The sequence below is a fragment of the Saccharopolyspora sp. NPDC050389 genome, assembly GCF_040655595.1.
GTDB lineage: Bacteria > Actinomycetota > Actinomycetes > Mycobacteriales > Pseudonocardiaceae > Saccharopolyspora.
On record NZ_JBFAKG010000061.1, the window covers coordinates 8,215 to 59,286 of the forward strand.

Annotated in this window: 48 protein-coding genes and 1 pseudogene; 25 read left to right on the forward strand and 24 right to left on the reverse strand. The window is 70.4% G+C overall.

Going from position 1 to position 51,072, the window contains the following annotated elements; translation table 11 throughout:
- Positions 1-159 precede the first annotated feature (159 nt).
- Positions 160-1,413 (forward strand): aldolase, encoded by a 1,254-nt coding sequence (locus tag AB0I53_RS32400; protein ID WP_358611530.1) that lies wholly within the window; start codon positions 160-162, stop codon positions 1,411-1,413.
- A gap of 52 nt (positions 1,414-1,465) precedes the next feature.
- Here AB0I53_RS32400 and AB0I53_RS32405 read toward each other — a convergent pair whose 3' ends face one another.
- The gene (locus tag AB0I53_RS32405) at positions 1,466-1,909 is read right to left on the reverse strand and encodes a hypothetical protein (protein ID WP_358611533.1); all 444 of its coding nucleotides are present in this window, start codon (positions 1,907-1,909) and stop codon (positions 1,466-1,468) included.
- A gap of 194 nt (positions 1,910-2,103) precedes the next feature.
- On the opposite strand from AB0I53_RS32405, the gene AB0I53_RS32410 reads away from it, so the two are divergent.
- A complete protein-coding gene (locus tag AB0I53_RS32410; RefSeq protein ID WP_358611536.1) occupies positions 2,104-3,207 on the forward strand; it encodes an alcohol dehydrogenase catalytic domain-containing protein in 1,104 nt (367 codons plus the stop codon).
- A gap of 98 nt (positions 3,208-3,305) precedes the next feature.
- Positions 3,306-3,908: a hypothetical protein gene (locus AB0I53_RS32415; RefSeq protein ID WP_358611539.1), complete on the forward strand. Its 603-nt coding sequence runs from the start codon at positions 3,306-3,308 to the stop codon at positions 3,906-3,908.
- Between the two features lie 8 nt (positions 3,909-3,916).
- Here the strand turns inward: AB0I53_RS32415 and AB0I53_RS32420 are convergent, their stop codons facing one another.
- Positions 3,917-4,312, reverse strand: coding sequence for a nuclear transport factor 2 family protein (locus AB0I53_RS32420; protein ID WP_358611542.1), 396 nt, complete (start codon positions 4,310-4,312; stop codon positions 3,917-3,919).
- A 150-nt stretch (positions 4,313-4,462) separates the two neighbouring features.
- Between AB0I53_RS32420 and AB0I53_RS32425 the strand changes: the two genes are divergently transcribed.
- On the forward strand, positions 4,463-4,792 hold the full coding sequence (locus AB0I53_RS32425) for a hypothetical protein (RefSeq protein WP_358611545.1): 330 nt from the start codon (positions 4,463-4,465) through the stop codon (positions 4,790-4,792).
- Between the two features lie 11 nt (positions 4,793-4,803).
- On the opposite strand, the gene AB0I53_RS32430 is transcribed toward AB0I53_RS32425, so the two are convergent.
- The gene (locus AB0I53_RS32430) at positions 4,804-5,400 is read right to left on the reverse strand and encodes a TetR family transcriptional regulator (RefSeq protein WP_358611548.1); all 597 of its coding nucleotides are present in this window, start codon (positions 5,398-5,400) and stop codon (positions 4,804-4,806) included.
- A 74-nt stretch (positions 5,401-5,474) separates the two neighbouring features.
- On the opposite strand from AB0I53_RS32430, the gene AB0I53_RS32435 reads away from it, so the two are divergent.
- Positions 5,475-6,350, forward strand: coding sequence for an SDR family NAD(P)-dependent oxidoreductase (locus tag AB0I53_RS32435; RefSeq protein WP_358611551.1), 876 nt, complete (start codon positions 5,475-5,477; stop codon positions 6,348-6,350).
- 53 nt (positions 6,351-6,403) lie between these two features.
- Here AB0I53_RS32435 and AB0I53_RS32440 read toward each other — a convergent pair whose 3' ends face one another.
- From AB0I53_RS32440 to AB0I53_RS32480, 9 genes are all read right to left on the reverse strand, one after another.
- On the reverse strand, positions 6,404-7,315 hold the full coding sequence (locus AB0I53_RS32440) for a serine/threonine-protein kinase (protein WP_358611554.1): 912 nt from the start codon (positions 7,313-7,315) through the stop codon (positions 6,404-6,406).
- 23 nt (positions 7,316-7,338) lie between these two features.
- Positions 7,339-7,542, reverse strand: a complete 204-nt coding sequence (locus tag AB0I53_RS32445; protein WP_358611556.1) for a hypothetical protein — start codon at positions 7,540-7,542, stop codon at positions 7,339-7,341.
- Positions 7,543-7,724: 182 nt separating this feature from the next.
- Complete coding sequence (locus tag AB0I53_RS32450) at positions 7,725-8,786, reverse strand: S8 family serine peptidase (protein ID WP_358611558.1); 1,062 nt, start codon at positions 8,784-8,786, stop codon at positions 7,725-7,727.
- A gap of 439 nt (positions 8,787-9,225) precedes the next feature.
- Complete coding sequence (locus AB0I53_RS32455) at positions 9,226-10,731, reverse strand: nucleobase:cation symporter-2 family protein (RefSeq protein WP_358611561.1); 1,506 nt, start codon at positions 10,729-10,731, stop codon at positions 9,226-9,228.
- 272 nt (positions 10,732-11,003) lie between these two features.
- The gene (gene pucL, locus AB0I53_RS32460) at positions 11,004-11,894 is read right to left on the reverse strand and encodes a factor-independent urate hydroxylase (protein ID WP_358611564.1); all 891 of its coding nucleotides are present in this window, start codon (positions 11,892-11,894) and stop codon (positions 11,004-11,006) included.
- A gap of 7 nt (positions 11,895-11,901) precedes the next feature.
- Positions 11,902-12,237: a hydroxyisourate hydrolase gene (gene uraH, locus AB0I53_RS32465; protein ID WP_358611567.1), complete on the reverse strand. Its 336-nt coding sequence runs from the start codon at positions 12,235-12,237 to the stop codon at positions 11,902-11,904.
- On the reverse strand, positions 12,234-12,743 hold the full coding sequence (uraD, locus tag AB0I53_RS32470; protein WP_358611570.1) for a 2-oxo-4-hydroxy-4-carboxy-5-ureidoimidazoline decarboxylase: 510 nt from the start codon (positions 12,741-12,743) through the stop codon (positions 12,234-12,236). Before uraD ends, uraH begins: the two co-directional genes overlap by 4 nt.
- Before the next feature lie 363 nt (positions 12,744-13,106).
- The gene (locus AB0I53_RS32475; protein ID WP_358611644.1) at positions 13,107-13,481 is read right to left on the reverse strand and encodes a helix-turn-helix domain-containing protein; all 375 of its coding nucleotides are present in this window, start codon (positions 13,479-13,481) and stop codon (positions 13,107-13,109) included.
- 1 nt (position 13,482) lies between these two features.
- Positions 13,483-13,740, reverse strand: coding sequence for a thiamine-binding protein (locus AB0I53_RS32480; RefSeq protein ID WP_358611573.1), 258 nt, complete (start codon positions 13,738-13,740; stop codon positions 13,483-13,485).
- A gap of 208 nt (positions 13,741-13,948) precedes the next feature.
- On the opposite strand from AB0I53_RS32480, the gene AB0I53_RS32485 reads away from it, so the two are divergent.
- The 4 genes from AB0I53_RS32485 (at position 13,949) to AB0I53_RS32500 (ending at position 19,103) form a co-directional block, all read left to right on the forward strand.
- The gene (locus AB0I53_RS32485) at positions 13,949-14,749 is read left to right on the forward strand and encodes a TIM barrel protein (RefSeq protein WP_358611576.1); all 801 of its coding nucleotides are present in this window, start codon (positions 13,949-13,951) and stop codon (positions 14,747-14,749) included.
- Positions 14,750-14,763: 14 nt separating this feature from the next.
- Positions 14,764-15,705: a 2-hydroxy-3-oxopropionate reductase gene (locus AB0I53_RS32490; protein WP_358611647.1), complete on the forward strand. Its 942-nt coding sequence runs from the start codon at positions 14,764-14,766 to the stop codon at positions 15,703-15,705.
- 300 nt (positions 15,706-16,005) lie between these two features.
- The gene (gene gcl, locus AB0I53_RS32495) at positions 16,006-17,709 is read left to right on the forward strand and encodes a glyoxylate carboligase (RefSeq protein ID WP_358611579.1); all 1,704 of its coding nucleotides are present in this window, start codon (positions 16,006-16,008) and stop codon (positions 17,707-17,709) included.
- 266 nt (positions 17,710-17,975) lie between these two features.
- A complete protein-coding gene (locus AB0I53_RS32500; protein WP_358611582.1) occupies positions 17,976-19,103 on the forward strand; it encodes a glycerate kinase in 1,128 nt (375 codons plus the stop codon).
- Positions 19,104-19,206: 103 nt separating this feature from the next.
- Here AB0I53_RS32500 and AB0I53_RS32505 read toward each other — a convergent pair whose 3' ends face one another.
- The 4 genes from AB0I53_RS32505 to AB0I53_RS32520 form a co-directional block, all read right to left on the reverse strand.
- Positions 19,207-19,863, reverse strand: coding sequence for a GntR family transcriptional regulator (locus tag AB0I53_RS32505; RefSeq protein WP_358611585.1), 657 nt, complete (start codon positions 19,861-19,863; stop codon positions 19,207-19,209).
- Between the two features lie 134 nt (positions 19,864-19,997).
- Positions 19,998-20,906: a polysaccharide deacetylase gene (locus tag AB0I53_RS32510; RefSeq protein WP_358611588.1), complete on the reverse strand. Its 909-nt coding sequence runs from the start codon at positions 20,904-20,906 to the stop codon at positions 19,998-20,000.
- 80 nt (positions 20,907-20,986) lie between these two features.
- Positions 20,987-22,126, reverse strand: a complete 1,140-nt coding sequence (locus AB0I53_RS32515) for a GAF domain-containing protein (protein ID WP_358611591.1) — start codon at positions 22,124-22,126, stop codon at positions 20,987-20,989.
- A gap of 10 nt (positions 22,127-22,136) precedes the next feature.
- The gene (locus AB0I53_RS32520; RefSeq protein WP_358611594.1) at positions 22,137-23,441 is read right to left on the reverse strand and encodes an MFS transporter; all 1,305 of its coding nucleotides are present in this window, start codon (positions 23,439-23,441) and stop codon (positions 22,137-22,139) included.
- A gap of 507 nt (positions 23,442-23,948) precedes the next feature.
- Between AB0I53_RS32520 and allB the strand changes: the two genes are divergently transcribed.
- Positions 23,949-25,316, forward strand: coding sequence for an allantoinase AllB (gene allB, locus AB0I53_RS32525; RefSeq protein ID WP_358611596.1), 1,368 nt, complete (start codon positions 23,949-23,951; stop codon positions 25,314-25,316).
- Between the two features lie 72 nt (positions 25,317-25,388).
- Here allB and AB0I53_RS32530 read toward each other — a convergent pair whose 3' ends face one another.
- Complete coding sequence (locus AB0I53_RS32530) at positions 25,389-25,694, reverse strand: hypothetical protein (RefSeq protein WP_358611599.1); 306 nt, start codon at positions 25,692-25,694, stop codon at positions 25,389-25,391.
- A gap of 73 nt (positions 25,695-25,767) precedes the next feature.
- Between AB0I53_RS32530 and AB0I53_RS32535 the strand changes: the two genes are divergently transcribed.
- The 5 genes from AB0I53_RS32535 to tsaD all read left to right on the forward strand — a co-directional run bounded on the left by AB0I53_RS32535 (position 25,768) and on the right by tsaD (position 32,104).
- A complete protein-coding gene (locus AB0I53_RS32535) occupies positions 25,768-27,099 on the forward strand; it encodes an SWIM zinc finger family protein (RefSeq protein ID WP_358611602.1) in 1,332 nt (443 codons plus the stop codon).
- Positions 27,096-29,720: a DUF6493 family protein gene (locus AB0I53_RS32540; protein ID WP_358611605.1), complete on the forward strand. Its 2,625-nt coding sequence runs from the start codon at positions 27,096-27,098 to the stop codon at positions 29,718-29,720. The genes AB0I53_RS32535 and AB0I53_RS32540 overlap by 4 nt, the downstream gene beginning before the upstream one ends.
- Before the next feature lie 184 nt (positions 29,721-29,904).
- On the forward strand, positions 29,905-30,561 hold the full coding sequence (gene tsaB, locus AB0I53_RS32545) for a tRNA (adenosine(37)-N6)-threonylcarbamoyltransferase complex dimerization subunit type 1 TsaB (RefSeq protein WP_358611608.1): 657 nt from the start codon (positions 29,905-29,907) through the stop codon (positions 30,559-30,561).
- 20 nt (positions 30,562-30,581) lie between these two features.
- Positions 30,582-31,049 (forward strand): ribosomal protein S18-alanine N-acetyltransferase, encoded by a 468-nt coding sequence (gene rimI, locus AB0I53_RS32550; protein WP_358611650.1) that lies wholly within the window; start codon positions 30,582-30,584, stop codon positions 31,047-31,049.
- The gene (tsaD, locus tag AB0I53_RS32555) at positions 31,049-32,104 is read left to right on the forward strand and encodes a tRNA (adenosine(37)-N6)-threonylcarbamoyltransferase complex transferase subunit TsaD (protein WP_358611611.1); all 1,056 of its coding nucleotides are present in this window, start codon (positions 31,049-31,051) and stop codon (positions 32,102-32,104) included. The genes rimI and tsaD overlap by 1 nt, the downstream gene beginning before the upstream one ends.
- Before the next feature lie 94 nt (positions 32,105-32,198).
- Here the strand turns inward: tsaD and AB0I53_RS32560 are convergent.
- From AB0I53_RS32560 to AB0I53_RS32575, 4 genes and pseudogenes are all read right to left on the reverse strand, one after another.
- A pseudogene (locus AB0I53_RS32560) lies at positions 32,199-34,962 on the reverse strand (PQQ-dependent sugar dehydrogenase).
- Positions 34,963-35,131: 169 nt separating this feature from the next.
- Positions 35,132-35,719 (reverse strand): YdcF family protein, encoded by a 588-nt coding sequence (locus tag AB0I53_RS32565; RefSeq protein WP_358611614.1) that lies wholly within the window; start codon positions 35,717-35,719, stop codon positions 35,132-35,134.
- A 166-nt stretch (positions 35,720-35,885) separates the two neighbouring features.
- The gene (locus tag AB0I53_RS32570; protein WP_358611617.1) at positions 35,886-37,454 is read right to left on the reverse strand and encodes an alkaline phosphatase D family protein; all 1,569 of its coding nucleotides are present in this window, start codon (positions 37,452-37,454) and stop codon (positions 35,886-35,888) included.
- Positions 37,455-37,630: 176 nt separating this feature from the next.
- Complete coding sequence (locus AB0I53_RS32575; protein WP_358611620.1) at positions 37,631-38,092, reverse strand: MarR family transcriptional regulator; 462 nt, start codon at positions 38,090-38,092, stop codon at positions 37,631-37,633.
- 101 nt (positions 38,093-38,193) lie between these two features.
- Here AB0I53_RS32575 and AB0I53_RS32580 point away from each other — a divergent pair, with 101 nt between their 5' ends.
- Positions 38,194-38,598, forward strand: a complete 405-nt coding sequence (locus AB0I53_RS32580; RefSeq protein ID WP_358611623.1) for a DUF5313 family protein — start codon at positions 38,194-38,196, stop codon at positions 38,596-38,598.
- 270 nt (positions 38,599-38,868) lie between these two features.
- On the opposite strand, the gene AB0I53_RS32585 is transcribed toward AB0I53_RS32580, so the two are convergent.
- A complete protein-coding gene (locus AB0I53_RS32585) occupies positions 38,869-39,123 on the reverse strand; it encodes a hypothetical protein (protein ID WP_358611626.1) in 255 nt (84 codons plus the stop codon).
- A gap of 117 nt (positions 39,124-39,240) precedes the next feature.
- Between AB0I53_RS32585 and groES the strand changes: the two genes are divergently transcribed.
- Together groES and groL are read left to right on the forward strand one after the other, a co-directional pair.
- Positions 39,241-39,531, forward strand: coding sequence for a co-chaperone GroES (gene groES / locus AB0I53_RS32590; protein ID WP_010316109.1), 291 nt, complete (start codon positions 39,241-39,243; stop codon positions 39,529-39,531).
- A 262-nt stretch (positions 39,532-39,793) separates the two neighbouring features.
- Positions 39,794-41,416 (forward strand): chaperonin GroEL, encoded by a 1,623-nt coding sequence (gene groL / locus AB0I53_RS32595; RefSeq protein WP_358611629.1) that lies wholly within the window; start codon positions 39,794-39,796, stop codon positions 41,414-41,416.
- Positions 41,417-41,595: 179 nt separating this feature from the next.
- Here the strand turns inward: groL and AB0I53_RS32600 are convergent, their stop codons facing one another.
- Positions 41,596-41,901, reverse strand: coding sequence for a WhiB family transcriptional regulator (locus AB0I53_RS32600; RefSeq protein WP_093414062.1), 306 nt, complete (start codon positions 41,899-41,901; stop codon positions 41,596-41,598).
- Between the two features lie 156 nt (positions 41,902-42,057).
- Here AB0I53_RS32600 and AB0I53_RS32605 point away from each other — a divergent pair, with 156 nt between their 5' ends.
- The 4 genes from AB0I53_RS32605 to AB0I53_RS32620 all read left to right on the forward strand — a co-directional run bounded on the left by AB0I53_RS32605 (position 42,058) and on the right by AB0I53_RS32620 (position 46,292).
- Positions 42,058-43,200, forward strand: coding sequence for a MerR family transcriptional regulator (locus tag AB0I53_RS32605; protein ID WP_358611632.1), 1,143 nt, complete (start codon positions 42,058-42,060; stop codon positions 43,198-43,200).
- Positions 43,201-43,509: 309 nt separating this feature from the next.
- The gene (locus AB0I53_RS32610) at positions 43,510-44,106 is read left to right on the forward strand and encodes a response regulator transcription factor (RefSeq protein ID WP_029536209.1); all 597 of its coding nucleotides are present in this window, start codon (positions 43,510-43,512) and stop codon (positions 44,104-44,106) included.
- A 524-nt stretch (positions 44,107-44,630) separates the two neighbouring features.
- On the forward strand, positions 44,631-45,203 hold the full coding sequence (locus AB0I53_RS32615) for a sigma-70 family RNA polymerase sigma factor (protein ID WP_093265524.1): 573 nt from the start codon (positions 44,631-44,633) through the stop codon (positions 45,201-45,203).
- Entirely contained in the window at positions 45,204-46,292 is a 1,089-nt protein-coding gene (locus AB0I53_RS32620) for an anti-sigma-D factor RsdA (RefSeq protein WP_358611635.1), read from the forward strand.
- Positions 46,293-46,376: 84 nt separating this feature from the next.
- Here AB0I53_RS32620 and AB0I53_RS32625 read toward each other — a convergent pair whose 3' ends face one another.
- Entirely contained in the window at positions 46,377-46,748 is a 372-nt protein-coding gene (locus AB0I53_RS32625; protein WP_358611653.1) for a DUF5319 domain-containing protein, read from the reverse strand.
- A 249-nt stretch (positions 46,749-46,997) separates the two neighbouring features.
- On the opposite strand from AB0I53_RS32625, the gene guaB reads away from it, so the two are divergent.
- The 3 genes from guaB (at position 46,998) to AB0I53_RS32640 (ending at position 50,977) form a co-directional block, all read left to right on the forward strand.
- Entirely contained in the window at positions 46,998-48,509 is a 1,512-nt protein-coding gene (gene guaB, locus AB0I53_RS32630) for an IMP dehydrogenase (protein WP_358611656.1), read from the forward strand.
- A gap of 176 nt (positions 48,510-48,685) precedes the next feature.
- Positions 48,686-49,816 (forward strand): GuaB3 family IMP dehydrogenase-related protein, encoded by a 1,131-nt coding sequence (locus AB0I53_RS32635; protein ID WP_358611638.1) that lies wholly within the window; start codon positions 48,686-48,688, stop codon positions 49,814-49,816.
- A gap of 162 nt (positions 49,817-49,978) precedes the next feature.
- Positions 49,979-50,977 carry a YafY family protein gene (locus AB0I53_RS32640; protein ID WP_358611641.1) on the forward strand — a complete coding sequence of 333 codons (999 nt, stop codon included), beginning with the start codon at positions 49,979-49,981 and terminating at the stop codon, positions 50,975-50,977.
- Positions 50,978-51,072 lie beyond the last annotated feature (95 nt).

Here is a 51,072-nt window from a genome sequence, read left to right on the forward strand (position 1 = left end):
TCGATGGTGGTGCCGACGAACGCCGCGACTCCGGCCCGGCGGGCCATCCTGGATCGTGTTGGGCTGCTATAGCCGCCCAAAAGACTCACGGCCTTCTCGCCGCAGCCGAGCTGGGCAGCCGGGGACGCCTCCCGGCCGCCGGACCCGAAGGGAGCGCAAGTGGCCAGAACCTCGCTGGAATCCACCGAGATCGCGAAGCGGCTCGCCCGCCTGTCCGAGGTGGACGAGCACATCGCCCGCACGTACCCGGGCGCGAGCGCGGCCCGGCAGCCGGTGCACACCTGCTACGTGCCGGCGAGCAAGGTCGACGCCGAAACGGTGCGGCAGTGGGGGCGGGACGCGCTGGCCGCGTTCGACCGGGACGCCGCCCGGCCCGAGGACTTCGTCGAGATCCTGGGGCTGGACGCCCAGATCGCCCGGGCCGTGCACCCGCGGGTGCGGGCGAAGCTGCAGAACTCCCCGCTCGAAGACCTGCGCATCGACTTCGAGGACGGTTACGGCCGGCCCGGTGACGACGTCGAGGACGCCGACGCGGAGCGGACCGCCGGAGTGGTCGCCGGATGGCTGCGCGACGGCGTGGAGCCGGCGAACTTCGGCCTGCGGGTGAAGTCCTTCGACACCCCGGAGCTGCGCGCCCGCTCGGTGCGCACGCTGGACGTCTTCCTCACCGCGCTGCTGCAGCAGTGGGGCAGCCTGCCCGCCGGGTTCGTGCTCACCTTCCCGAAGGTCGTCGACGCCGCGCAGGTCGAGGTCTTCGTCGAGCTGCTGGAGCTCTTCGAGCAGCAGCTGGGCATGCCGGAGAAGTCGCTGCGCTTCGAGATCCAGGTGGAGACCACTCAGTCCATTGTGGACTCGAATGGTCGCTTCGCGCTGCCGCTGTTCCTGCGGGCGGGCGGCGGCCGGGTCACCGGGCTGCACTTCGGCACCTACGACTACACGGCCAGCTGCGGGCTGACCGCCGCGCACCAGCACCTCGCGCACCGCGCCTGCGACTTCGCGCGGCACGCGATGCAGGTGTCGGCGGCTGGCACCGGGGTGTTCCTGTCCGACGGCTCGACGAACGTGCTGCCGGTCGGCGACCAGGTGCACCACGGCTGGCGCACCCACTACGAGCTCACCCGCCGTTCCCTGGAACACGGCTTCTACCAGGGCTGGGACCTGCACCCGGCGCAGCTGGTGACCCGCTACGCGGCGGTGTTCGCGGCGTTCCGCGACTCGGCTCCGGCGGAAGCGGCGCGGCTGTCGGCATACGTGTCGGCCAGCGGCAGCGCGGTGCTGGACGAGCCGGCGACGGCGCGAGCGCTGGCGGCGTCCTTCGTGCGGGCGCTGGACAACGGCGCGATCGACGCGGACGAGGTCAAGGAGATGACGGGCCTGGCGGAACCGGAGATCCGCAAGCTCGGCCGCCTCTAGCCTGGTAGGCCGCCGGTCCCCGGCACCGGCGGCCGTAATCACGTCAGCCGCCCTACGTCGCGGCGTACGGCTGGATGTTCCCGGCATCGTCGTTGCCGTTCTCCGTCGCTATTCCCGCGGTCCGCACATCGTCGGGACCGAACGCCTTCGTTCCGAAGTACTGCGTGTAGGTGTTGGGCGGGGCGGCGAGCGGAACCTCGGTCCACGCCCGGCCGTCCCAGTGCATCGACTTGCCGTCGCCGACCGTCCACACGTCATCGCGGCTGACCACTGTCGCGCCGTCGATCCGCCCGATGTCGGGAGGCTGGACCTGTTCCCAGCCCTCCCGGCCTTGGCGGAAGGCCAGCGAGTGGTGCTCGTTGCTGCCATCCAGCGTGATCCCGAACGACCACGCGGGCCCGTCGCCGGCGGCGGTGTGCAGAGACCCCTGCTCCTGCAGCTGGGGAAGTGGCTCTTCCGGCCAGCTGCCCGCAGCCGCGGCGGGCTGTCCCAGCAAGAGCGCGTGGTCGCGATCGCGCCCGCGATTCCGAAATGCTTCACCCAATGCCTCCTCGGCCAGGCTTTGCGTACTGCTATCCGCAGGAGAGTCGAAATCGGTTCACGGACGGGGTTCTCCGGGCCGGGCTCTGGACAAGTCGGGTTCGGTGTGAGCGGATGGGCACGGGTCTGTCGGCGTGGAGGAGCGTGGTGATGAAGATCAGGGGTGCGGTGCTGCAGGAATGCGGTCGGCCGGGGCCTTGGGAGCGGTCTCGGCCGCTCGCCGTCACCGAACTCGACCTCGACGGGCCCGGGCCGGGCGAGCTGCTCGTGCAGTTGGAGGCCGCCGGGGTCTGCCACTCCGATCTGTCCGTTGTGGACGGAAACCGGGTGCGCCCGGTGCCGATGCTGCTCGGGCACGAGGCCTGCGGCCGGGTCACCGAGGTCGGCGACGGCGTCACCGATCTCGCCGTCGGGCAGCGCGTCGTGCTCTACTTCGTGCCGCGGTGCGAGGAATGCGACGCATGCCGCGCGGGTGGGCGGGCGCTGTGCTCGCCGGGCTGGGCCGCCAACGGTGCGGGCACGCTGCTTTCCGGCGCTCGCCGCCTGAACTGGGACGGCCGCGAGGTGCACCACCACTGCGGCGTTTCCGGATTCGCCACGCACGCCGTGGTCGACCGCCACTCCGTGGTGCCGATCGCCGACGACGTGCCGCCGGAGGTCGGCGCGCTGCTCGGATGCGCGGTGCTCACCGGCGGCGGCGCGGTGAAGAACGCCGCCCGCGTCGAGCCCGGCGAGGACGTCACGGTGGTGGGCGTCGGCGGGGTCGGCATGGCTGCGGTGCTGGTGGCGCTGGCCTGCGGTGCCGGGAGCGTGACCGTCGTGGATCCGTTGGAGGGCAAGCGTTCTCGCGGTCTCGAACTCGGCGCGACGAAGGCGTTGACGCCGGAGGAGGCCGTCGAATCCGGGCACAAGACCGCTGTGGTGGTGGAGGCGAGCGGCAACGCGAAGGCCTTCGAGACGGCGGTTTCGGTGACCGCGCCCGCCGGGCGGACGGTCTCGGTCGGCCTTGCCTCGCCGGAGGCGCGCAGCAGCATTTCGCCGTTGGCGCTGGTGAGCGAGACCCGCACGATCATCGGCTCGTTCCTGGGTTCCGGCCTGCCCGCGCGGGACATCCCGGAGTACGCGGACCTGTGGCGGGCCGGGAAGCTGCCGGTCGACCAGCTGGTGTCGGGCACCGTCGACCTGGACGACATCAACCACGCGATGGACGAACTCGCCGCCGGCCGGGCGATGCGCCAAGTCATCCGCTTCTGATTCCAGCTGGTCAGGACCCGTGAGTACTTTGTGTCGCTATAGCAGCACAAAGTACTCACGGGTCCTGGGATTCCGGTGCGTCGGTTAAGGTCGCTCAGGTGTCCGCGCCGAACGCCCAGCCCACCGACACCGTGCTCAGGACGGGACGCCGCCGCCTGTTGTTCGGTGTCCTCTGGTCGGCGGTGCTGATCGCGTTCGGGCTGCTGGCGATGCTCGTGGCGGTCAACGCGAACACTGCGGCACCCGTTCTACTCGCGGCCGGTTTCCTCCTGGTCTGCTGTGCCGGCGCGGCATTGCTCCTGGTCCCCGCCTGGAAGCGGCGGCATGACTGGCTGAGCGTCGACACCACCGGGGTGTGGTGCTGCGACTGCGAGGAGCAACGCGTGATCGAGTGGCGGCAGCTCAGCGGCGTCTCCGCGCACTGGGCCGACGGGTCGAGGCAGACGGGCCGCCTGCCTTCGCACTGCATCGAGTTGTGGCCGTCGGGGCAGATCGACCGGGACGACGCGGTGCTGGGCCGATTCGTGCGGGACGAAGAACCGGCGGAGCCGCTGGGCCCGGAGTTGGCGGCACTGCACTACCGGATTCCGCTGGGCCGCAGGGGGTGCGACGAGGTGATCGACGCAGTGCGCCGGTACGCGCCGCAGCTGTGGCTGGGGCAGGTGCGGGGCGAATCCCGTGGCACCCTCCCGTACGAGTAGGCCCGCCGTCACGCGGCGGCTTCGGCGACGACGAGGCTGTCCTCGTAGATGTGGTAGCGGGTGATCAGGCCGTTCTCGCCGGTCAGATGCAGGGCGAACGGCGTGGTGAAGGCCCGGCCGTTGGCCTTGATGACCTGCGATACCTCGCCGAGCACCACCGCGTGCGGCCCGTCGACGAGGATGTGGCCGATGTTCGCCGCGGTTTCCTCGGGGACGAAACCGCCCAGCATCGTGCGGAAGAACTCGGCGACGTCCGCGCGGGCCGTGCAGTGCCGGATCCACGGCACCGCAGGCGATCCGACGATCTTCCAGTCGACGGTCTCGGCGAACAGCGCGGCGATGGAGTCGGGGTCGCCGCCGGCCAGGGTCTGCAGGAAGTTGTCGACCGTTCCTCGGATGGTCATCGCGTTTCCCCTCGGATCGAAGCTGCCACGAGTCTCGCGGCGATCGCGCATCGCGTCGATTACCCCGCAGGTAATGGGATAACTGCACGGCACGGCGTCGCGGCACCGGCTAGCGTCGGGTCATTCCGACAGCATCGCGAGGAGAAGCTCATGGAAGACGCCACCCGACGGGACATCCTGGAGACGTTGACCGAGCGGCTGGGCAAGCGCCAGGTTTTCGGGGAACCCGTGCAGCAGGGCGACACCACTCTGCTGCCGGTGGCCAGCGTCCGCTCCGGCGGCGGTCGTCACGGTCACCGCGACGACGACGGCGTCGGTATCGGCGTGGACGCCCGCGCGGTCGGCGCTTTCTCGGTCTCCGCCGACGGCAAGGTCGCCTGGCACCCGGCCGTCAACGTGAACAAGATCGTCTGGGGCGGCCAGCTGGCACTGGCCACCGTTCTCGTCGCCTTCGCGATCGCCTTCCGCCGCAAGCGCTGATCCCGCCGCGGTCAGGCCTTCGGGAATCCTGCGCCGAAAGCCGGTTCCAGCTGCTCGAAGGCTCGGTCGATCAACTTCATCCGGTTCGCGTCGTCGCCTCGCAGCCACTCCCGGGATGCGGTGTCGAGGGCCGCCGTCGCCGCGTTGGTCAGCAGATCCGCGGTGAACGCGTCGAGCCCGGAGCGCTCGCGCAGGACATCGGCGACGTCCTGCCGCCACTGCTCCCGCTTCTGGTGCAGCCGGGCGCGCAGCGACTGCGTCGATTCGATCAGCCGGAGGCTGGTCAGGTCGCGCTGCGAGGAGTGGATCTTCTCCGCCCACCGGCGCAGCACCTGGTGCAGGCATGCCCAGGGTGGTTGGCCGGCAGGCTGGGCGCGCAGATCTTCGACGACCTGTTCGCCGAGCACGTCGATCCCGCCGAAGACGGCGTCTTCCTTCGACGGGAAGTACCGGAAGAAGCTGCGCTTCGTCAGCCCCGCGGCCCGGGCTATCTCGTCCACGGTCGTCTGGTCGAAGCCGTGCTCGACGAACATCTCCAAGGCCAGCTCGGCGAGCTCGGTGCGGACCGCACGTCGCGCCCGTGCTCGCAGCCCATCTGTACCACTCACGCACCCTAGTCTACTTTGTGACACCTGGTGTCATGATAGACATCAGGTGACATGGGAGGCGAGAAGTGACGACGATGAGCGGCAAGACGGTGCTCGTGACCGGCAGCACCGGTGGAATCGGCAAGGAGACGGCGCGCGGCCTCGCGCGGCTTGGGGCCGATGTGATCCTGGTGGGGCGCAACGCGGATCGGGCCGAAGCGGCGGCCGCAGAGCTCCGGCGCGACACCGGGAACTCCGGCATTGAGGCGCTCACGGCCGACGTGACCAGCCAGGACGACCTGCGTCGGTTGGCGGAACAGGTGCTGGCTCGCGCCGGCGGCCTGCACGTGCTGATCAACAACGCCGGGGTGACGAAGGAACGCCGGGAGCTGACCGCGGACGGCGTCGAAACGGCGTTCGCGGCCAACGTCCTGGCCCCGTTCACGCTCACCCACCTCCTGCTGCCCGCACTTCGGCGTGCCGGGCGTGGGCGCGTCATCAACATCGCCGGCGGAGTGCCGCGCGGCCGGATCGACCTGGGCAACCTGCAAGGCGAGAAGTCCTACGTGGGGCTCGCGTTCTACAACCAGACCAAGCTCGCGCTGATGGCGATGAGCTACGCCTTCGCCGAGCGCCTGCCGGAGCCCGGGATCACGATGAACGTCGCGTATCCCGGACACGCCTACACGTCCATGAACAAGAACCTGACGACAAGCGCGTATCCGTTAGCCGCGCGGCCGATCGTGCCGTTGCTGAGGCTCCTGATGCCGGTCCTCTACGGCGGTGAAGCGGTCGGGAAAGCGGCCACCTCCAGCATTCGCCTGGCGTCCGATCCGGGCGTCGCGGAAGCGCACGGCGTCTACTTCAACAGCAACGCGCAACGCGCCCCGTGGCCGGCGAGCGTCCGCGACCGGCGCAACCGGGACGCGATCTGGGCGCTGTGCCGGGAACTCAGCCGGATCGAGGGTTGATCGAGTCGGGGTTCTGCTCGCGTTCGCCGTGCCGCGGAAGGAGATCCGGTAGCTCAGGCGCCGATGGTCTCCGGGTTCATGCCGGACCAGGCGATCAGGCGGTCCGCGACTTCGCCCACCGTCGGGCGGGATTTCGGATCCGGGTCGAGGCAGGCGTCGACGGTTCGGGACAGCGCCGCGGGCAGGCGGCGGTGGGTGCGCAGCGGCGCGGCCGCGGTGTGCCGCTGCGGGTAGTAGCGGGTGCCGTCGTCGTTGCGCTCGCCGGACGACACCTCGGCCCACGGCGTGGTGCCGGAAAGAGCCTCGTACAGCGTGATGCCGAGGCCCCACGTGTCCGCCGCCGGCGTCATCTCGCCGCCGGCGGCCTGCTCCGGGGAGAGGTAGTCGAACGTCCCGGCCGAGCTGTGCTCGCCGATCCGGCAGGCGAGGCTCAGGTCGAGCAGCACCGCCCGGCCGCCGACTTCGACAACGTTCGACGGCTTCACGTCGATGTGCACCCAGCCGCGGCGGTGCAGGTAACCGAGCACCGAGCACAGCTGGACGCCCAGCACCGCGGTGTCGATCGGCCGCAGCCGCCCGAGCTCCTCGATCAGGAAACCCAGCGTGTGCCCGGGCAGCGTCTCGGTGATCACCACCGGGCGCGCCGGTTCGTCGGCCTGCGCGATCTCGTAGCCGCGCACCAGGTGCGGATGCGTGAACTGGGTCAGCAGCACGCCTTCGTTGCGCAGCCAGCCGATCGCGCGCTCGTCCGCGGCGCGCTCCGGCCGGACGGTCTTGGCGATGCAGCGGCAGGACCGCTCCACGCTCCACACGTCGTAGACGTCCAGCCGGCTGCCGCGGCGCAGGTGCCCGATGACCCGGTAGCCGGGTGCGAGCACGTCACCCGGCGCGAGCGGTGGTCCCGGCGGTCCCCAGTCCTGGTCGGGTTCGCCGTAGTAATAGGAGCTCAACGAATCGATCAGCACCGAACCGAGCCGATTGCGCGGCGTCAGCTGTGGCTGCGACGGCGGTAGTGGCCGTGCCCGCTGCTGCTGTCGTGCCGGCGGCGGTGGCCGTGCCCGCTGCTGCTGGAGTGCCGACGGCGGTGTCCACCGCTGCTGGAGTGCCTGCGGCGGTGCCCACCACTGCTGGAATGCCCGTGCGAATGGTGCTTCGCCGGAGACACCATCTTGAACAGCTTCGAGAGGTCCATCGGCCCCAGCTCCCGGATCGATCGGTGCCCGCGCGGTTGCGCGGTGCTTTGATCATTGTTCCTGGATTCGGGGGCGCGGTCGAGGAGTTTTGCACCTTTCGCGAATTCGGCCCAATGGCGGACTCGCCAGCGGTAATGGCCAGTGGTATGACCATCGCCGCCGACGTCCGTTCATCGCCTGGTCACAGCGGTTGCTGCACGGCCGCGGCGGCATCGACGACGCCGTAGCCGTAAACCGGGTTGAAGACGCCGCGCAGCCCCACCAGCGGCGTGCGAGCGGTGGTCATCAGCGCCTTCTCGATGCCGTCCGCGTTGCGGCCCTGCGCGCCGAGCAGCGCCGCGACGCCCGCGACCTGCGGAGCGGCCATGGAGGTTCCGGCGAAGGAGTCGTAGTCGGCCTGCCCGCACTTCGACGAACCGGCACCGCGCGGCACCGTCGACCAGACGTCGTCGTCGCAGCCCCGCGAGGACGCGCCGCCCGGCGCCGACACGGCCTTGGTGTCCAGCTTGAGGGCGAGGTTGGAGTACGTGGAGTGGAGCTCGTCGGCGTCCGTCGCGGCGACGCACAGCGCGCCGGACTCCCAAGCCGGGGTGTCGCACAGCGGAGCGGTTTCGTTGCCCGCCGACGCGACCACGACCACGCCCTTTTCGCGGGCGTAGGCGATGGCGTCCTTCGTCTCCCTGGTCAGCCCGAGCAGCGTCAGCAGCTGCGTGCCGGGCTGCGCGCCGAGGCTGAGGTTCACGACGTTCGCACCGTGGTCGGCCGCGTAGCGCACGCCCGCGCCGATGTCGGCGAACGTGCCGGAACCGTTCTCCAGCGCCTTGATCGGCATGATCCGCGCGTCCGGTGCGACGCCGGCGATCCCGATGCCGTTGCCTGCGACCGCCGCGGCGATGCCCGCGACGTGAGTGCCGTGCACGTCGGTCGGCTGGCCCACGCCGTCCGCGCCCCGCCAGTCGCCGTTGCCGCACGGCGTCGGCCGGTCGCCGCAGCCGGCGAAGGTCGCGCCCGGCACCAGCTTCGGCGCCAGGTCGGGATGGCCGAGGTCGACGCCGGTGTCCACCACGGCGATGATCTGGCCCGCGCCGGTGCTGGTCGCCCACGCATCGGTGGCCCGCAGCTGGGCGAGGCCCCACTGCTTCTCGCCGAGCGGGTCCGCCGCGGACTGCCCGCTCGCGGCCGCCTGGGTCGCGAGGACCGATAAACCGACCAATCCGGCGGTGATCAGGGCCCGCATCCGCATCGAGATCTCCCAACGTCGGCAAGAATTTCGCCGGATCAACGAGCCCCGCCGGGAGCCGGTGCGCGGGAAAAGGCAGAAGCGGCCGTTCGCCGCGCCAAGTTCGGACGTCCGGAGCAACACGGCCGGCTTCGCGGCCGGACGTTTCGTGCGTCGGTGCCGGGAAGGGAGGAAACGGCGGTTTCTCGCGAAAGCGCCACCCGGCTGTCGGCTCAGGGCCGGGTTTCCGCCTCTCGGCCCCAGTCCTGCATCGCCCGCAGGCAGCAGTGCCCGGCCCCGGCCGGTCAGCGAGTACGCCCCGCGCGGCGGCCAGGACGGTGTGCGCCGGCGGTAGTTCTTCCACGATTTGAACGGAAATCGGGCTTCGGTTCGGTCCCGGTCGGAACGAGCGAAAGGCGCCTTTTGCCGGCCACATCGGCAAAAGGCGCCTTTCGGCGGGTGGTTACCTGGTGGATTCGGATTCCTGCGCGGACGTCCGCGGCTCCGGAACCGCGTCCAGGTGACCGGCGTCGTCCTCATCGCGGTGGTACTCCCCGGGGGCCGTGCCGACCACCGCGACCGTGTCGCCGCCGACCGTCGGCTCCGCCTCAGCGGGCCGCTTGCGCCAGGCGTTGAACAGCAGGTTCAGCAGCAGGGCCGCGATGCAGCCGGTGCTGATGCCGGAGTCGAGCACGGTGCGCAGCGCCGCCGGGAAGTGCTCGTAGAAGTGCGGCGCGACAACCGGGACCATGCCGATGCCCAGCGAACCCGCCACGATCAGCGAGTTGAACGGATCGCCCAGGTCGGACTTGCCCAGCGTGCGGATGCCGCTGGTGGTCACCGAGCCGAACAGCACCAGCGCGGCGCCGCCGAGCACCGGCTGCGGGACCAGCGAGACGACCGCGCCGACCACCGGGAACAGGCCGAGCAGCACCAGCACGCCACCGGCGGTGGCGACCACGTACCGGCTGCGGACCCGGGTCAGCGCCACCAGGCCGATGTTCTGCGCGAAGGCGCTGCAGGTGAAGCCGCCGAAGATCGCGCTGACCGCGCTGCCGGCGCCGTCGGCGCGCAGCCCGGCCGCGATGGTCTTCTCGTCCGCCGGTCGGTCCACGATCTCGCCGAGCGCGATCATGTCCGCCGTGGTCTCCATCATCGCCACCAGCATCACGATGCAGATCGAGATGGTCGCGGTGATGTTGAACGACGGAGTGCCCAGCGCGAACGGCGTGGGCAGGTTGAACAGCGGCGCCGACTCGAACGTCGTGGTGTCGATCAGCCCGACGGGCCAGGCGACCAGGGTGCCCGCCACCAGGCCGAGCAGCAGCGCGATCCGGTTCCAGAAGCCCTTGAGGAAGCGGTTGAACAGCAGCACCAGCGCGAACGTCAGCGCGCCGAGCGCGATCTTCTCCGGCGCGGCGTAGTCGGGCGCCTCGGCGTTGTTGCCGGCGATCCACTTGATGCCCACCGGCATCAGCGACAGGCCGATGAGCGTGATCACGGTGCCGTTGACCACCGGCGGGAAGAACCGCACCAGCCGGGAGAAGTAGGGGGCGATCACGAAGGCCAGCACGCCGGCGATCAGCACGGAGCCGTAGATCACCGACAGCGGGTTTCCCTGGCCCTGCTGCGCGACGATGGCCAGCATCGGCGCGACCGAACCGAACGTGACGCCGTTGACGAACGGCAGCCGGGCACCGATCTTCCACACGCCCAGCGACTGCAGCATGGTGGCCAGACCCGCGGTGAACAGGCTCGCGCCGATCAGCAGGGTCATGTCCAGCGGCGCCAGGCCCATGGCCTCGCCGATGATCAGCGGCGGCGCCACCACGCCGGCGTACATCGCGGCGATGTGCTGGACGCCGAACGCCAGCAGGCGCGCTGGCGGCATTACCTCGTCCACCGGGTGGACATCGGTGGGTTTTCCGTTTCTGGTGCCGCGGTTGCGACGGGTCTTGAAGAGGGCCATAGGGGACTCCTGGGCCGCAGGGGCTGGTCAGATCAAGTCACTATCAGCGCCGGGTTTTTTCGCTTGTTGCTCTTCGTTGCCGGGAAATCAACCTTCGATCCACAATGGATCGATGGTTTCTCGGGCGGTGCCGGGTGCCCGAAGTTCGGGTAGCAGAAGGGGCCACCAGGGAATCTCCGGTGGCCCCAACTGCAGGATCAGCGGTGATCCTCGAATGCCGGTTCTCCTCCGTGCGTCGGGGAGGCCCGGCGGTCGAAAACTGCGGTGAACGATCAGAACTGCGGCAGGCTGTACCAGGCCTGCGGTGCTTCCTCGACGTCGTCGCGAGTGACGACGCCCTCGATCAGGCCGTACGGCCGGTCCGCGGCGAAGAACACCTCGTTGTTGTTCTCCAGCCCGCAGTAGTCGAGATCGACCAGGAAGTGGTGCTTGTTCGGCAGCGACAGCCGGACCTCGGCCACCTCCGGGTGCTTCTCCAGCGCGGCCTTGCCCATCTCGTAGAGGCTCTGCTGCAGCGCCAGGCTGTGCGTGGTGGCGAAGGCTTCGAGCATCGTCGAGCGGACCGACTCGAAGCTCTTGCCCCAGTCCACGTCGGTGTGGAGGTAGCGCCAGCGGGCGGTCACCGCGGTGGCCAGGATCCGGTCGTTGGTCTCGGCCAGCGTCGTGTACTTGTCCTTGGGGTAGCCCCAGAACTCCGAGCCGGTGGACTTGAGGACGACCAGGTCCTTCAGCCCGGACACCACGTGCGCCTGGTCGCCGTCGATGGTGATCGCGGCGGTGCGCTTCTCGTCGGTGGAGCGGGCGAAGGAGTGGTCGTGGCCGGTGCCGCCGACCGGGATCCGCTCCCAGCTGTACTCGTCGATGAGGATGCGCGCGCCGGTGATGCCGTCCGCCGTGCCGACGAAGTGCCTGCCCAGCCGCAGCGCGAAGTCCTCGATCTCGCCGATCGGCGCTTCCTTGGCGAAGGCGTAGACCGTGTTCTTCTGCGTGTCGGTCGGCAGCACGTTGCCGTTGTCGCCCGTGAGGTGGGCGGAGTCGAGGTCACCGCGCAGCGAGGAGCTGACGTTGAGGTCCTTGATGATGTGCCGCGCGTTGTCCCGGTTCACCGAGACGATGCGGACCTCGGCCTTGCCGTACTGGTTGGGGCCCATGACGATGCCCATGCGGTGTTCAGCTCCCTCGGTAGGTGGAATAGGCGAACGGGCTCAGCAGCAGCGGAACGTGGTAGTGCTGTGCGGGGTCGGCGATCCGGAAGGCGATCTGCACCTGCGGGTAGAACGTCGCGACGCCCTGGCGGTCGAAGTACTCGCCGGTGTCGAAGGTGAGCCGGTAGTCCCCGGCGTCCAGCCGGTCCGGGCCCAGGTCCTTGATCCGCCCGTCGTCGTCCGTGCGGCCTTCCGCCAGTGCAGCCCAGTTGGGGCCCTTGGCGGCCTCCAGCCGGATCGTGACCCCGGCGGCGGGTGTGCCCCGCGCGGCGTCGAGCACGTGGGTGGTGACGGCACTCATCCTTCGATCACCTTTGCCAATCTCAGACGTGCGATCTTGCGGAGTTCGTCGGCGACGATCCGCAGCTCGGCCTCCGGCTCGTTGTCCAGCCGGGAGTGCAGGATCTCCAGCAGCTCCGCGCCGCTGCGGCCGCTGGCGCAGACCAGGTACACGTGCCCGAACCGCTGCTCGTACGCCTCGTTGCCCTCACGCAGAGCGCGGGCCAGCTCGGCGTCGCCGCCGTCGACACCGGACTGCTCGTTGCGCGAGAACTTGGCCGAGGTGTCCTCGCCGCTGGCGCGCTCGCCGATTCGGGGGTGTGCGGCGAGCGCGCCGTGGATCTCCTCGGGGGTCAGCTCCGGCGCTGCGGCGTCGGCGGCCTGGTAGACGGCGTCGGCGTCGGCGAACGGGCGCCGGTCGGCGATGTCGGCGGCCCAGCGGGGGATGTCCAGGCAGGCGAGCAGCCGCTGGACGAGTTCCGCTCGGGGGAGGTCGTTGAGCCGGTCCGTTTCGGTGGTTGTTGACATCGCAAACTCTCACAGGATGTGCGGCCCCGAAGATGTTTTCGGGATTGGCGGAGGCGGCGGACGAGAGTCCGAGCATGCCTGGGCTGTGCTGCGGTTGCCGGTCACGAGCTTCGGTGCGGCAAAAGCTACGACCGCACTCCGCCAAGTGTCAACACTTTGTTGAAAAATCCTGGTCGCGGGTTGTGCGGTTGGCACAATCGGGGCGAGCCGCCCGGCGCCTGGAGGCATGCTTCGCCGCGACGAGAGTTGGTGGTTCGGGAGCTGCTGCGGGTGTGGCCCGTGCGTACTTTGTGCTGCTATAGCGACACAAAGTGCACACGGGTGTGACCAGCGGGAACGGAGCGCTTCGAGGTGCCGCCCGGGTCAGTTCCGGTTGGCCTGCTCGCGGTTGAGGTAGTTGTAGACCGTGAAGCGGCTGACGCCGAGCGCCTTGGCCACCGTCTCGACGGACTTGCGCAGGGTGAACGCGCCGCGCTCCTCCAGCAGCCGGACGGCGCGCTGCTTGTCCGGGCGCGGCAGGTCCGGCAGGCGCCCGCCGAGCTCGCCCTCGACGTCCCGGATCATCCGGTCGAGGGCGCTGGTCAGCTCCTGGCCGGGCAGCCGGACGGCGACCGCCGGCGCACCCTCCCAGTACAGGACGATGTCGCCGGGCTCGCGCTCGTCGGCGGGCACGGCGGTGCCGCCGATGTGCTCCAGGAGCGGAGCGAGCGCGTTGGCGAGCGGATGCACGCCGACCAGCCTAAACCTGGTCGTCGTCGGCGTCGCCGACGGTCACTTGCAGGGTGATCCGGTTCGCCCCGGTGCTCAGCACGGTGTCCATCACGGCGGCGAGCGCGGGCAGCAGCGCCTCGCGTTCGCCGCTGATCGACGTGCCCAGCGGGCCGAATTCGGGCTCCAGCCCGGCGGCGAGCAGGCAGTCGCGGGCGGCCACGGCGTGGGCCGGCGGCTCGCCCTCCCCTTCGAAGGGCTCGGTCGTGAACTCAGCTCGCAAGATCATTGGTGTGACCTCCCGGTTGAACCGTATCCGCCCAGGTGGGGCCGCCGCGCGGGACCGGCTCGCCGAAGCTTCTGCGCTGGTGGGGCCGCTGCCGGTGACCGGTGGGTAACCGGGGGTGGGGCGTTGACCGCCGGCTTCCTTGTCGCTAATCTATCGTTGTACGAAATAAGATTTCCGCATAACGAAATTTCTCCCGAGGGGGGTGCCGATGAATCCGAACCGTTACGACGTCAACCTCTCGATCCTGTTCACCGAACTGGACGTGCTGGACCGTCCCGCCGCGGCGAAGGCCGCCGGATTCGACAAGGTGGAGTTCTGGTGGCCGTTCCCGGTCGCGGTGCCCGCCGACCGCGAGGTGGACCGGTTCGTCCAGGCGATCTCCGACGCCGGGGTCTCGCTGGTGGGCCTGAACTTCTTCGCCGGTGACATGCCCGCGGGAGAGCGCGGCGTGCTGTCGAACCCGGACCGCGCGGGCGAATTCGCCGACAACGTCGACGTCGCCGTCGGCATCGGCGAGCGGCTGGGCTGCCGGGCCTTCAACGCCCTGTACGGCAACCGGATCGACGGGGTCGAGGCGGCGGCGCAGGACGACGTGGCCGTCGAGAGCCTGGTGCGCGCGGCAAAGGGCACTGAGCGCATCGGCGGCGTGGTGCTGATCGAGCCGGTCAGCGGCACGCCCGCGTACCCGCTGAAGACCGCCGCCGACGCGCTCGCGGTGATCGACCGCGTGCACGCCGAAGGCGGCGTCGACAACCTGCGGCTGCTCTTCGACCTCTACCACCTGACGGTCAACGGCGACGACGCGGACGCGGTGATCGACCAGCACGCGAAGGCCATCGGGCACGTGCAGATCGCCGACGCGCCGGGCCGCAACGAGCCGGGCACCGGTGAGATCGACTTCGAGCACTACTTCGACAAGCTCGACGCGGCGGGCTACACCGGCCACATCGGACTGGAGTACAAGCCGAGCGGCGCCAGCGCCGACAGCTTCGGCTGGATCAAGCGCTGACCGCTCGTGAGCGGATTTTCCGGTTCTTACCGGAACATTCGCTCACGACCGGCGACAACCACGGAGGTACCACAACCATGAGCAAGGTCGGATTCATCGGGCTGGGCATCATGGGCGGCCCGATGGCGGCCAACCTGGTCAAGGCCGGCCACGAGGTCACCGGCTACAACCGCAGCCAGGCCAAGGTCGACCAGCTGGTCGCCGACGGCGGCAAGGCGGCGGCGAGCGTGGCCGAGGCCGTCCGCGACGCCGAGATCATCTTCGTCATGCTGCCGGACTCGCCGGATGTCGAGGCCGTCGTGCTCGGCGAGGACGGCGTGCTGGCCAACGCCAAGCAGGGCGCGGTGCTCGTCGACTGCAGCACGATCCGCCCCGACGTGTCGCGCCGCGTTGCGGAAGCCGCCGCGGAAAAGGGCGTGCGGGCGATCGACGCGCCGGTCAGCGGCGGCGAGCCGAAGGCGATCGACGGCACGCTGTCGATCATGGTCGGCGGCGAGGCGGATGCCTTCGCCGCGGCCGAAAGTGCGCTGGGCGCGGTCGGCACCACGATCGTCCACGTTGGACCCGCCGGTGCCGGGCAGACCGTGAAGGCGGCCAACCAGCTCATCGTCGCGGGCAACATCGGGCTGGTAGCCGAGGCCCTGGTGTTCCTGGAGGCGCACGGCGTCGACACCGAGGCGGGCTTGAAGGTGCTCGGCGGCGGACTCGCCGGCAGCACCGTGCTCGACGCCAAGGGCGCGAAGATGCGCAACCGCGAGTTCGCCCCGGGGTTCCGGCTCGAACTGCACAACAAGGACATGGGCATCGTGCAGGCCGCCGCGCGCGATGCGGGCCTGTCGATTCCGCTCGGTTCGCTGGTGAGCCAGCTCGTCGCCGCGGCCGTCGCGCAGGGCGACGGCAAGCTCGACCACTCCGGGCTGCTCAAGCAGATCACGCAGCTCAACGGTCGCGACTGAGACCGCGGTGTCGCGCGGGGAGTTCCTCGTCTCCTGCGGCCACGGCCCCGCGCGACACCGCCACCCCGTCACGCGGTAGGCCGCGTTTCCCTGCGAAATGCTCGTGAGTGTTTTGGAGCGCTATAGCGATCCAAAACACTCACGACAGCTGAGCAGCGAGAAGTGCCGCCGCACGGGCGGCTCCAATCAGCAAGACGGTCACGGGTCAGCGGTTCAAGCGCCGCCAAGCAACCAAAACCACTGACCCGTTCCCAACAAGGTGCGCGTCGAAGCGCGGCACCCGAGAGGAAGTCTTACACCATGCCCAAAGTTCCTGTCATGCAGGCCGTCGTCGACGTGCTGAAGTCCGAGGGCGTCGACATCACCTTCGGTTGCCCCGGTGCCGCGATCCTCCCGCTGTACGCGGCGATGGAGGACAGCGGCATCAAGCACCTGATCGTCCGCCACGAAGAGGGCGCGACCCACATGGCCGACGGCTGGGCGCGCACCAACGGCAACGTCGGGGTCGCCATCGGCACCTCCGGCCCGGCGGGCACCAACATGATCACCGGCCTCTACACCGCGCAGGCGGACTCGATCCCGATGCTGTGCATCACCGGCCAGGCGGTGTCCTCCAAGCTGCACCAGGAGGCGTTCCAGGCGGTCGACATCGTCGACATCGCCAAGCCCGTGACGAAGTGGGCGGTGCAGGTCAAGGAGGCCGCGCAGGCGCCGTGGATCTTCCGCGAGGCGTTCCGCATCGCCCGCTCCGGCCGCCCCGGCCCGGTGCTGATCGACCTGCCGCTGGACGTGCAGAAGCAGGAGATCGAGTGGGACCCCGAGCTGGACGCCCCGCTGCCCATCCCGGCCGTCGAGCCGCACCTGCCGCGGGTCGAGCGCGCGCTGGACTTGCTGCTGGAGGCCGACCGGCCGCTGATCCTCGCCGGTGGCGGTGTCATCCTCGGTGACGCCCACGAGCAGGTCCGCGAACTGGCCGAGCTGCTCGGCGTCCCGGTGCAGATCACGCTGATGGGCAAGGGTTCCTTCCCGGAGGACCACGAGCTGTTCGCCGGCATGACCGGTATCCAGACCAGCCAGCGCTACGGCAACCAGTCGTTCCTGGAGGCCGACCTGGTGCTGGCGCTGGGCGCCCGCTTCGGCGACCGGCACACCGGTGCCCTGGACACCTACCGCGGTGAGCGCAAGTTCATCCACGTGGACATCGAGCCGACGCAGATCGGCAAGGTCTTCGGGCCGGACCTGGGCATCGTCTCGGACACCCGGCTGTTCCTGGACGCGCTGATCGAGGCCGCGCGCAAGCGCAACGCCAAGAAGGACTACTCCGAGTGGGTCTCCCGGGTCGGCGTGCTCAAGCAGACCCTGACCCGGCCGGACGACTACGACACCGTGCCGATCAAGGCGCCGCGCGTGTACCGGGAGATCAACCAGATCTTCCCGCCGGAGGCGTACTTCATCACCGCGATCGGCCTTTACCAGATCTGGGGCGGGCAGTTCCAGACCGCGCACCGGCCGCGGCACTACCAGGTGTGCGGCCAGGCCGGCCCGCTCGGCTGGGAGATCCCGGCGGCGATCGGTGTGAAGTCCGCCGAGCCGGACGCCGAGGTGGTCGCGGTGGTCGGTGACTACGGCTTCCAGTTCCTGGTCGAGGAGCTGGCGGTGGCCGCCCAGTACAACCTGCCGTTCGTGATCATCATGCTGAACAACGAGTACCTGGGCCTGATCCGCCAGGCCGAGGGCGACGCGTTCGGGATGAAGACCGAGGTGGACATCCACTACGACGAGTACGGCACGGACAACGTCAAGATCATGGAGGCCTACGGCTGCGCCGGCCGCCGGGTGTTCGAGCCCGGAGACCTGGCCGAGACCATCGAGTGGGCCCGCAAGGAGGCTGTCGCGACCAGCCGCCCGGTCCTGGTCGAGGTGATGATCGAGCGGGAGGCCAACACGGCACGCGGCATCCGCATCGACGCCATGATCGAGCCGGAGCCGGTGCCCAACGCGTGATGATCCTCGGGGTGCGGAGGCTGGCCGACGCGTACGGGAACCGCGTCGGTTGGTCCTGTCACACACTCCCGCACCCCAGGCGGGGCTTCAGGGCAGCCCCGCGCGAGGTGCGCTCGCCGGCGACGCGCGGTGGCGTGGTCGGCGAGCGTGCCCCGCATTTCCCCCAGACGGGGTCCTCGGGTGGAATATCCGGAAGACCCCTTGGTGTCCTCCGCCGGGTTCGTGCCGGGCGGTCCCGGCGGAGGACGCCGCCCTAGCGATCGGAGTTGGTTGTGCCTGGACCCGTCCTCATCGCACCGGACAAGTTCAAGGGCTCGCTGACGGCGCCGGAAGTCGCCGAGGCGGTGGCCGCCGGCCTGCGCCGCGCCCGCCCCGACGCGGAGGTGCGGTTGGCGCCGGTGGCCGACGGCGGGGACGGCACCGTGCAGGCCGCGCTGGCCAGCGGATACGCGCCGGTGCCGGTGCGGGTGGCGGGCCCGGTCGGCGAGCCGGTGGACACCGAGATCGCGATCAGCGGCGACACCGCCGTGGTCGAGCTGGCCTCGGCCTCCGGGCTGGCACTGCTCGACCCTGAAGAGCTCGCCCCGCTGGCGGCCTCCAGCGAGGGCACCGGCGAGGCCATCCTGATGGCATTGGACGCGGGGGCACGAACCGTGGTGCTCGGCGTCGGTGGCAGTGCGAGCACCGACGGCGGCGCCGGAATGCTCACCGTCCTGGGGGCGCGGGTCTTGGACGCTGCGGATAACCCGTTGCCCCCAGGCGGTGGACCACTGAGCCGAGTGGCCACAGTGGACCTGTCCGGCCTGGACCCCCGGCTGGCCGAAACCGATTTCATCCTCGCGTCCGATGTGGACAATCCGCTGCTCGGCGAGCGCGGTGCGGCGCACGTGTACGGGCCGCAGAAGGGCGCCGACCCGGAGCAGGTTCGCTTCCTGGACGAGGCGCTGGGGAACTGGTCGCGCGCGGTGCTGGCCGCGGGAGGTCGCGACGTCGTCGATCAGCCGGGCGCCGGGGCGGCAGGCGGCGTCGGCTACGGGGCGCTCGCGGTGCTGGGCGCGCGGATGCGGCCGGGCGTCGACGTGATCCTGGAGCTGATCGACTTCGACCGGCAGCTGGCCGGAGCGGGCCTGGTGATCATCGGCGAGGGCGCCATCGACGAGCAGACGCTGCACGGCAAGGGCCCGGCCGGAGTCGCCGCCCGCGCCGTCGAAGCGGGCGTCCCGGTCGTGGCGATCGCGGGGCGCTGCGACCTCACCCCGGAGCGCCTCCGTGAAGCGGGCGTCGAAGCGGCCTACGCGCTGACCGACATCGAACCGGATCCCCAGCGCTGCATCCGCGAAGCGGCAACGCTCCTGGTCGACCTCGGCGAACGCCTCGCCCAGAACCACCTGTAGCCGCTGCGTTCTAGCTGGTCAGGGCCCGTGAGTACTTTGTGCTGCTATAGCAACAAAAAGTGCGCACGGGCCCTGATCAGTCGTAACGAAGCCTTCCGACGTGCTAGGCGTCGAAGAGGAGGCGGAGGGTCGTGTCCCTGTTGTGGTGGATGTGGTGGATCGCCTCGGTCGCCGCTCGATCCGGGTCACCTGAGGCGATCGCCTCGTAGAGGTTCGTGTGCTCCTGGCACAGCCCTTCGGGATCGTCGACCTGCCGGAACAGCCAGTGCAGGCGGCCCTGGAGGGGATCCAGCAGGCCCGCCAGCAGGTGGTGGTCGGCCAGCCGCACGATCTCGTCGTGGAAGTCGCCGTTCGCCTTGCCCACCGCCTGCAGGTCGTCGCCCTGCAGCGCCTTGTCCGCCCGGCTGAGATGCCGCTGCAGCGCGCGCAGGCCGCGCGCGTCGGCCTTGCTCGCCGCCAGCCGGCACGCCAGGCTCTCCAGCGCTTCGCGCACGTCGAAGAGCTCCTCGACGTCGCGGCGCTCCAGGCGTCGCACGATGACGCCGCGCCGCGCGACGTCTTCGACGAACCCCTCGACGCGCAGCGTGCGCAGCGCTTCGCGCACCGGAACCCGCGAAACCGCCAGCTCCGCGGCGAGCTCGCGCTCGACGATCCGGTCGCCCGGCGCGAACCTGCCGTCGATGATGCGGTTGCGGATCTCCTCGCAGACCTGGTCGCGCAGCGGCCGATCGCGGGAACCCAACGGGACCGGCTGGGCCACGTCCGCTCCTTTCCCCTTAGAACTCGGTTGAAGCCTAGTCAGGCAAACCGCGGGCCCCGATGGTGATCCGCGGTTTCAGTTGGAACTGCCACCTCGTGGGGGCGCAGCTTCAATTGGAACCGCGCCCCCACCTGTCACGGGCCGGCGGGAGAAGGGCGGTCGGGCGCGGAGAACGGGTACCGGTTGCGGAAGTCCGCCGCGGCTTCTTCGAAGGTGACGAAGCGGACCCCGTCCAGGGAACGCCAGTAGTCGATGAGCCGTTCCAGCATCAGCAGCACCTGCGGCCGCCCGGAGACGTCCGGGTGCAGGGTGACCGGGAAGACGCCGTAGTCGAACTCGCGGTACACCCACTCGAACTGGTCTCGCCACAGCTGCTCGACGTCGCGGGGGCTGACGAAGCCGTGCGAGTTCGCCGCGTGCTTGTTGAACAACATCGGCGGCAGGTCGTCGACGTACCAGTTGCCGCAGAACTCCACCAGGTCCACCTCGTGGCCGTGCTGCAGCGGCTTCATCCACGATTCGGCCGGCCCGGCGAAGTCGATCTTCGTCCAGGAGTCGCCGACCCGCGCGTAGAACGGGTGGAAGTCGTTGTAGTTCTGGCTGTGGTCGTAGCTGAAGCCGTTCTCCATCAGCAGCGCGGCGGTGTGCTCGGACATCTCCCACCACGGCGCGACGTAGCCGCGCGGTCGGCGGCCGCTGGCCTTCTCCACCAGCTCGATGCACCTCAGCAGCACGTCGCGTTCCTGCTGCTCGGTCATCTGCACCGGGTTCTCGTGCGAGTAGCCGTGCGCGCCGATCTCGTGCCCGGCGTCGACCACCGCCCGCACCTGGTCCGGGAAGGTCTCGATGGAGTGGCCGGGGATGAACCAGGTCGTGGGGATCTCGTAGCGCTCGAAGAGCTTCAGCATCCGGGGCGTGCCGACCTCGCCGGCGAACACGCCGCGCTGGATGTCGTTGGGCGAGTCCTCACCGCCGTAGGAGCCGAGCCACCCGGCGACGGCGTCGACGTCCACCCCGAGGCAGATCTGGATGTCCTTGCTCATTTACCTCTCCTTCGATTTCGCTGGTCGCGGGGCCGTGAGTCTTTTGGGCTGTCATAGCCGCCCAAAAGACTCACGGCTGTTCAGCTGGCCAGCAGGGACCTGACCTCGGCTGCTGCGGTTTCGATGGCCTGGATGTCCGTCGGGCGCCAGTCGCGTTCGGCGAGGCTGTGCACCGAGAGCCAGCCCGCCATGGCGCCGTCGACCTCGACCGGAGCGAGCATCTGGGCCTGCACGCCGTAGACCTCGATCAGCGCCTGCGGCGGCTTCGGGTCCGCCCGGAAGTGCGGCTGCACCAGCGTGCGGCGGTGTTCTTCGAGCCACTGCACGGTGTTCAGCTTCCGCTGGTCCAGGCCGGGGTCGTGCTGGATCGCGCGCACCCCGGGCCCGGTGTCCTCCGCCGCGGCGAGGTCGACGCCGAGCCGCTGGGACGGCAGGTCGAGCCGCATCGTCGTCCGATCCGCGCCGGTGGCCTCCCGCAGCGAGGCGCAGATCCGCTTCAGCGCCGACCGCGTCGAGCCCGAGAGCAGCACGCTGCCGCGGTCGAGCGAGACGCCGGCGCCGAGCATGTCCAGCGCCTTCCACAGCGTCACGGAAACGCTGTCCAGCACCGGGATTCCGACCGTCGCCTCCAGTTCGGCCGCGACGAAGGCGCCGCGCAGGTTCGTGCACACCAGCGACACGGCGTGCACATCGGCGGCGGCCGCCTCGATCATCGAGGCCAGCCGCTGCTCGGGCACCGAGCCGAAGCTGAAGTTGTCGGTGATGTCCAGCCGCTCGTCGGTGACGACCTCGACGCCTTCCGCGCCGTAGGTCTCGGTGATCTTCGCGGTGACATCGCCGGTGTACGGCGTGACCAGGCCGAGCCGCGTGACGCCGAAAGCGTGGAAGGCATCGCGCAGCGCCAACGTCGACGTGGTGGCCGGCACGCCGCACGCCTCCGAGATCGCCGCGCTGACCTGCCGGTCGTAGTCGAATCCGAGCCAGGATCCCGCGGTCCCGTTCCACGCCACCACGTCCACCGCGGCGTCCCGGAGCAGCTCGGCCGCCGCCGACATCCGCTCCAGCGAGAACTGGTCGTTCTCCTTGTCGGACAAGGAGATCGCGGTGACCGGCAGTCTGCTGAAGTGGACGCTCACGTCCTCGACGCCGGACAGCAGCTGGTAGGTGACGGGTTCCAGCACGGTGTTGGACGACGGTGTCAACATTCCGATGCGTGGCATGTCATTCCTTTCAGGCGGGCAGGCGCTTGGTGTAGTCGAGGGTGAGCACGGCGGCGGTCATGATCAATCCCGCTCCGACGAAGTAGAGCAGCGCCCAGGTGTAGCTGCCGGTCGCGCCGACGATGAAGCCCACCAGCATCGGCGTGAGGATGCCGGCGATGTTGCCGCTGAGGTTCATCGCGCCGCCGAGGGCACCGGCGTTCTCCCGGCCGCCGAGCAACGACGGCACGCTCCACATGAGGCCTACCCAGCGCAGGAAGAACAGCACGGCCGACAGCAGAGTCACGGCCGCGATCGGGCCGGGCACCAGCGTCACGCCGAGCAGTCCGAGCACGACCGCCACGCCGGCGATGCCGAGCAGCGTGCGCATCACGACGTTGCCGTCGCGGCCGCGGGCCCGCCAGGCGTCGGCGAGCCAGCCGCCGATCAGCTCGCCGACGAATCCGGCGCCGAAGATGACGAAGGTGGACCAGCCGATCGTCTTGATGTCGAAGCCCTTGGCTTCCGACAGGTACAGCGGGCCCCAGGTCAGCAGCCCGTAGAACACGCCGTTGAAGCCCAGCCACGCGGCGCACATCGCCCAGAACGACCGGAACTTCAGGTAGCGGCGCAGGGGGCGCCGACCGCTGGTGGTGCCCGCCGCGCGGTCCTCGGCGGCGTGCGAGGTCTCGATGTCGGTGGCCTCGGCGTCGTTCACGCGAGGGTGGCTGCGCGGGGTGTCCCGGAGGTACCACCAGGCCCACACGCCCATCAGCACGGTGACCGCGCCGGCGACGATGAACGCGGGCCGCCAGCCGCCGGTCGTCGCGATCAGCCAGGAGATCGCGATGCCGCCGAGGCCTGCGCCCAGCGGCGCGCCGGCGTCGAGGATGACCGCGCCGCGGCCGCGTTCCCGCAGCGGCATCCAGATGGCGTTGAGCTTGCCGCCGGCCGGCATCACCGGCGCTTCGGTGGCGCCGAGCAGCGCGCGCATCCCGAGCAGCGCGCCCGGGCCGGGGGCGGTCGCGGTGAGCGCGGTGGCCGCGCCCCAGGCGATGCACGAGCTGCCGACCATCCGGCGCGGGCCGAAGCGGTCGATCAGCCAGCCGCTGGGCAGCTGCATCAGGGCGTAGGTCCAGAAGAAGGCGGCCAGCAGGATGCCGGTGAGCTCGTCGGAGAGCCCGAACTCCTTCTTGATCAATGGCAGCGCCACCGAGATGGAGCCGCGGTCGACGTAGTTGATGGTCACGATCGCCAGGAGCAGCAGGAAGATCTTCCAGCGGACCCGGGTGGGTCTGGTTCCGGTGTTCGTGATGGTTCCCGATGTTTGTGTCACGTCTGGTCTCCAGGAGGCGGAGGAGGAGCCGGGCGATTTGGGATGCGGTATACCAAACATCGCCGCGAGACCTGTGTCAATACCTGGGAAAATACGAATCGATTACCCGCATGAAGAAGGAGTTTCAGGTTGGCCTGGAGGGGCCGTGCTGAATCGATGCTCCGTCGCCGCCCCTTGACGTGTGCGCGTGGCTTCCCGTTAACTTTCCAAAAAACGATAAGTATACTTCGCGATACGGAAAGCCATGGTTCAACGCGGCGAACGCTCGTGCCTTGCGCCGTTCTCCTGGTCGATCGGCGCGCTTCTCGCCGAACCGCCCGGCGCGCCGCGCCGAACTGATGCTTGCACCATCGGAATCGTGAGCGGCCGGCCGCGGGTCGGGTTCGGAGTCGGCGGCCCGTTCGCCCCGGTAGAAGTGGCGAACGATCCGTTCGCTCCATCCCCTTGACCGGAACCGCACCATGGTTCAACACTTTGTTGAACCATTGCCAGGAGGAGGTAACCGCGTTGCCCGAACCAGCCACCGGAGCGTTCGACGTCGTGTTCCGCGCGCGACGGCTCATCGGCCCGAACGGCGAGACGTCCGGCAGCGTCGGCGTCCGCGACGGCCGCATCGCCGCCGTCGAGCCGCTGGACGCCCCGCTCGAAGCCGCCCGCACCATCGAGCTCGCCGCCGACGAGGTCCTGCTGCCCGGGCTGGTCGACACCCACGTGCACGTCAACGACCCGGGCCGCACCGAGTGGGAGGGCTTCGACACCGCCACCCGCGCCGCGGCGGCCGGCGGCGTCACGACCATCCTCGACATGCCGCTGAACAGCCTGCCGCCGACGATCGACACCGGCGCGCTGGAGGTCAAGCGCAAGACCGCGCGCGAGAAGGCCTTCATCGACGTGGGCTTCTGGGGCGGCGCCGTGCACGGCAACCTCGCCGAGCTGCGCGGGCTGCACGAGGCCGGCGTGTTCGGCTTCAAGTGCTTCCTGCTGCACTCCGGGGTCGACGAGTTCCCGCCGCTGAGCCCGACCGAACTCGACGAGGCGCTGCGCGAACTGACCCGCTACGACGGGCTGATGATCGTGCACGCCGAGGACTCCGACGCCATCGAGCACGCACCCACGGCGCACGGCGAGACTTACGGCGACTTCCTGAACTCCCGCCCGCGCGGTGCCGAGAACGTCGCGATCGCGCAGGTCATCGAGCTGGCGCGGCGCATCGGGGCGCGGGTGCACATCCTGCACCTGTCGTCGTCGGACGCGTTGCCGATGATCGCCTCCGCGCGCGCCGACGGCGTCAGGGTCACGGTCGAAACCTGCCCGCACTACCTGAGCTTCAGCGCCGAGGAGATCCCCGACGGCGCCACCCAGTTCAAGTGCTGCCCGCCGATCCGCGAGGCCCGCAACCGAGAACTGCTGTGGCAGGGACTGGCCGACGGGATCATCGACTGCGTGGTCAGCGACCACTCGCCGTGCACGCCGGAGCTCAAGCGCTTCGACATCGGCGACTTCGGCGTGGCCTGGGGCGGGGTTTCCAGCCTCCAGCTGGGCATTTCGGCGGTGTGGACGCAGGCGCGGGTGCGCGGCCACAGCCTCGCCGACGTCGTGCAGTGGATGTCCCGGAAGCCCGCCGACCTCGCCGGCCTGCGCGGCAAGGGTTCCATCGCGGTCGGCAACGACGCCGACTTCTGCGTGTTCGCGCCGGACGACGCGTTCGTCGTCGACGTGGGCAAGCTGCACCACCGCAACCCGGTCTCGCCGTACCACGGGCGCCCGCTGTCCGGCGTGGTGCGCGAAACCTGGCTGCGCGGCGCGCAGATCGTCGGGCCGGGCGTGGAACTGACCGCGCCGCAAGGCAATCTGCTCACCCGCCAGGGTTCGTAGCAGGCCGAAACGGGGCCGTGAGTCTTTTGGGCGGCTATAGCAGCCCAAAAGACTCACGGCACCGTGCCGAAGTCAGCCCTTCACCTGGCGGACGAGGCCGACCGCGCTGGCCAGGGACAGGCCCGGTAGCTGCTTGCGCACTTCCCGGACCGCCGCGACCTCGTGGGTGCGCGGGTCGATGCCCGCCCTGGTCAGCACCTGGCGGGTCCAGCGGATCTCCTGCGGCTCGCCGTCACCGGCTTCGTCCAGGATCTTCAGTGCGCGCTGCAACCCGGGCAGTTCCTCGGGGCTCGCGTCGTGGACCGCGCGCCGCACCGCCTCCCAGGCCTCGTCGAGGTCATTGAGCACCACCAGGTGCGCTTCGCGTTTGCCGAACATCTCAACCTTCCTGCGCGGGGATCTGAACCATTCTCCAGCGTCGTGTCGGTGATCATGACTACCCTGCGCCGCCATGAGCGATGAGGCGCACTCGTTGACCTACCGGCGGCCGTCGGTGCTCGACGGCGGTCGGCTCGGCTTGGAGACCGCGGGCGGGACCGCGTTGGCCGGCCCGGCGGGAAATCCCCGGTTCTTCACCGGATTCCTCACCGATGCCGCGCCTGCCGCGGGCGGGCTCCAGGCGGTCGCCCGGGTCGCGCGATCCCGATATCCGGAGCTCACCGGCCGCCCGGCCTTCCGCGATCCGGTGGTCACGTGCAACGGCGACCGGCTGCGCTTCGAGTCCTTCTCCCGCTGCTGCGGCGTCTACGCGCGGCTGGACGTCCTCTCCGGCGGCCTCGACGGCGAGGTGCACGACCGCGGAACGACCAATGTGGACATCAACGAGCCGCTGCGCCGCATGCTGGCGCGGGTCGGCGGCCGCGATCCGCTGCACCTGTCGGTCGGCCCGGACGACCTGACCGCCACCACCCTCGACGGCTCGGTGGTGGAGAAGAAGGTGCCGCTGCCGCAGCGGTGGCTCCGCGGGTTCGCCGAGATCCAGGTGATCACCGCCGGATTCGAGCCGCGCGCCGAGCTGTCCGCCGTCGAAGCCGCGCGCCTGCTCCGCACGCTGCCGTCCCGTTCGAGTGGCGCGCTCTGGGCCGTGCCCGCCGGACGCTCGCTGCGCCTGACCAGCTCGCCGGCGCCTGGCGCGGTCTGCGTGGCAAGCCCCGATCGGCTCGAATCGCTCGTCCCGCTGCTTCGCTTCGCCCGGGCGCTGCGCGTTTACGGCCCGCCGGTCCGCGCCGGAAGCCAGCCCGTCGCGAGTGCCTGGGAGCTGGACCTGCCAGGAATGCGGCTGGTTCTGGCGCTGTCGCCGGGGCTCAACCGCGGATTCTCCGGTGAGGGAGCGGTGCTCGACGCGCTGGCCTCGGACGACACCGAAACGGACGCCGAGTTGATCGGCGCGCTGCTGGCTTTCGAGCCGCGGGTGGAGGTCGATCTCCTCGCGGAGCGGTCCGGCTTGCCGCAACCGAGGGTTCGCGACGCCCTGACCCAGCTCGGGACCGCGGGCCGGGTCGGCTACGACCTCGCCGAGGCGGCCTACTTCCACCGCGAACTGCCCTACGACGCGACGGCCGGGGAGGCGATGAACCCCCGCCTCCGCAACGCGAGAGCGCTCGTCGAGGCGGGCGCAGTGCACATCGACGGTGACACCGCGACGGTGACCGTCGGAGACCGCGCGCACCGGGTGCGGGCCGACGGCTGCACCTGCCGGTGGTGGACGGAATTCGGCGGCACCAGGGGCAAGTGCAAGCACGCGCTCGCCGTGGACGTGGCGCGGAACGGAGCACGGGGATGAACTGGGACGACCTGAAGGAACTGATCGAGCAAGGCGACCTGGACGTCCTCGCGGCGGCGCTCGGGGAAATAGGTCCGGCGGACAGTCGCGCGCTCACCAAGCCGCTGACGGACTTCGAACGTTCGGTGCGGCGGGCGGACTTCTACACGACGCAGCAGTACTCGCCCATGCTCGCGGTCGCCGGCGCGGCCGTGCTGCCGATGTCGACGCTCGCGCCGTGGCTGTCCCGCAACAGCCTCGACCGGCCGCTGCGGCCGGATGACCGCCGCGTGCTGAGGCCCTACGGTGCACCGGCGTTCGAGCACGTCTTGGCCGTCCTGCGCCGGCGGGACGTGCCGTGGCTGCCGCGGCTCGCCGAGAAGCTCGCGCAACGGCTGCGCCCACGCGGGCGGACATCGAACCACGAATGGCAGCTCATCACCGCCATCGCCGGGGATGCCCTGCCCGACAGCGACGGATACGTCTACCACTGGCCGGAGATGATCGGGCGCGACGACACGACGATCGTCGGCGAAATACGTGGCGACCGGCGGTTCCTGGCCCTGATTCCGCGACTGTTCGAAGTGGACGGTGTGGCGCGGCGGCTCGCGGACTCCTGGGCGCAGGACGGCTGGCCGAGCGCGCTGGCGGAGCTCGCCGCCGCCGGTGAGGTCGATCGGCTGGTGCTGTTGGACGGGCTGCTGGCACGCCTGCAGCGCGGCGGCAAGCAAATGGACGTCGTGGCCCTGATCGATTTGCACGACAAGCTCTGCCCGAACCTGGACGAGCTCGCGCCGCGTGGCGGCGACTACGCGGCTCTGGTGCCCGACAGCCACTCGACGGTCGCCGGGATGGCGCAACGGGAACTCCAGCGCTTGGACGAGGCGAACCGGCTGGCAGCGGACGTCCTGCTCGACGTCAGCCGGGCGATGTTCTTCCGCCCGGAGAAGAAGCTGGTCCGGGCCCAGATCTCGTGGCTGGACAAGGCGATCCGGCGCGGCCGGGCCGGATCGCTGGCGGTGCTCGGCGGCGCGTTCGGCCACGAATCGGTAGACGTCCAGGAACGCGCGCTCAAGCTGGTGCTCAAGCACGCCGGCAAGCTCGACGCGAACGTGCGCGACGAACTCGCCGAAGCCGCGGTGGCGCTGCCGCAGGACCTCCGAGCGCGTGCGGCCGATGTGTTCGCGATGCCGGAGGCCGAGCCGGAACCGGTGCCGGTTCCGGCTGCCGCGCCACGTCCCGAGATGCCACCGCCAATCGCATCGCTGGACGAACTGGTCACGGCCTTCGCCGAACAGGCGCACCGGGCAGGTCCGCTCCTCCGGGAGCGGATCCTCGCCGCGATGGTCGAGTTCGCGTTCACCGACCGGGAGGCCCTGCGCCGCGCTTTCGCCCCGCTGCAGGAGCAAAGTCCGTGGTACACGCCGGGGCTGCCGGATTGGAGCGAGCAGCGCAATTGGATCGGTTCGCCGTCGGAAGCCGGGGAGTTTTCCGCCGTCCTGCGCGCCGCGACGGGTGAATGCCGGGGCGAGGTCACCAGCCCGATCCCGCGCATCGACGAGATCCCGGGCGAGGCGGACTGGGAGGAACTCGCGACGCGCGGAGTGGAGTACGGCACCGTGCGGATGCGCCGCCTGCACGAGATCGGGATCGGACTCGCCTACGCGCCCCGCCCGTTCCTGATGTCCACCCCTACCGGCACGTCCGGGATCATCGCACCCGAAGCGCTGGCCGAGCGGCTGGAGCGCGCGGCAGCGCAGGGATTCGAGCCGTGGCAGCACGACCTGGTCGTGGCCATGCTCCGGCTGCCCCGGGACGCCGCGATCGCCGATCGGGTGCGGGGGCTCGGCGAAGCGGGCGCGCAGGTCGCGCGGTGGATCGACGACGGCGGGCTCGGCCGGCCCGAGATCCGGCGCGCGGTGGTGCCGGTCAAGAAGTACGACTGGCGCGGCATGCACCTCGAAGACCACACCCGCGTCACCGTCACGTTCCCGGACACGGCGGATCCGGTCCGCAAGTCCTTCGACAGCACGGCGACCGGCCGGTATTCGGCCACCCTCCGCGAGCAGAACGCCGCCCCGGATCTCATGCCCGCCTACCGAGATCTCTGCGCAGCGCACCGGGTGGAGGCGTTCGCAGACGGGGCGCGAGGCAGCGCGACGATGCTGGGCCGCCTGGTCGACGCCTACGGCCCGATCGGCGACGGGATGAACACGGTGCTGGCCTTCGCGCTCGGTGCCCGAGAGTCGGCGGACCGTGCCAGTGTGGTGGACGCGCTGATCACCCTGACCGCCCGAGACGGGTTGCGCGGCACGGGCGTCGCACATGCCGTGGTGGAGCTGGTGCTGCGCGACGAGGTGGTGCTGGGACGTGTGGTGCAGACGGTGCGCGATGCGGCGCGAGCCGGTCTCGCGGAGCTGGCGTGGGAGGTGGTCGCGGTGCTGGTCGAGGGCCTGCTGCCGGCCGAAGGGGAACGCCCGCGAACGGCGCTCGCGGACCTGCTCGCCCTCGGCGTGGAGCTGGTCGACCAGGTCCGCCCCGCCGAGCCGGTGCCAGGTGTGGCGGCGGCCGCGGCCCGAGGCGGTTCCAGCCGCTTCGTCAAGGAGGCCCGCAGGCTGCACCAGGCGTTGACCACTGCGTGAAGGCACTGTTTCCGCTGGTAAATGCCCGTGCTTGTTTTGTATCGCTATAGCAGCACAAAGTACGCACGGCTCCTGAGCAGCCGAAACGCACGCCGCTGCCCTAGGATCCGAAGGCCTGCCCGGACGGCGTCCCGGTGCTCCCCGCGTAACCCCGGTGACCAGGGCTGACGTACGCTGAGTAATCGTGCTCGTCATTGCGCTGGACACCTCGACCCCCGCGGTCACGGCTGGGCTGGTCGCCCTGGACGACGGTCCGCCGCGCGCCCTCGCCGAGCGCGTCACGGTCAACCCGCGTGCGCACGGCGAACTCCTCATGCCGCAGCTGCTGGACGTCATGACCGAGGCCGGACGCGAACTCGCGGACGCCGATGCGATCGTCGTCGGCGCCGGCCCCGGCCCGTTCACCGGCCTCCGCGTCGGCATGGCCACCGCCGCCGCGCTCGGCCAGGCCTGCGGCCGCCCCGTGCACCCGGTCTGCAGCCTCGACGCGATCGCCGCGCAGGCCACCACCGAAGGTCCTCTGCTGGTCGCCACCGATGCGCGCCGCAAGGAGGTCTACTGGGCCGCCTACGACGCCGCTCGGACCCGGATCGACGGGCCGCACGTCCGGCGCCCGGCGGAGGTCTCGACCGACGGCTTCGCCACGGCGGCAGGAGAAATGGCCGAGGAGCTGGGCATCACCGCCGTCGAGCCGCGCTACCCGACGCCGGTCGGGCTGGTCGCGGCGGCGCGCGCCGCGCTGCAGGCCGAACCGGCGCCGCTGGTGCCGCTCTACCTGCGGCGGCCGGACGCCGAAGCGCCTGGCAAGCGGAAGTCCGTGTTGACCAGGGGTGGGAAGTGACCGACCGCGCCATCACCGCGCTGCAGGTGCTGAAGCTGCGCCGCAGCGATCTGAAGCGCTGCGCGGAACTGGAGCAGGTGCTCTTCCCCGGCGACGACCCGTGGTCCTGGTCCGCCTTCGCCGCGGAGCTCGACCAGGGCCACTACTACGTCGGCGCCTACCGCGACGAACTCCTGATCGGCTACGCCGGGCTCGCCGTCGTCGGCCGCGCCCCGCACGCCGAAGCCGAGGTGCACACCATCGGTGTCGACCCGGCGCACCAGGGCGGCGGCGTGGGCAAGGCACTGCTGGGCTCGCTGTTGTCCAAGGCCGACGAGCAGCAGGCGACGACGTTCCTGGAAGTGCGCACCGACAACGACGCCGCGATCGCGATGTACGAGAAGCACGGCTTCGAGATCGTCGGGCTGCGCAAGCGCTACTACCAGCCGTCCGGGGCGGACGCGCACACCATGCGGCGGCCCCCGGCGGAACCTGCGGAGGCTGGGTAATGACTGCGGATCGAGTGGTGCTCGGCATCGAGAGTTCCTGCGACGAGACCGGCGTGGGCCTGGTCCGGCTGGCCGCCGACGGCACGGTCGAGCTGTTGGCCGACGCGGTGGCCTCCAGCGTCGACGAGCACGCCCGCTTCGGCGGCGTGGTGCCGGAGATCGCCAGCCGCGCGCACCTGGCGGCGATGGCTCCGACGATGCGCCGCGCGCTCGACGAATCCGGCCTCGAACTGTCCGATGTGGACGCGATCGCGGTGACGGCCGGGCCGGGCCTGGCCGGCGCGCTGATGGTCGGCGTCGCGGCGGCCAAGGCCTACGCGGCCGCGCTGGACGTGCCGCTGTTCGGCGTCAACCACCTCGGCGGCCACGTCGCCGTCGACACCCTCGAGCACGGGCCGCTGCCGGAGCGCTGCCTGGCGCTGCTCGTCTCCGGCGGGCACACGCAGCTGCTGCTCGTGGAGGGCATCGGGGAGCAGATCACCGAGATCGGCTCCACGATCGACGACGCCGCGGGCGAGGCCTACGACAAGGTGGCGCGCATCCTCGACCTGCCGTACCCGGGCGGCCCGCCCATCGACAAGCAGGCCAAGCTGGGCAACCCGAAGGCCATCGCGTTCCCGCGAGGACTCACTGGGCCCCGCGACGCCAAGTACGACTTCTCCTTTTCGGGGCTGAAGACCGCGGTCGCGCGCTGGGTCGAGACCGAGCAGCGGGAGGGCCGGGAGATCCCGGTGGCGGACGTGTGCGCGTCGTTCCAGGAGGCCGTGGCGGACGTGCTGACGGCGAAGGCGGTGCGAGCGGCGCGAGACCTGAACGTGGACACGCTGGTGATCTCCGGAGGCGTGGCGGCGAACTCCCGCCTGTCGGAGCTGGCGGCCCAGCGCTGCGCGGAAGCGGGCATCACGCTCCGCGTGCCGCGCCCGAGGCTGTGCACCGACAACGGCGCGATGATCGCGGCCCTCGGAGCCCACGTCCTCGCTGCGGAAGCCAAGCCCTCGCCCCTGGACATGCCGGCGAACCCGGGCCTCCCGGTCGGCACCATCGTCGTCCAGTGATCCCGGTTTCAACTGAAACCGTGGCCCTCTGAAACTTTGCACAATCGTCCGTTCCGGCCGCGGTTTCAATTGAAACCGCGGCCAGACCAACGGTTCAGTACCTCCGGTCGATCGTCGTGTCGTTCGCCGCGTGCCACTGGATGTAGCCGTGCTCGAAGTCGTTGCGGCGACCGCCGGAGACCGCGAACTCCCCGGTCTTCGGGTAGCCCAGGTACGAGCGTTCCCAGCCGAGCGCGGACCAGCGCTCGCGGATCCGGCCGTACACCTCGTGCGCCCCGGTGCCCGGCGTCCAGTAGATCGAGCCGGCCTTGGAGAAGTGGTTGTACCGCCCGACTCCGTCCGGCGTGGTGAGCTCGTCGGTCGTCGGGTAGCCGAGCGGGCCGAGTTCCCAGCCCAGCTGCGACCAGGTCACCCGGATCGCGCCCGAGATCGCATGCGCCCCGGAACCGGGCGACCAGTAGATCGAGCCCGCCTTGGAGAAGTGGTTGTACCGCCCCGCTCCGTCCGGCGCGGTGACTTCGTCGGTCGTCGGGTAGCCCAGCGGGCCCTGCTCCCAGCCGTTCGCCGCCCAGCTCTGCCGGATCGCGCCCCACACCGCGTGCGATCCGGTGTCCGGCGTCCAGTAGATCGACGCCGTGAGGGTCGCGGGCGTCCCGGCGAAGTGGTTGTAGCGACCCACACCATCCTCTGTGGACAGTTCATCCGTGGTCGGCGGGCCGAACCTGCCGTGCCCGCCGAGTTCCAGGTACTTCGCGAGGTTCCCGCCGTAGACGTAGTGCACGCCGGTCTGCGCGGTCCAGTACAGCCTGCCGCGTTCGTAGCCGCGGTAGCGGATGCCGTCCTCGGCGATCTCCGGCCCCGTGGGCTGCCCGAGCAGGCTGCGCAGCTGCGGTTCGGCCTCGTAGCGCTGGTCGATCGGCGTGGCGTACCGGGCCGTGAGCGTCAGGTCGCCGGCGCCCATGGTCAGCACCCGAGACCGGTCGCCGACGCCATCGGCCCAGCCGGCGAAGGTCGCCACGCCGTCGGTCGCGGTCGCCGCCGCGATCACGTCGAAGGTGGCGTCTTCGGTGACCATCGCCGAGCTCCGCCCGCCCTCCGAGGGGATCTGCAGCACGGCGGCCACGTTGCTGGTCAACGCGAGCAGGTGTTCGCGCGGCATGGCCGCGTAGGTCTCGCTGCTGCGCACTCCGGCACTGTCGGTCGTGGTGGCGGTGATCTCCATCCGCGAGTCCGGGTGATCGGTGAACGCGACCTGGAAGGCCCCGCCGGTGCCGCCGGCTCCCGGGTGCCGGTGGCAGGTCGCCTCCTCCGGGCAGTGCACCTCGGTGCTGGTCCAGGTGATCGGCGTCGTGCCGTCCTCGGCATCGGTGGCCTGCGCGGTGAGGGAGACGGTCTCGCCGACGGCGAAGGTTCGTCCGCCGGGCGCCGTCAGCGCCAGGTGCGGGGAGTGGTTCGCCGGTGCGATCAGCACGTCGACGCTGCCGGACGCGCCCAGCGGGTCGGTCACGGTCAGCCGCGCGGTGAACCGGTCACCGTCCGGGTAGGTGTGGCTGGTGCGCGCGCCGGAGCCGGTCGCGCCGTCGCCGAAGTCCCAGCGGTAGGTCAGCGGATCGCCGTCGAAGTCCTGCGATCTCGATCCGTCGAAGGTGACCGTGCGGGTCGCCGGATCGGTGCTGATCTTGGCTTCGGCCACCGGCGCGGAGTTGCCCTGCGGATAGCTGAGCCTGCGCAGCGTGCTGGAGTAGATGTCGGCGAAGACGATGTCGCCGTTGGGCGCGGCCGCGAACTTCACCGGCCCGCCGATGTCACCGCCGAACGGCGGGTTTTCCGGCGCCCGCACCAGCTTTCCCTGCGCGTCGAACCGCAGCGTCCAGAGCTTCTTCGTGGTGTAGTCGCCGAAGAAGTACGCACCGCGGTACGTCTCCGGGTAGCTCTCGCCCCGGTAGATGATGCCGCCGGTGACGCTGTTGCCCTGGTCGCCGCCGCCGTGGTGGTACTCCCACAGCGGCGGGGTGTTGACCACGGACGCGCACTCGGGCAGGTCGGCGTAGCCCGGGGTCCGGTGGTTCCCCTCCCAGCAGGGCCACTTGTAGTTCTGGCCGGGCCGGACGAGGTCGAGTTCTTCCCAGGTGTTGTAGCCGACGTCGCCGATGATCGGCGTGCCGGTCCAGCGACAGCCGGAACGGGCTGCGGAACCCGCTGGCGTACACCCGGCTGCGCCACGACGAGGGGCTCGACGCCTGGTAGTGCGGGTTGCCGGGCACGCCGTCGCCGGTGGCGGTGACGTGCAGGATCTTGCCGTTGGGCGCGTCGAGGTTCATGGCCTGCAACGCGTTCCGGTCGGTGCGGGTGAAGTCGGAGAGGTCGCCGACGGACACCCACAGCGTGCCCTCGTCGGCCGCCACGATCCCGGTCATGCCGTGCACCGCGTAGGGGCTGCGGAATTCGAGGAGCACCTGTTCGTCGGCGAGGCCGGTCGGTTCCGGCGCGCCGGTGACGGTCCAGCGCGCGAGCCGCAGCAGGTAGCCGCCGGTGCCGCCGGGGACCGAGCGGGCCAGGTAGATGTGCCGCGAAGTTCCGTAGTCGGCGGCCACCGCGATGCCGGTCAGGCCCAGGTCCTGGGTCGGTTCGACGGGCAGGGTGGCGATGGTCTTGGTGCGGCCGTCGGCGGCCGCCCACGCCACGGTGCCCTTCTTCCCGGTGGTCAGGACGCCGCCGTCCGGCAGGTACGCGAAGTCGGTCAGGTCGAAGGCGGCCTGCCCGCTGGGTTGGCTACGGAGGATGAAACCGGATGGCACGGCGGCTTCCGCGCGGCGGGCCGGCAACGCCGCCAGCAGTCCGATGGATAACAGCGCCACGCAGCACGCGCTCAACCAGCTGCGGAGTCTTCGAGCGAGCACGGTGATCACACCCCCATTCGGCAAGGATGTGCTGATATCGCCCGAAATTCCGGCCCGGTTGCCTATCGCCCGGAACCTTGCCCACCGTCACGGTCGATCACCGGTGGTGATCGCCGCCCGGTGACGATCAGCGGCGCCACCAGAAGGCCTTGGTGGTGGCGAGGAACTCGCGGCGGGCGCCGCGGGCGGAGACCCGGCGCAGGCCGTCGGCCGCCGCGTCGTGGCCGACGCCGTGGGCGTCGATGCCCGCGCGCCGGCACAGCGCCACCGCGCGGCGCAGGTGGAACCGGGTGGTCACGACGGTGACCTCGCGCAGCCCGAAGTCCTCGGCCGCCCGCCGGCAGGACGACCAGGTGTCCACACCGGACTCGTCCAGCACCACCGCGGACGCGGGAATCCCGTGCGACAAGAGGTGATGCCGCATCACGACGGGCTCGCTGTGCCCGCGGGATTCCGGGCTGCCGCTGACGATGATGCGCCGGACCCGGCCGGCCTCGAACAGCTCCCGCGCCACGTTCAGCCGCCCCTGCAGGATCCGGCTCGGCTGGCCGTCCCAGCGCACTCCCGCGCCGAGCACCAGCGCGAACTTGGTCGCGGGCGCGTCCCGAACCGTGCTGATGCGCCGGGCGCTGCGCACCAGCGCCCACGCCGAGGGCAGCGCCGCCGCAGCCCCGAGCCCGGCCAGCGCCGCGAGTCCCTTCCGAAGTCCACGCACCGGACAAGTGTGCCATCGAGAACACCGGCCAGGGCTCGGCACGCGCCAACCGATCGGCGCAAGTCACCCCGTGTGTACTTTGTGTCGCTATAGCAGCACAAAGTACGCACGGGGCAATGGGCCACCGGATGCATTCACCAAACCGTCCCCAGTGGACAGTCCGAGGCTAGGCCGGGTTGAGCGCCGGGTTGCCGTCCTCGACCACGAACGACTTCGCGGTCTCCGCCGGGGCATCCTTCTTGGACACGTACGGCAGCACCCGGTAGTCGGCGCGCAGTTCCTTCTCGGTGAACTTGGTGCGCACGTAGCCACGCCGGTTGGCGTAGAACTTCACGTGCGGGTTCTCCTTGAGCACGTCGCCGTTGCCGTCGTCGTTGCCGTCCCCGCCGCTGGTGACGGAGGTGGTGATGAACTCGGTGCCGACGGCTCGCGACCCGGGGTCGTCGTGGGTCCGCTTGATCTCCGCGGCCCAGTGCCGGTGCACGTCGCCGGTGAGCACGACGCCGTTGCGGACCGCGCTGTCGGCCATCGCGCCGGCGATCCGGTCGCGGTTGGCCACGTAGCCGTCCCAGGCGTCCATGTTGTAGCCCTCTTCGGTGCCGGGCGTCAGGTCGATCTTGGAGAAGAACACCTGCTGGCCCAGCACGTCCCAGCGGGCGGTGGTGTCGCGGAACCCGTCGGTGATCCACTTCTCCTGCTCGGCGCCGGTGATCGACCGGTCCGGGTCCTCGCGGTCGGCGCAGCCGGACTGCACGCCGTCGCCGCAGGCCTGGTCGTCGCGGTACTGGCGGGTGTCGAGCATGTGGAAGTTGACCAGCGATCCCCAGCCGTACCGCCGGTAGAGCTGCATGTCGATGCCGTTCGGCTTCGAGCCCGCGCGCAGCGGCATGTTCTCGTAGTAGGCCTGGAGGGCGACCTTGCGCCGGTCCGGGAAGCCGTCGTCGGGCTTCTCCGGCGTCTCGTCGGCCCAGTTGTTCTCGACCTCGTGATCGTCGAACACCACCAGCCACGGCGCGGTCGCGTGGGCGAGCTGCAGGTCCGGGTCGGTCTTGTACTGCGCGTGGCGCTGCCGGTAGTTGGCCAGCGTGCGGGTCTCCGGGCCGAGCACCTTGCGCACGTCGCCGTCCTTGGCGGCGTACTCGTACTGGTAGTCGCCGAGGTGCAGGATCAGCCCCGGCTCGTCCTCGGCCATCCGCCGGTAGGCGGTGAAGTAACCCTGCCCGAAGTGCGCGCAGGAGGTGAAGCACATGGTCAGCTCGCCGAGCGTGCCCGCCGCGGGCGCGGTGCGGGTGCGGCCGACCGGCGAGATCGAGCCCTCGGCGCGGAAGCGGTAGAAGTACTCCGCGCCGGGCTCCAGACCCGCCGGCTCGACGTGCACGCTGTGCCCCAGCTCCGGCGCGGCTTCGGTCTCACCGCTCTGCACGATCTTGCTGAACTGCTCGTCCGCGGCGACCTCCCACTGCACAGGCACGGCCTTGTCGGGCATGCCGCCCAGCCCGTCGTCGGCGGTCGGCTCCGGCGCCAGCCGGGTCCACAGCACGACCCCGTCCGGCAGCGGATCGCCGGAGGCGACGCCGAGGGTGAACGGGTCGGCGAGCCGGCGGGTGCCGGCGCCGGGCAGCGACAGCGCGTTGGCCAGCGCGGAGCCGCCGAAGGCGGTCGCGCCGAGCGCGGCGGCACCGCCGAGCAGCACGGCGCGGCGGCTGACCCGGCCGGGTAACGGGATATCGGGCATCGGTGTCCTCCAGGTGTCCTGCGGAAGTCGTCCGGGGCTCGACCGTGGCGCGATCGAGCGCACGAAAGTACCGACACCAGAAGAGGGTTTGGTGAATTCCCGGCGAAATGGGGCGGCCGAAGCAAGCCGCGGAAGCCGTTCGGCCCAGCCGCCGCCGGACCGATCGGCTCAGCGCGTCACTCGCCGTCGAGGGCGCGGCGGGTCGCCGCGATCACCTTGCTCAGCGCCGTGTTGAGCTGTTCCAGCTCGGCGACCTGCATACCGAGGAGTTCGACCACGCGGTACGGGATCTTCTCGGCCTCCGCGCGGAGTTCCCGGCCCTTCTCCGTCAGCTCGACGGCGAGCAGCCGCTCGTCCTCGGTGCTGCGCCGCCGTTCCAGGTAGCCGATCGATTCGAGGCGCTTGAGCAGCGGGGACAACGTCGCCGGGTCGGCGTGGAGAGCACCGCAGAGATCCTTCACCGATCTCGGCGACTGCTCCCACAGCGCGAGCATCACGAGGTATTGCGGGTGCGTCAGGCCGAGCGGCGCCAGCAGCGGCCGGTAGACGGAGATGACGTTGCGCGAGGCGACGGAGAGCGCGAAGCAAACCTGGCGATCGAGGGCGAGCGGGTCCTCGCCGAGATCGATCTGGTTCATCGGGGTCTCCTTCTGGCCGGGGTGCCCACTGTCACGCTAATCATTAGCGTGCTAATGATTAGCATATAGGTGTTCTCAGGTGCTTCGGCGAAGGAGGGGACGTGGCTGCGGACCGACCGATCAGGCCCAACCCGGCGCAATGGATCTGGTACGCCTTCGGCGGACGGCTGCCGGCGAGATGCCGGGAGTGGGTGCTGCACGACATCACGTGCCGGACCTGGGTGTTGCGGCACGTCGCCCGCAGCCTGGTCCAGATCTCCCCGGGACTGCTCTTCTTCCTGCTGCCCGGGCCGTTGTGGATCCGGGCGATGTCCGTGCTCGGCGGAGTCATCCTGGCGCTCTGGTACTCGCTGTCGTACCTGGAGCACACCAGCGAGTACCGGCTCACCAAGCACGGCTACCCGATGGGCACCGGAAGGGCGTTGCGCGAGGAGGCGCAGGCCGCGATCCGCGCCCAGCGGGCGCAGCGGTACGCCGAGCTCTACCGCCACCAGCCGGAGCGGTGAGCCCGCAGCGTCATTTCGGTCGCCAGCCGGCTCGGGTCGGCGGGCCGGGCGGGCCGGGTGGGCGCGCGGGTCGGGGGCGGCGCTCCCAGGGGCGGTTCGCGGGCTTCGAGAGGGCGGGCATGCCTGGCAACCTAGGGCACCGAACCGCCTTGGTGTGAACCACCTCGTGGCATTGGTGACATTTCCCGCATGGCGATCTACCAGCGAAGATCACGCACAGCTGATCGTCTGTGACAACATCCCAGGTAGTGACCCCACCTGCCGGATCCGCTACGTTCCGAACGGAATCGAATCCGCCGGGTAGCCGGAGCGCGCGGGCGCCGGGATCCCGCTCTGCTGGATTGCCGGGCACCGGGCGCCGCCGCTCTGCTTGACTGTTGTCCGGCGGAGTTCTCCGGCTACCGGGGCGGCGGCGGCATCGGTGCAGCCGCGCCGTTCCCGGTCCCGCTCCGGCTCGGCGACCTGGGGTGGCGGACACGCCGGGAGACCCGGGAGAGGGTTGTTGTTGAGCGTTGGCACTCTCATGGGTAGAGTGCTAGCAGAACGGCACCGCAGCGCCCCGGCACCCGCGACGGCGGGGAGCCACGGTGCCGTCTTATCCCAGACAACGCTTCGAAGGCCCCAGAAGGTGGAGGTCACACCGTGGCGAGCATTAAGCCGCTTGAGGACAAGATCGTGGTCCAGGCGAGCGAGGCCGAGACGACGACTGCGTCCGGCATCGTGATCCCGGACACCGCCAAGGAAAAGCCCCAGGAGGGCAAGGTTCTGGCCGTCGGCCCGGGTCGCGTCGACGACAAGGGCAACCGCATCCCGGTGGATGTCAAGGAAGGCGACGTCGTCATCTACTCGAAGTACGGCGGCACCGAGGTCAAGTACAACGGTGAGGAGTACTTGATCCTCTCCGCCCGCGACGTGCTGGCCGTCGTCAACTGACGCTGCACCACGCGAGCAGTGCCGCCCCGGCGGTCCCGTCCGGGACCCCGGGGCGGTCGCATGTCCGGGGCAAGAACCTGTCGCTGGGCTCGTTTTGCGTGGCGGTGCGGTAGCGGAACCTCAGAGGTCTTCTCGCTGTCCTCGCGAGAAGACCCCTGAGAACCCGCGGGCGGTGCCGGTCGCGTAGGTGGGCTAAGCGGCTTCGCCGCTCAAGGACAAGAGCGAAGACCCCAAAGGCATCCGATGAAGGGCTGTTGTAACCATGGCTAAGCAGATCGCCTTCGACGAGCAGGCCCGGCGCGCGCTGGAGCGCGGCGTCAACCAGCTCGCCGACGCGGTGAAGGTCACCCTCGGGCCGCGTGGTCGGCACGTCGTGCTGGACAAGCAGTTCGGCGGACCGCAGATCACCAACGACGGCGTGACCATCGCCCGCGAGATCGAGCTGAGCGACCCGTTCGAGAACCTGGGCGCCCAGCTCGCCAAGAACGTCGCGACGAAGACCAACGACGTCGCCGGCGACGGCACCACCACCGCCACCGTGCTCGCCCAGTCGCTGGTCCGCGAGGGCCTGCGCAACCTGGCCGCGGGCGCCAACCCGGCGTCGCTGAACAAGGGCGTCCAGGCGGCCACCGACGCCGTCGTCGAGGCGCTCAAGGCCAAGGCCACGCCGGTCAAGGGCCGCGACAACATCGCCCAGATCGCCACCGTGTCCTCCCGGGACGAGTCCATCGGCGCGCTGATCGGCGAGGCGATGGAGAAGGTCGGCGAGAACGGCGTGATCAGCATCGAGGAGTCCTCGACGCTGGCCACCGAGCTGGAGATCACCGAGGGCCTCCAGTTCGACAAGGGCTTCATCTCCCCGCACTTCGTCACCGACGCCGAGCGTCAGGAAGCGGTGCTGGAGGACGCGCAGATCCTGCTGCACCGCGACAAGATCTCCGGCCTGCAGGACCTGCTGCCGCTGCTGGAGAAGATCGCGCAGGGCGGCAAGCCGCTGCTGATCATCGCCGAGGACGTCGAGGGCGAGGCGCTGTCCACCCTGGCCGTCAACGCCATCCGCAAGACCCTGAAGGTCGTCGCGGTCAAGGCCCCGTTCTTCGGCGACCGCCGCAAGGCGTTCCTGGACGACCTGGCGATCGCCACCGGCGCCCAGGTCATCGCGCCCGAGGTCGGGCTGAAGCTGTCCGAGGCCGGTCCGGAGGTGCTCGGCGCGGCCCGCCGGGTCACCGTGACCAAGGACACCACGACCATTGTGGACGGCCGCGGCAGCGCCGAGGACGTCAAGGACCGCGTGGACCAGATCCGCAAGGAGATCGAGGCCACCGACTCCGAATGGGACCGCGAGAAGCTGCAGGAGCGGCTGGCCAAGCTGGCCGGCGGCGTCGCCGTGATCAAGGTCGGCGCGGCCACCGAGACGGAGCTCAAGGAGCGCAAGTCCCGCATCGAGGACGCCGTCGCCGCCTCCAAGGCCGCGGCCGAGGAGGGCAGCGTCCCCGGTGGTGGGTCGAGCCTGATCCACGCCGCCAAGGTGCTGGCCGACAACCTCGGCCTCACCGGTGACGAGGCCACCGGCGTGCAGCTGGTGCGCCGCGCGCTGGACGCCCCGCTGTACTGGATCGCCGCCAACGCGGGCCAGGAAGGCGCCGTCGTGGTGTCCAAGGTCCGCGACCTCGACTGGGGCGCCGGCTACAACGCGGCGACCGACGAGTACGGCGACCTGGTGCAGGCCGGCATCGTGGACCCGCTGAAGGTGACCCGCTCCGCGGTCGCCAACGCGGCCTCCATCGCCCGCATGGTGATCACCACCGAGAGCGCGGTCGTGGAGAAGCCGGAAGAGCAGCCGGAGGCCGCCGGGCACGGCCACGGCCACGGGCACGGCCACTGAGCCGGCGCGCGTGAGCCGGGCCCTCGGCCCGGCTGAACGGCACGAAGATCGGGGCGGTACCCACGGTGTGGGTACCGCCCCGATCTTTTCGTCTTACCCGGAGCCGAATGACGCCCCTCGTAGCCATCCGACTCCGGCGGCCGCCCGCGACCCGCGTCGCGCCGGCCGACACAAGCGCGTCAGCTGGCCGCGACCGCCAGCTGCTGGCGCTTGCGCGCCTTTATGATCACTTCCCGCTCCGACTCCGACAGCCCGCCCCAGATGCCGTACGGCTCCTGCACGGCTAGTGCATGCGTCCGGCACTGCGCGAGCACCGGGCAGTGCTGGCACACCTCTTTCGCCTTGGCCTCACGCCGGGCTCGCGCTGGGCCGCGCTCGCCGTCTGGATGAAAGAAGTACGCGCTGTCCATGCCTCGACAGGAGCCCCGTATCTGCCAATCCCAGATATCGGCGTTCGGTCCTGGAAGACGTCGAGTGTCTGCCATTGCGCAAACCACCTCCTAGCGGTGGGTCCCCTCCCCGCTGCGGCGGGCGGCCGCAGCCTCGCATGATCCGACCGTAGAACCGCGCCAAAACTTGTTCAACCCCTATCGCGCCAAAAGCTGTTCATCGTTGGAGTGATCTTTGGTCGACGAAGATCGATGCCCGACGGCTTGCTCTCCACGGGCCAGAACCGGAACATGTCCCGCGTGACGACGCGGCCGGAACCTGTGCAGGGGCAGGACACCCCCATCCCGAGCGACGATCCGGGGCTGGTCGGAGGCCCGGATGGCGCTGCGTCGGACGATCAGCCGCGGCTCAGCGTCGCCGCGGTGGCCCGCCGGCTCGGTGTGGCACCCGCCACGCTGCGCACCTGGGATCGCCGGTACGGGCTCGGGCCCAGCGATCACACCAGCGGTCGGCACCGCCGCTACGGCCCGGACGACATCGCTCGCCTGGAGCAGATGCAACGCGCGCTGCTGCGCGGTGCCTCGCCGATGGAGGCGGCCCGCTACGCCCGCACTGTCGCCGCGCCGCTGCCGCAGCGATACCCCGACGCGACCGAACAGCAAACGCCGCCGGAGGGATCCGGCGACGGGCCGATGATGCTGTCCGGCGTGCTCGGCGGCGCGGGTGACATCAAGTTGGTCAGCGGCTCCAACACCGGCGGGCGCGGGCTCAAGCTCACCGGGGCCGGGCCGCGCGCCCGCGGCCTGGGGCGCGCGGCGCTCGCGCTGGACTCCTGGTCCGTGCAGCGGTTGCTGATCGAGTCGATGGACAGCGACGGCGTCGTGGAGACCTGGCAGGGCATGCTGCAGCCGGTGCTGCGCGCGGTCAGCGAACGGCGGCAGCGGTCCGGCTCCGGCATCGAGGTCCTGCAGTTGTTGGTCGACTGCGCTTCCACCGCGCTGCGTTCGGTGATCGCGACAGCGCCGGCCCCGATCAATCCGCGCCCGGTGGTGCTCGCTCCGGTGCCCGGCGAAGTTCAGGAGCTCGAACTCGTGGCGCTCGCCGCGGCGCTCGCCGCCAACCGCGTCGGCCACCGGCTGTTCGGCGCCGCGCTGCCGCGCGAAGGGCTCGCCGCGGCGGTGCGCCGCTCCGCTCCGGCCGCCGTGGTGCTCTGGGCCGACCAGTCGCACTACGCCTCGTCGCGGGTGCTGGACGACATCCCGATCACCCGCCAGCGCGCCCGAGCGTTCGTGGCGGGAGCCGGCTGGGCGCAGCAGGCGCTGCCCGCGCACGTGGAGTTGCTCGATTCGCTCGAGACGGCTGTTGCGCGTGTTTCGGAGACCGTGCTGGGCTGAATTGGGCTCCCTGTGTCATAAATCACACACCCGTCGTGTGGGTGGGGTTACCGCGTTCGTGCGGATGGGCGAAACCGCGGTCACGACTGGGTGCAATCGGGTGAATACTGCAGGTACGGCGCGTGGTCGGCGGCTTCCCGGAGTAGTGGGCGGACCGGTCCCGGCGGCCTGCTCCGTTCCAGTGAACCGGGCCCGAACCGGGGCGACGCAAAATTTCTTGACGGATTAAGCACCGGATCGTGTCAAGGTTTTGGCCCCTGCGTCCGATAGGGGAGTTGGAACGTCACTCGCCTGCAGGAAGGAGTTCCCGTGACGACGGTCCTGATCTGCGATGACCGACGTAGCGTCCGGGAAGGGCTCACTCGTGTGATGTCTGCTGTCCCCGGAGTGAGTCGAATTGATTGCGTTGCGCACGGTGACGAGCTGCTTGCCCGCTTTTCGCGGCAGGCCGTCGACGTCGTACTGGTCGGCACCCAGCGTGCTGTACCGAACGGCGTCGAGGCCACTCGCAGGCTCGTCTCGGCTCATCCGCAAGCGAACGTGATCGTGTTCGGTGCCCCGGACGACGCGGCAAGCATCGCCGCCGCGATCGCCGGCGGGGCCCGCGGCTACCTCCGCTGGGATGCGTCCCGGCCGGAGCTGGTTGCGGCGCTGGCGCACACGCTGGCGAGCACCTCGGTGCCCGCACCCCGACAGCCGTCCGATCCCGGTGTGCAGCTGACGGAGCGCGAGCTCCAGGTGCTGCGCGGCATGAGCCAGGGCAAGAGCAACGGCCAGATCGGCCGCGAGCTCTACCTCTCGGAGGACACGGTCAAAACCCACGCTCGCCGGCTTTTCCGCAAGCTCGGCGTGCGCGACCGCGCGCAAGCAGTTGCGCACGGTTTCCGCCGCGGTCTCGTCGCGTGATCGCCGCGCGCGGCGACCGCCGCGCGCCTGACGATCGGAGCGCACCGGCAGATCCAGTCCGAGCTGCCGGTGCTCGGCGAGGACGTTGGCTTGAAGCGAGCTGACGTTACGAGTGTGCCTATGGCTCGCGTCACTTCGGTGCGGCCCCGATTCCGGGCCGCAGCCGTGGATGTGGCGCGAGCCATAGTTCTCTCGATCGGACACCTCGGTCGAAACCGGCCTTTGCGGCAAATCGGTGCGAATGCCCCGAAAGCGTCGTGATCGCCCAGTCGCGCGACACCTGTGAAGATCCTCTCGGATCTTCTCTCGTGGTTCACCATGATCCCGGTGGCCTGGGCAAACGCCGCCGGGCCCGGCGTCTGGTATCTCTGAATGTGTGACGACGACGGCCCCCTCCCCCCACTCCCTGTTCAACGATCGCCCCTTGCCCGGTACGGTGAGCTCGGCGCAGCGTGCGGTGCACGCGATTTCCGCCGGGCAAATCCGAATCGCTTGAACGCGTAACACCAGGGCTGCTGTCTGCGATGACCAACGTGGGGGACGGGCTGGACGCTCTTGTAGGCGCCGCCGTCGACGGCGATCGTCAGTCGATCGAGCGCTTGCTGGCCGAAATCCGTCCTTTGGTGGTGCGGTACTGCCGCGCCAGAGTCGGACGAAACGAGAGGTCGTTCGCTTCGGCGGACGACGTGGCCCAGGAAGTGTGCCTCGCGGTGCTGACCGCGCTGCCCACTTACAAGGACCAGGGTCGTCCGTTCCTGGCGTTCGTGTACGGCATCGCCGCGCACAAGGTGGCTGATGCGCATCGTGCGTTGGCCCGCAACCGCTCCGAACCGGTGGCCGATGTTCCGGACACGCCGGAATCCGAGGCCGGACCGGAGCAGCGGGCGATGCAGGGTGAGCTCTCGGGCAGGATGGCGCAACTACTTCGCGTCCTCCCGGCCAAGCAGCGGGAAATCCTGCTGCTCCGGGTGGTCGTCGGGTTGTCGGCGGAGGAAACCGCCGAAGCGGTCGGCTCTACGCCGGGCGCGGTACGCGTGGCTCAACACCGCGCGTTGGCCCGGCTGCGAAAGACGCTGTCCGCGGAGGAGGTGGTCTGAATGGCGGAGCGGAAGGGGCCCGAGGGGGAGCAGGCAGGACACGACCCTGTCGAGTCCGGCCGGCACGAGGACCGTTCGCGCGGGGCAGACGAGCGGGACCAGGCTCCCGCAGAGGGGTCCGCAGACGAGGGAACGGAACTGATCGAGAACCACCGGGATTCCGGCTCGGCCGAGTCTGAAACCACCGAACCCGACGCCGTGTCGGGCGATGCCGACGTGCTCACGTTCCGGCCGCGACCGGCCGAGGATTCCGACGAGCTGGTCGACTTCGACGACTTCGGCGAAGAACCGATCGACCTCAGCGAGCTACAGGCCGACGACGCGCTGCTCGACGCGCTCGGCGGGACCAATCCAGACGTGGTCGCGTCGACCGACGACGAGCGCCCCAGCCTGGAAGCACTGCTGGTCGCGTGGCGGCAGGACATCGACGCCGCGCCGATCGGCGATCTCGTCGACGTGGAGACCGCGACCGCGGCGATCGCGGCGGGCAGCCGCCCGCGCCGTCGGCTCAAGCGCCGGCACCTGGTGCCGGTGGCCACCGCCGCAGCTGTCCTGATGATCACGTTCACCGGTGTCGGCGTGGCCGCCCGCGACGCGCAGCCCGGCGACATGCTGTGGGGCGTCGCGCAGGTTCTCTACTCCGACCGTACCCGCGCGATCGTCGCCGCGAGTTCGGCCCGCGAGGACCTGAACACCGCGGAGGGCGCGATCGAGCGGGGCAATCGCACCGCCGCCGAGGCCGCGCTGCGCTCCGCGCAGGAGCAGATGCAGGGCGTCGACGACGAGCACGGGCTGTCCGATCTGAAGGCCGCGCACGCTTCGCTGACCGCGCGGATGGGCGAGGGCGAGCACCCGCAGACCTCGCAGCAGCCGACGTCTCCGATCCCGCCGACGCCGACCACGTCGCCGTCGCCGTCGGAGCCGATTCCGCCGGTGCCGCCGACGGACAGCTCGTCGCAGCCGCCGACGTCGTCCACGTCGCCGTCGGAGTCGAGCACGTCGCCGAGCGAGACCAGCGGCAGCTCCGCGCACCCGTCCAGCGGCTGGGGATCGGACCTGTTCCCCCAGCGCAGCAGCAGCAACCCGTGACGAAGAGGCCGGTCTAGAACCTGCCAATGAGAAGAGGGGCTCCCGACCGGGAGCCCCTCTTCTCATTGTGCGTGGTGGAAATCGTCAGTGGGTGGTTTCGCTCTCGGTCACGCCGTCCGCGTAGCCGCGGCAGTACTCCCAGGTGACGTAGTCGCCCGGGTTCGGGTCGAACGCCGGCTCGTGCGGGCGCATCCGCCCGTCGTGCAGCAGCTGCTCCAGACTGGAGCGCAGCAATTCCCAGTCGTGGTAGTGGCATTCGCCGCAGTCCGCGCAGTCCACCACGATGCCGCGAAGCCCGCGGGGCTCCAGCAGGGCCTGGTAGACGGCGAGGTCGGTCAGGTCGGCGAGCAGTTCGGCCCGTTCCTCGTCGCCGAGTGGTGGGCCGTCGTCGGCGTCGTGATCGCCGAGTGCCATGCTCGGATCTTCCGGGTCACCCGCGAACGGGTCTGGTGGCATCGGATCGTGCGGCACGGCCCGCACGGTACCGGCTGCGTCCACCTCGTGGGGTTGTCGGGGCGGGTTTGACCGCCGGTCGTGGCGTGGCACACCCCACCGCCTACGGGGCAAACGGGCCTGACCTGTGGTCTCTATCATTGAGGGAATCCCCGATGCCGATGCCACGTTCCATGACGTAATCGCCGAGGACATCCAAGCCGCATCCGCAGGTTTGTGGACCATCGCGTGAAGGAAGGCACATCCCTCGCCATGACCAGCGAACTCTCCGCACCCGGCCTCCCCTCGAAGTTCGCGACACTGGGTCTGACCTTCGATGACGTGCTCCTGCTGCCCGACGAATCGGACGTCATCCCCAGCGGCGTCGACACGTCCACCCAGCTGTCCCGAAACATCCGCCTGCGGGTGCCGCTGCTGTCCGCCGCGATGGACACCGTCACCGAGGCTCGGATGGCGATCGCCATGGCCCGCCAGGGCGGCGTCGGCATCCTGCAGCGCAACCTGTCCGTCGAGGAGCAGGCCGCCCAGGTCGAGGTGGTCAAGCGCTCCGAGGCGGGAATGGTCACCGACCCGGTGACCTGCTCGCCGGACGACACCCTCGCCGAGGTGGATGCGCTGTGCGCCCGCTTCCGCATCTCCGGCGTGCCGGTGACCGACCCGGACGGCACGCTCGTCGGCATCATCACCAACCGCGACATGCGGTTCGAGGTGGACCTCACGCGCCGGGTGCGCGAGGTGATGACCGTCGCGCCGCTGATCACCGCGCAGGTCGGCGTCACCGCGGAGGCCGCGCTCGGGCTGCTGCGGCGGAACAAGATCGAGAAGCTGCCGATCGTCGACAACGCCGGCAAGCTCCGCGGGCTGATCACCGTCAAGGACTTCGTCAAGACCGAGCAGTACCCCAGCGCCACCAAGGACCCGGACGGCCGGCTGCTGTGCGGCGCCGCGGTCGGCGTCGGCGCGGACTCGCACGAGCGCGCGATGGCGCTGGTGGACGCCGGTGTCGACGTGCTGATCGTGGACACCGCGCACGGGCACTCGCGCGCGGTGCTGGACACCGTGACGACGCTGAAGAAGGAGCTCGGCAACTCCGTCGACGTCATCGGCGGCAACGTGGCGACCCGGGCGGGCGCGCAGGCGCTGGTCGACGCCGGGGCGGACGCGGTGAAGGTCGGCGTCGGGCCGGGCTCGATCTGCACCACCCGCGTCGTCGCCGGGGTCGGCGTGCCGCAGATCAGCGCGATCTACGAGGCGAGCATGGCCTGCCGCCCGGCGGGCGTGCCGCTGATCGGCGACGGCGGCATCCAGTACTCCGGCGACATCCCGAAGGCCATCGCGGCCGGCGCGAGCAGCGTCATGCTGGGCAGCCTGCTGGCCGGCACCGCCGAGTCGCCGGGCCAGCTGGTGCTGGTCAACGGCAAGCAGTTCAAGGTGTACCGGGGCATGGGCTCCCTGGGCGCCATGCAGTCGCGGGGCCAGGCCAAGTCGTACTCCAAGGACCGCTACTTCCAGGACGACGTGCTGTCCGAGGACAAGCTGGTGCCGGAGGGCATCGAGGGCCGGGTGCCGTTCCGCGGGCCGCTGGCGCAGGTGGTCGACCAGCTGATCGGCGGGCTGCGCTCGGGCATGGGCTACACGGGCTCCAACTCGATTCCGGAGCTGCAGGACGCGAAGCTGGTGCGGATCACCGCGGCGGGGCTCAAGGAGAGCCACCCGCACGACATCACGATGACCGTCGAGGCGCCGAACTACACCACGCGCTGATCGCCACCGACCCGGCCGCCGCATCCCGCGATGCGGCGGCCGCGTCGTTTTCCGGAGGCGCCGGAGCCGCCGGCTTCGCGGTCGCAGCGGGCTAAGGAGCCCCCGTTGCACGTCACACGGGCGGCGAAGAGAGAATGCTTCGTTGGACAGCGGTGCCGCGAGGAGGGACTTCAACGGTGCGGGATCAGGTTGAGATCGGCATGGGCCGTACGGCCATGCGCGGCTACGACTTGGACGACGTGGAGATCGTGCCGTCGCGGCGGACCAGGTCGTCGAAGGATGTGTCCCTGGCCTGGCAGATCGATGCCTACCGCTTCGACATCCCGCTGGTCACGCACCCGACGGACGCGGTCGTCTCGCCCGCCACCGCGGTGCGGATCGGCGAGCTCGGCGGCCTGGGCGTGCTGAACGCCGAGGGGCTGTGGGCGCGCCACGAGAACGTCGAGGAGAAGCTGTTCGAGGTGGTTCGCGCCGCCGAGGAGAACAGCGACTCGGAGGCCGCGATCCGGCTGCTGCAGGAGCTGCACGCCGCGCCGATCCGGGCGGACCTGCTGGCCACCGCGCTGAAGCAGGTGAAGGACTCCGGTGTCACGGTGGCGGCGCGGGTCAGCCCGCAGCACGCCGAGGAGCTGACCCCGGACCTGCTCGCGGCCGGCGTCGAGCTGCTGGTCGTGCAGGGCACCATCATCTCCGCCGAGCACGTCGCCCGGGACGGCGAGCCGCTGAACCTGAAGCGGTTCATCGCCGAGCTCGACGTGCCGGTGATCGCCGGCGGGGTCGGCGACTACCGCACCGCGATGCACCTGATGCGCACCGGCGCGGCAGGCGTGATCGTCGGCTTCGGCCAGTCCCGCGCGGCGACCACCACCCAGGTGCTGGGCATCGGGGTGCCGATGGCCACCGCGATCGCCGACGCCGCCGCGGCCCGCCGCGACTACCTGGACGAGACCGGCGGCCGCTACGTGCACGTGCTCGCCGACGGCGGCCTGTCGTACTCCGGGGACATCGCGAAGGCGATCGCCTGCGGCGCCGACGCCGTGATGCTCGGCGAGGCGCTGACCGAGTCGGCGGAGACGCCGGCGCAGGGCTACTACTGGACTTCCGCCGCCGCGCACCCGAGCCTGCCGCGCAGCGAGATCGTCGGCTTCGCCGGTTCGGGCGCGGACCTGGAGCAGCTGCTGTTCGGGCCGAGCAGCGACCCGTACGGCACGCTGAACCTCTTCGGCGGCCTGCGCCGCGCGATGGCCAAGACCGGCTACCGGGACCTCAAGGAGTTCCAGAAGGTCGGCCTGATGCTCCGCGGCTGACGCGGTTCGGCCTGGTAGGCCCGTGTGCATTTTGTGTCGCTATAGCGACACAAAGTACGCACGGGCCCTGGCCAGCCGAAACGGTGCCGGGCTTCAGCGGAGCCGGCCGTAGCGGCGGGTCAGGGCGGCCGCCGTCCTAATCGGACGGGCAGACTCGGTTGCATGCTGGACACTTCGGCGCGCCTGCTCAAGCTGCTGTCGCTGCTGCAGACACCGCGGGACTGGGCGGGGCCCGAGCTCGCCGAGCGGCTCGGCGTCAGCGCGCGGACCGTGCGCCGCGACATCGAGCGGCTGCGGGAGCTCGGATATCCGGTGCACGCCACCCAGGGCACGGCCGGTTACCGGCTCGGCGCCGGGCCGGCGGTTCCGCCGCTGCTGCTGGACGACGACGAGGCGGTCGCGGTCGCCGTCGGGCTGCGGACGGCCGCCGGCGTGGCCGGAGTCGAGGAAACGTCGGTGCGGGCGCTGGCGAAGCTGGAGCAGGTCTTGCCGTCTCGGCTGCGGCATCGGGTGCAAACCCTGCAGAGCGCCATGATCGCGATGCCGGGGGACGGCCCGACGGTGGATGCGAGCGTGCTGACCGCGATCGCCGCTGCCTGCCGGGGCCGCGAGCGGCTCCGCTTCGACTACCTCGCCCACGACGGCACGACGAGCCGGCGGATCACCGAGCCGCACCGGCTGGTCGGCTGGGGCCGCCGCTGGTACCTCGTGGCGTGGGACGTGGAGCGCGGCGACTGGCGGACGTTCCGGGCCGACCGGATCGAGCCGAAGACGCCGACCGGGCCGCGCTTCGCCCCGCGCGAGCTGCCGGGCGGCGATGTCGTCGCCTACCTCGGGGAACGGCTGCAGGTCGCGCTCTGGCACTACCAGGCGACGCTGCGGTTCCGGTTGCCCGCGGCGCGCGTCGCGGAGCTGATCACGCCGACCGGCGCGCTGATCGAGCCGGTGGGCGAGAACGCCTGCGAGGTGACCATGGGCGCCGACTCGATGCACTTCCTGGCGGTCTTCGCGGGGCTGATCGAGGCGGACTTCGAAGTCGTCGATCCGCCCGAGCTCCGCGATCACCTGGCCAGGCTCGGCACCCGGTACCTCCGCGCCGCCGAGCACCGGCCGCGGTCCGATCCGCCCAGGAGCGACGTTTCCGCAGGTCCGGGGTCGTGAGTGGTTTGGGCTAGCGGCCGGAGCCGTTCCAGCAGGCTGAGCCGAGGCAGCAGTTCGAGGCGAAGCAGATGGCTGAGCCGGCGCAGCAGTTCGAG

What these genes read in the sequence shown, in the direction of transcription:
- gcl (WP_358611579.1), top strand. Translation starts at nt 16,006, where the DNA reads ATGCCCAAAGTTCCTGTCATGCAGGCCGTCGTCGACGTGCTGAAGTCC.
- AB0I53_RS32625 (WP_358611653.1), bottom strand. Translation starts at nt 46,748, where the DNA reads ATGCCACCAGACCCGTTCGCGGGTGACCCGGAAGATCCGAGCATGGCA.
- AB0I53_RS32540 (WP_358611605.1), top strand. Translation starts at nt 27,096, where the DNA reads ATGAACTGGGACGACCTGAAGGAACTGATCGAGCAAGGCGACCTGGAC.
- AB0I53_RS32410 (WP_358611536.1), top strand. Translation starts at nt 2,104, where the DNA reads ATGAAGATCAGGGGTGCGGTGCTGCAGGAATGCGGTCGGCCGGGGCCT.
- AB0I53_RS32620 (WP_358611635.1), top strand. Translation starts at nt 45,204, where the DNA reads ATGGCGGAGCGGAAGGGGCCCGAGGGGGAGCAGGCAGGACACGACCCT.
- AB0I53_RS32435 (WP_358611551.1), top strand. Translation starts at nt 5,475, where the DNA reads ATGAGCGGCAAGACGGTGCTCGTGACCGGCAGCACCGGTGGAATCGGC.
- AB0I53_RS32455 (WP_358611561.1), bottom strand. Translation starts at nt 10,731, where the DNA reads ATGGCCCTCTTCAAGACCCGTCGCAACCGCGGCACCAGAAACGGAAAA.
- AB0I53_RS32575 (WP_358611620.1), bottom strand. Translation starts at nt 38,092, where the DNA reads ATGAACCAGATCGATCTCGGCGAGGACCCGCTCGCCCTCGATCGCCAG.
- AB0I53_RS32615 (WP_093265524.1), top strand. Translation starts at nt 44,631, where the DNA reads ATGACCAACGTGGGGGACGGGCTGGACGCTCTTGTAGGCGCCGCCGTC.
- AB0I53_RS32425 (WP_358611545.1), top strand. Translation starts at nt 4,463, where the DNA reads ATGGAAGACGCCACCCGACGGGACATCCTGGAGACGTTGACCGAGCGG.
- tsaD (WP_358611611.1), top strand. Translation starts at nt 31,049, where the DNA reads ATGACTGCGGATCGAGTGGTGCTCGGCATCGAGAGTTCCTGCGACGAG.
- groL (WP_358611629.1), top strand. Translation starts at nt 39,794, where the DNA reads ATGGCTAAGCAGATCGCCTTCGACGAGCAGGCCCGGCGCGCGCTGGAG.
- uraH (WP_358611567.1), bottom strand. Translation starts at nt 12,237, where the DNA reads ATGAGTGCCGTCACCACCCACGTGCTCGACGCCGCGCGGGGCACACCC.
- guaB (WP_358611656.1), top strand. Translation starts at nt 46,998, where the DNA reads ATGACCAGCGAACTCTCCGCACCCGGCCTCCCCTCGAAGTTCGCGACA.
- AB0I53_RS32485 (WP_358611576.1), top strand. Translation starts at nt 13,949, where the DNA reads ATGAATCCGAACCGTTACGACGTCAACCTCTCGATCCTGTTCACCGAA.
- AB0I53_RS32445 (WP_358611556.1), bottom strand. Translation starts at nt 7,542, where the DNA reads ATGGACCTCTCGAAGCTGTTCAAGATGGTGTCTCCGGCGAAGCACCAT.
- AB0I53_RS32640 (WP_358611641.1), top strand. Translation starts at nt 49,979, where the DNA reads ATGCTGGACACTTCGGCGCGCCTGCTCAAGCTGCTGTCGCTGCTGCAG.
- AB0I53_RS32535 (WP_358611602.1), top strand. Translation starts at nt 25,768, where the DNA reads ATGAGCGATGAGGCGCACTCGTTGACCTACCGGCGGCCGTCGGTGCTC.
- AB0I53_RS32450 (WP_358611558.1), bottom strand. Translation starts at nt 8,786, where the DNA reads ATGCGGATGCGGGCCCTGATCACCGCCGGATTGGTCGGTTTATCGGTC.
- AB0I53_RS32515 (WP_358611591.1), bottom strand. Translation starts at nt 22,126, where the DNA reads ATGCCACGCATCGGAATGTTGACACCGTCGTCCAACACCGTGCTGGAA.
- pucL (WP_358611564.1), bottom strand. Translation starts at nt 11,894, where the DNA reads ATGGGCATCGTCATGGGCCCCAACCAGTACGGCAAGGCCGAGGTCCGC.
- AB0I53_RS32570 (WP_358611617.1), bottom strand. Translation starts at nt 37,454, where the DNA reads ATGCCCGATATCCCGTTACCCGGCCGGGTCAGCCGCCGCGCCGTGCTG.
- AB0I53_RS32530 (WP_358611599.1), bottom strand. Translation starts at nt 25,694, where the DNA reads ATGTTCGGCAAACGCGAAGCGCACCTGGTGGTGCTCAATGACCTCGAC.
- AB0I53_RS32605 (WP_358611632.1), top strand. Translation starts at nt 42,058, where the DNA reads ATGCCCGACGGCTTGCTCTCCACGGGCCAGAACCGGAACATGTCCCGC.
- AB0I53_RS32585 (WP_358611626.1), bottom strand. Translation starts at nt 39,123, where the DNA reads ATGAGAGTGCCAACGCTCAACAACAACCCTCTCCCGGGTCTCCCGGCG.
- uraD (WP_358611570.1), bottom strand. Translation starts at nt 12,743, where the DNA reads ATGTCAACAACCACCGAAACGGACCGGCTCAACGACCTCCCCCGAGCG.
- AB0I53_RS32600 (WP_093414062.1), bottom strand. Translation starts at nt 41,901, where the DNA reads ATGGCAGACACTCGACGTCTTCCAGGACCGAACGCCGATATCTGGGAT.
- AB0I53_RS32510 (WP_358611588.1), bottom strand. Translation starts at nt 20,906, where the DNA reads ATGAGCAAGGACATCCAGATCTGCCTCGGGGTGGACGTCGACGCCGTC.
- AB0I53_RS32480 (WP_358611573.1), bottom strand. Translation starts at nt 13,740, where the DNA reads ATGATCTTGCGAGCTGAGTTCACGACCGAGCCCTTCGAAGGGGAGGGC.
- AB0I53_RS32420 (WP_358611542.1), bottom strand. Translation starts at nt 4,312, where the DNA reads ATGACCATCCGAGGAACGGTCGACAACTTCCTGCAGACCCTGGCCGGC.